Source organism: Thermoanaerobacterium sp. R66 (assembly GCF_028895185.1).
GTDB lineage: Bacteria > Bacillota > Thermoanaerobacteria > Thermoanaerobacterales > Thermoanaerobacteraceae > Thermoanaerobacterium.
Genome location: NZ_JAEUWW010000001.1, coordinates 1,958,819 through 2,016,489, shown reverse-complemented (window position 1 = coordinate 2,016,489; position 57,671 = coordinate 1,958,819). Strand labels below are relative to the sequence as shown.

The window sequence follows — 57,671 nt, the reverse complement described above, 5'->3', positions numbered from 1 at the left end:
GCCGTGTAATCCTGCTATAGGTGGGCCGGCTAAGACTAACCTTGTGAGGGAGATTGATGCGCTTGGTGGTCAGATGGCCATAAATACCGATTTGACATTGATACAGGAGAGGACATTAAATACCAGCAAAGGTCCTGCTGTAAGGGCTTTAAGGGCACAATCTGATAAAAAAAGGTATCAATTTAATATGAAGTATACGCTGGAGAAGCAGGAGAATTTAGACATAAAACAGGCAGAAGTTGTAGATATAGAAGTGGAGGATGGACAAGTTAAAAGCGTTATTACAAAGACAGGCGCAAGGTATCTTTGTAAGTCTTGTATTGTTACGACTGGCACATACTTAAGAGGTAGGATAATCATCGGTGATGTAAGCTACAGCGGTGGGCCTAATGGATTGTTTCCAGCTAATGAGCTTTCTAAGTGCTTTGAAAGGCTTAACATAAGATTGATGAGGTTTAAGACAGGTACGCCGGCAAGAGTTGACAAAAAATCTATAAATTTTGATGCGATGGAGATTCAGCCTGGTGACGATAAGATAACGCCTTTTTCATACATGCACGATGAGATAAATGTTGAGCAAATTCCATGCTGGCTTACATACACAAACACAAAGACGCATGAAGTGATAATGAAAAACATAGACAGATCTCCTCTTTACAGTGGTGAAATTAAAGGCGTTGGACCGAGGTATTGCCCATCTATTGAGGATAAGGTGGTCAAGTTTCCCGATAAGTTGAGGCATCAGCTTTTTATTGAGCCAGAAGGAAGAGATACAAATGAAATGTATGTTCAAGGCATGTCATCAAGCATGCCTGAAGATGTCCAGATAGAATTTTTAAGGACGATTAAGGGATTGGAAAATGTTAAGGTGATGAGGCCGGGATATGCCATCGAATATGACTGCATAGATCCCACTCAGTTAAAGCAATCTTTGGAGTTAAAGACTATTTCAGGGTTATTTTTTGCAGGACAAGTAAACGGTACGTCAGGATATGAGGAAGCTGCTGCACAAGGACTTATGGCAGGCATAAATGCCGCTATGAAGCACTACAATAGAGAACCATTTATATTGGATAGATCTGAAGCGTATATAGGCGTATTGATCGATGATCTTGTAACTAAAGGAACAAATGAGCCGTACAGAATGTTGACGTCAAGGGCGGAATACAGGCTTATTTTACGGCAGGACAATGCCGACTTTCGCTTAACTGAGAAGGGAAGGCAGATAGGATTAGTCGATGATGAAAGATACAATAGGTTTTTAAGCAAAAAAGCGCAGTACGAAAAAGAGATGGAAAGATTGAAAAGCACCATGATAACTCCAAGCCATGATGTAAATGAGTATTTAAAGTCAAAAGGAAGTTCACCTATCGTCACAGGGATAACCATGTACGATTTACTAAAGAGGCCTGAGATAGATTATGTTTCGTCGAAAGCGATTGATATTGGTAGGCCGGATAATATTAGAGACGATGTGGCTTTTCAGATCGATATAAACATAAAGTATGAAGGTTATATAAAGAAGCAAATGGAGCAAGTAGAGAAGTTTAAGGCATTGGAAAATAAAAAGATCCCGCCTTGGATAAATTATGACGACATAAAAGGAATAAGCATTGAAGCAAGACAAAAATTAAAAAGCATCATGCCTACATCTGTCGGTCAAGCATCCAGGATTTCCGGCGTTTCACCAGCAGATATTTCTGTCATCTTAGTTTATTTGCAGTCAAGGAGATAAGGTATATGAACAGAGAATACATTGATATGCTTATAAAAGGTGCTGATGATTTAGGAGTAGAACTTAATATGTTCCATGTGGAACAATTCTTAAAGTACACTGATCTTCTTTTAGAGTGGAATGAGAAAATGAATTTAACGGCTATTACAGAAAAAAAGGAAATCATCATTAAGCACTTTTTAGACAGCTTAACCGCATCAAAGTGTAAAATAATAAAGGGCGATGAAAGAATAATCGATGTAGGCGCAGGTGCTGGTTTTCCATCAGTTCCTATTAAAATTCTTTATCCGTCTTTAAAGCTTACTATAGTCGATTCTTTAAAGAAGAGGACAGTATTTCTAAATGAATTGGCAAGCTATCTTAATTTAAAAGACGTAGAAATCATACATGGAAGAGCGGAAGACTTAGGCAAAGATAGGGATTTTCGCGAGAAATACGACATATCATTATCGAGGGCTGTTGCACAACTAAATGTGCTAATAGAGTATTGCATACCTTTTACGAAGGTTGATGGATATTTGATAGCATATAAAGGGTCTAATGCAGATGAGGAAATAGCTGCATCGCAAAATGCCTTAAATGTTTTAAGGTGTAAGGTGGAAAATGTCCTTGATGTCACATTGCCTTACACCGACATTCACCATAAACTTGTCTTAATAAAGAAGTTGGATGCTACTGATAGTAAATACCCGAGAAAGCCAAAATCGATTGAAAAGTCACCACTTTAAAGAAAGGGTAATGATTTATGAGTGATTTTAGGGTTTGTCTGTTAGTTTCAAGAGGCGTTATCATTAAAGACGGCAAAGTTCTTCTCGTGAAACATCAGACGGAAAATGAGGTAGGATGGGTCTTTCCAGGAGGACGTGTTGAGGAAAATGAGTCCCTTGTAGAAGCGTTGGTGAGGGAATGCAAGGAAGAGACAGGATACGATGTGGTGGCTGATAGTGTCTGTTATCTTGAAGAATACCTTATTTACTACGCTACATACTTTAAGTGCAGAATTGTAGGTGGTGATTTGAAGTTAGGTTCTGATCCTGATATGCCTAGAGAGCACCAGGTGATTAAAGACGTAAAATGGATTGACGTATCACAATTTGATAGTTTAGACATATATCCAGAAGGGCTTAAGAAGATGATTATGGACGGAAGCATTAAGGATCAAAACATAAGATTGCCTGAAATATACAGATAAAAAATCGATAAAAATATTAAGGATAATAATGGAATTATAGGAGGAATTTTGATATTATTGTAGAATATATATAATATAATCTATTGTTTTACGAAGAGGTGTTTTTTATGGTGTCGATAAAACAGCAGGAAATAAAGTACTTGCCGATAGATCTTATTAGACCAAATCCATATCAGCCTCGCAAAATCTTTGACACTGCTAATCTGCAAGAGCTTTGCGATTCTATAAAAGCTTATGGTGTGATACAGCCAATAAGCGTGAGAGTCGTAAATGGCAATTCGTATGAGCTTATATCTGGGGAAAGACGGCTAAGAGCATCAAAGCTGGCGGGTCTTACGACGATTCCCGCTATAGTGTTTGAAGCATATGATGAGGATTCTGCAGTAATCGCTTTAATAGAAAACTTGCAAAGAAAAGACCTGAATTTTTTAGAAGAAGCTGAAGGATATTACAATCTAATAAATGACCACAATCTAACTCAGGAAAAATTGGCTATTATGCTGGGGAAAAGCCAGTCTACCATTGCCAACAAGTTGCGACTTCTAAAGCTTAGCGATGATATAAAGGCTAAATTGATAGAGCACAATTTGACTGAACGGCATGCAAGAGCTCTTTTAAGGCTTCCAGATGAGGAGATGCAGAATAAAGCCATCGACATAATCATAAAGAAAAAGTGCAATGTTAAAGAAACAGAGAAAATTGTACAAGACATGATAAACAAGATAACGATGGAAGAAGATAAAAAGCAAGAAAAAAAGAAGATGATGAGGTTTTATAAAGACATAAGAATCTTTGTAAATACAATAAAGCAAGCTATTACAATAATGAAAAATTCAGGTGTCGATGCTGAATACACTGAGCTTAATGAAGATGACTACATAGAATTTAAGATAAGGATTCCTAAAAAGTAATTTTTAATCACCCCGTATCATAATTTAACTTTTGTTCCACATGGAACAATGCTATAATAAAAATATGATAAAATTGCGGGGTGATAAATTGGGCAAAGTAATAGCTGTGGCAAATCAAAAAGGCGGCGTTGGCAAGACTACGACAACTATAAATCTTGGCTATTCTTTATCTGCTGCTGGCAAGAAGGTGCTGTGCGTTGATATGGACCCACAAAGCAATATGACCAGCGGATTTGGAATAGATAGTTCATCTATTAACTGCACTACGTATAATATTTTAATTGAAGGAAAAGACATAAGAGAAGCGTACATAAAGTTAGAAGATATGAGCGGAATTACCATTGTACCTTCCAGCATACAATTGGCAGGTGCAGAGATAGAGCTGGTGCCGATGCTATCCAGAGAATTTAGGCTTAAAAATTCCATAAATGAAATAAAAGAGGATTTTGACTATATTTTAATTGATTGTCCTCCATCTTTGGGACTCTTGACAATAAATGCATTGACGGCGGCGGATTCTATTTTAGTTCCTATACAATGTGAATACTATGCGCTGGAAGGATTAACACAATTAATGAACACTATAAATCTGATAAAGAAAAACATAAACCACAGTTTAGAAATCGAAGGTGTTGTTTTGACTATGTTTAATGCTCGGACAAACCTATCGATACAGGTTGTTGACGAGGTGAAAAAGTATTTTAAAGGGAAAGTGTACGGGACCATAATACCGAGGAACATAAGGTTAGGTGAGGCGCCAAGTTTTGGAAAGCCTATTTCTCTTTACGATCCACATTCAAAAGGTGCTGAAGCTTATGAGGAGTTGGCCAAGGAATTAATTGAAAGGAACGGTGAGGCAGGTGAATAACAAAAGAGGGCTTGGTAGAGGTTTACAAGCTCTTATACCAGAGATAGATGAAGAAAGCGCGAAAGGCGTTGAAAGCATTAAGATTTCGGATATTGAGCCAAATCAATTTCAGCCAAGGAAACATTTTGATGACGAGTCTTTAAAAGAATTATCCGATTCCATAAAAGAACACGGTATTATACAACCTATAATAGTCAGAAAGAACGATTTTGGGTATCAGATTGTGGCTGGTGAGAGAAGGTGGAGGGCGGCAAAGTTAGCGGGGCTTAAAGAAGTACCTGCTATAGTGAAAGATTTTGATGATCAAAAAGTGATGGAAATAGCCCTTATAGAGAACCTTCAGAGAGAAGACTTAAATCCAATTGATGAAGCAAAGGCGTATAAATCTCTAATGGAGCAATTCAACCTGACACAGGAAGAAATATCGAAAAGGGTGGGGAAAAGCAGGTCATCCATCGCTAATAGCATAAGGCTCCTAAACTTGGATGAAGAAGTTCAAAATATGTTGATGGAAGGCAAAATAACGACGGGACATGCAAAAGTTATATTGGCCTTGCAGGACGCTGAGAAGCAAAACATGATAGCTAAGAAAATAGTGGACAAGAACCTAAATGTGAGAGATACTGAAAACCTCATAAAAGAAGTCACATCGTCTAAGAAGAAAAAACGAAAAGAAAGCGACGCATACATAAAAGAGATAGAGGATAATTTCTGCAGATTCTTTGGCACAAAGGTTAAAATTATCCATGGAAAAAACAGGGGAAAAATATTGATAGAATACTATGGAGATGAAGATCTGTCGAGACTTGCTGAACTCATAATAGATAGGTAATCTCAATGCATTTGTAAAAACAAATGCATTTTTCTATTGTAACAAAGGCCAAATAAATATAAAATATAGATATATGAATGAATTTAAGGTGATGTAGATGGAACATTGCATAATAATCTGCAATTCAACGCAGCACATGCTTAATGCAGATAAGATATTAAAGGAAAATAGTATTAAAACAGAATTGATACCAGCTCCAGCAGAGTACGGTTCTGTATGCAGTACCGCAATTAAAATTGATGCATATAATGTAGATGTAGCAGAAAAGCTCCTAAAAATAAATTCCGTATCAGTAAAAGGTATATATCCATATAAAATTAGGAAATTAGATGGCTTGTTAGAAATAATAAATAAAGGATTAAATAGGGACATAAAAGCTGTCTTAGAAAAAGTGGAAAAAGGCATAGAGCTTACAGAAGATGATATAGTTTTGCTGCTTAGTGCCGATGGTGATGAGAACTTAAGTTCTATATACAAAGCTGCCGATGAGATGAGGAAAGCGGTTGTAGGTGATGTAGTCGACATAAGGGCTGCAATAGAATTTTCTAATATCTGTAGAAAAAATTGTCTATACTGCGGCTTAAGGAGAGACAATTTAACTGTTGACAGGTATAGGATGTATGTAAATGAGATAGTTGAAACTGCAAAAGAACTAAAGCAGATGGGGATAAAGACGGTTATTCTTCAATCAGGAGAAGATCCATGGTATACAGAAGATAAAATAATTGAGATAATAAGAAAAATCAAGAAAGAGACTAACATGCGGATAACATTAAGCATTGGTGAAAGGACTGAAGAAGAGTACCAGCATTTTAGGGAAGCTGGTGCAAACAACTTCTTGCTAAAAATAGAGACTACAAACAGGGAGATATTTAAAAACATACATCCTGATGATGACTTTGACTACCGCGTAAAATGCAGCCAATGGCTTAGGGGAAACGGATATATAAATGGCAATGGAAACATAATAGGTCTGCCTGGTCAGACAGCGAGAGACATTGCAAGAGATATTCTTTTCTTTAAAGAGATGGGCATTCACATGGTGGGCATTGGTCCTTTCGTGCCTGCTGCAGGTACGCCTTTAGAAACGTATCCGCATGGAAGCGTCGATATGACCCTTAAAACTGTTGCTGTTACAAGGCTTGTACTAAAAAATGTCTTTATTCCAGCCACGACTGCATTAGCTACCGTTGACAAAGAAGCCCAAGTAAAGGCTTTGATGGCTGGCGCAAATACTATCATGCTTATATCTACCCCTTCAAAGTACAGAAGCAGGTACAGGATTTACAGCAATAAAAACATGGTAGATCTTAAGACGGCATACATGGCTATCGTAAAAGCCGGTAGAAAATTGCCTCCTTATATAAATAAAGAGTATATAAAAGAAATAGTATAGAAAAGTCGATAGGAGGGTTATCATTGATTTATTTTGACAATGCAGCTACATCGTATCCTAAGCCTGAATCAGTCTATGATGAGATTGATAGAGTGATGAGATACTGTGGCAATCCAGGCAGAGGAAGTCACAGGTTGGCAATAGAATCTGGAAAGCACATATTGGAAGCCAGACAGGAACTTTGCAATCTATTTAATATAAGCGATCCAATGAGGATAGTCTTTACGCTTAACACGACGGATTCATTAAATATTGCCATAAAGGGAATTTTAAACGAAGGCGATCACGTTATAACGTCCAGCATGGAGCACAATTCAATGATAAGACCGCTTATTGCGCTGAGGGATAGGAATTACATCGATTTGACTGTAGTCAAATGCGATGAAAAGGGAAATATCGATGTGGAGGATGTAAAGAAATCCATAAAGAAAAATACAAAACTGATCGCCATGATCCATGCATCAAACGTTACTGGCACGCTGATGCCAATAAGGGAAATAGGTAGTATTGCCCGGGAAATGGGTATATATTTCCTTGTGGATGCTGCCCAGACTGCAGGCAGTTATCCTATTGATGTAGAGAGAGACAATATTGATTTATTAGCATTTCCTGGCCACAAATCCCTGTTAGGCCCTCAAGGTACCGGTGGGCTTTATGTGGGAGACACAATAAAACTTAAGACGATAAAAGAAGGTGGGACAGGTAGCAATTCGGAAAACATACATCAGCCTGATATGATGCCTGATATGCTGGAAAGTGGCACGCCAAATACGCCTGGAATTGCAGGTTTGAAAGAAGGCGTAAGATTTGTGAGAAGTGTAGGGGTAGAAAATATTTTTGAACACGAAAGGATGCTTGTCAGGAGATTTATAGATGGTGTAAAAGAAATTCCTAATCTTATCTTATATGGAAACGAAGATTCGAAAAAACGAGTTGGCGTCGTTTCAGTCAATATCAAAGATATTGATTCTGGTGAGGTAAGCTATATATTGGATAAGGCATTTGATATAGCGACGAGGTCTGGACTCCATTGTTCATCTTTGTCACATCAGACAATAGGCACTATAAAGACTGGAACCGTCAGATTTGGAATAGGTTATTTCAACACAGAAGATGAAGTTGATAAAGCTGTTGAAGCACTTTATACTATAGCAAAACAGGCCATTTAAATAATCTTTATATGCGGAGGAAAAAAACTATGCAGGAACTTATGATGATGCTCAATAAAAATATGGATTTACTTGTATTATTTGCGATTGTCTTAGGATTAATAGATTTTATAGTGGTCATTGTGATTAATTCAAAATACACAAAATTGAAAAATAAATATAAAAAGCTTATTAAGGAATTGGAGATGGGGGATGTAGTAGATCTTTTGGCTAAAAATATAAGCAAAAACGACGAGTTTAACGAGAAGTTGGAGAAGTTCAGAAAAGAGCTAAGCATGATAGACAATGAAATGAAAGCATCTATAAAAAAGGTTGGAATCGTAAGGTACAATGCTTTTAATGATGTTGGATCTGATTTAAGCTTTTCGATAGCTCTTTTAGATAGCGATGACAATGGAATAGTAATATCAGGTATCTATGGAAGAAATGAAACAGCCACATTTGCAAAACCTATAGTCAAAGCACAATCAAATTATCCTCTGTCTGCTGAGGAGATACAAGCCATAGATAAGGCAAGAAAAGGCCAGAGGTGAGGATAATTTGATCGCCTTTATTGTAAACCCCACTGCTGGCAATGGCAAGGCATACAGGATGATTCCTAAAATAGAGAAGTATATGAATGAGAAAAACTTAAAGTACAAGTTTTTTATAACAAAATATCCCGGACATGGCACTATACTGGCAAGAGAAGCTGTAAAAGATGATTTTGAAATCGTAGTAGCAGTAGGTGGCGACGGGACAGTTCATGAGGTCATCAATGGCATAAAGGATTCAGATGTAGCACTTGGCATAATACCTTTAGGTACTGGCAATGATTTTGCCAGGTATTTCCGCATTCCAAAGGACGTATATAAGGCATTGGAAATTCTGTTAATGAAAAAGACAAAGTTTATCGATAGCGCTGTCATAAACAAGTACATTACATGCAACAATGTGGCAAATATAGGCATCGATGCAGACGTTGCGGTGCAAGTAACCAGATTTAAAAGATTTGTCAGTGGAATTTTAGCTTATACATTAAGCCTTATAAATGTACTTTTTAAATACAAGCCATACAACGTAAAGATCGATATAGACGGAAAGATGATAAAGAGAAGGATAATGTTAGCTGCATTTGGCAATTGCAGCTTTTACGGCGGTGGATTTAAGATTTTGCCTGACGCCAATCCTGATGATGGATATTTAGATGTGATAATCGTAAATGAAATCAGCAAATTTAAGCTGCTTTTCTTGCTTCCTATGGCCATCTTTGGGAAGCACACATCGTTGAAATGTGTTGAAACTTATAAAGCCGAGAAAATACATATAGACGCTGAAAAAGAGTTGGCGCTTTGTGTTGACGGGGAAGTCATTTTATCAAACACAATAGTGCTTAATGTGAAAAGGAATTCTGTAAAAATTTGTACGAATTAAATAAAAAAGTATATTGTTAAAAAACTTCAGCCATACTATATATGGTTGAAGTTTTTTATTTTTTAACTTCTTTGGAGGCGTATAGATGGATGAAATAAAAACAGGGAAACTGATTATAATAGGTGGAGCAGAGGACAAAAAAGATAAATGTGTAATTTTAAAAGAAGTGATAAAGCTATCAGGTGGTGAAAATGGCAGGATTGTGGTGATGACTACAGCCACAGAAAAGCCACAAGAGGTAGGTAAAAATTATGTGGAAATTTTTAAAAGGCTAGGAGCTGGGATCGTAGAAACTGTAAATATAGATTCAAGAGATGATGCAAAAGATGAGATTGCCTTAGAAAAGCTTAAAAAAAGCACATGTATTTTCTTTACAGGTGGAGATCAATTAAGGATCACAAGCATACTTGGCGGAAGCGGTATAGACAAACTATTGAATGAACTTAATAAGCGGAAAGGGACTCTAATAGTTGGCACAAGCGCAGGTGCTTCCGCTATGTCAGGGACAATGATAATAGGTGGAGACGACGAGGAAGCCCCGAGAAAATGCACCATAAACATGGCTTCAGGATTGGGACTTTTGAATAACGTCATAATAGATCAACATTTTGCACAAAGAGGCAGGATTGGAAGACTGCTTACGGCCATAGCTGAAAATCCCAACAATCTTGGAGTAGGAATAGATGAGGATACTGCCATAGTTGTCGATGGCGACAAGTTTAAAGTCATTGGTTCAAATGCAGTGACTGTTGTAGATGGAAGGACGCTAAAAAATACAAATGTATCGGAATCAAGTCCTGATGAGATACTATCATTGACACATGTTACACTGCATATACTCCCATCTGGATATGGTTTTAATATCATGCTGAGGGAGCCTTTTAAATACAATGAGGAGGATAAATAATGAATATAAAGGACATAAAGGTGTATCGAGGCAGAAACATATACTGCCATAGACCTGTTGTAAAGATGGTAGTTGATACAGGTGATCATGATATACCTACGAAAGACATACCTGGATTTAATGAGAGGCTTGTAAAAACAATCCCAGGTTTAAGCAAACACTGCTGTTCATACGGCTATGAAGGCGGATTTATAAAAAGGCTTGAGGAAGGGACGTATCTTCCCCATGTGACCGAGCACATAATACTGGAGATACAAAATATGCTGGGCTATGATGTGAAGTTTGGGAAAGCGCGACTTATTGATGGGCACATGTACAATGTCATTTTCGAGTACGAACTGGAAGAGTGTGCATTAAGATCTGCAAAGTTAGCAGTAAAAATGGTAAATAAATTTATAAACGGCGAAGACTTCGATTTTCAGCAGGAGTTGGAGCAGATTAGAAAAGTCGTCGTAGAAGTGGAATTGGGGCCAAGTACGATGGCTATAAAAAAAGCTGCTGAAGAAGCATCAATACCTGTGACGCGAGTGGGAAATGGCAGCATATTGAGGCTTGGGTATGGCCGCTATCAAAAGATGATAGAAGGTACCATAACGCAAAATACCAGTTGCATTGCTGTAGACATCGCATGCGACAAAATTCTTACGAAAAAAATAATCAAAGAATATGGATTGCCAGTGCCTGAAGGAGATGTGGCGTACAATGAAAATGACGCTATTGCCATAGCTGAGGAAATTGGATATCCAGTTGTAGTTAAGCCTTACAATGGCAATCAAGGAAAAGGCGTCTTTTTAAACCTTTCTAACAAGGAGGAACTTATTGTTGCTTACAGAAATGCTAAAAATATAAGCGATATCGTCATAGTGGAAAAGCACATCAAAGGAAAGAATTACAGAGTTTTAGTGGTAGGCGACAGAGTGGTGGCAGTGGCTGAGAGAATACCTGCAAGAGTATTAGGAGATGGCGTACATACGATAAGAGAACTGGTGGAGATAGAAAATGAAAATCCTTTAAGAGGTGTAGGACATGAAAAGCCTCTTACAAAGATAAATATAGATAACATTTCTCAATTTGTCTTAAAAAAGCAAGGTTATAACATAGATGATATTCCCAAAAAAGGCGTGTATGTTTATTTTAGAGAAAGCGCCAATTTAAGCACTGGTGGAACGGCAGTAGACAGGACAAAAGAAATACATCCAGACAATATTGAGATAGCTGTAAGAGCAGCTAAAGCCATAGGACTTGATATTGCAGGAATTGATATCACTATGGAGAATATATCGCTGCCTTTAAATAAGGAGAATGGTGCAATAATTGAAGTCAATGCAGCGCCTGGAATAAGGATGCACCACTATCCGTCACAAGGGAAACCAAGAGATGTAGCTAAGGCAATAATAGATATGCTTTATCCTAAGGGAAGCAAAGCTACTATACCAATAATATCAGTGACAGGGACGAATGGAAAGACCACCACTGTGAGGATGATATCACATATACTTAAGATATACGGTTATACAGTTGGCATGACTTCAACAGATGGCATCTACGTAGACGATGTCTGCATATACAAAGGCGATAATTCGGGGCCGAAAAGCGCCAGAACATGCCTTGCAGACAAAAACATCGATGCAGCAGTATTAGAAACCGCCAGAGGCGGCATAGTGAGAGAAGGCTTAGGATATGATTTAGCTGATGTCGGCATAATCACAAACATATCAGAAGATCATCTTGGGATAGATGGTGTTGAGACATTGGAAGATCTGGCTTTTGTAAAATCACTGGTGGTGGAGGCAGTAAAAAAGGATGGCTATTCTGTGTTAAATGCAGATGATCCTATGACACCATACATAGCGAAAAGAGCAAAGGGAAAGATCATATACTTCTCCATGCACGAGAACAACTTGACTATAAAAAGACATCTTGAAAATGGTGGTATATCTGTATATTTAAAGGACGACACTATAGTCATAGCAAATGGCGAAATCATACCTGTTGTGAAGATCGATGAGATTCCAGCAACGTTAAACGGCAAAGTCTTGTACAATGTGGAAAATGCCATGGCATCAATTGCTGCATGTTATGGAATAAAGGTTCCAGTCAACGTCATATCGAGAGGCATTAGGTCTTTTTACTGCGATGAAAACCACAATCCAGGCAGATTTAATATATTTAACATAGGAAGCTTCAGAGTGTTGGTGGATTATGGCCATAATATTGATGGAATAAAGAAAGTGATAGAATCTGCCCGAAAGCTAAATCCAAATCGCTTAATCGGCGTCATAGGTGTGCCTGGGGACAGAAGCGATTCAAGCACACTGAAGGTTGGAGAGATATGTGGAAAAGGGTTTGACAAAATCTACATAAAAGAAGACATAGATTTGAGAGGAAGAAAACCTGGCGAAGTAGCAAAACTTCTTGAGATAGGCGCCTTAAAAGGTGGAATTTCTAAAGAAGATGTAAAGGTGATTTTAAAAGAAGTAGATGCACTGAAATCGGCCATGTATGAAGCGATGCCAGGCGATTTGATAGTCATATTCTATGAAAAGTACACACCGATAATCGATGCCATAAACAACTTCATAAGATTAAGCCAATTTAATATTGATGAAAGCAAAGAAAGGGCGTAAATCACGCCCTTTCCTTGCGGTCTATGATGTTCATTATAGATTGTGTTATGCCGTACGTTATTATATCTGCCATTTTCATAACGATATTAAGCCTCGTATTCTGCAGAACCATAAATTCCATAAAACCTGATATATTTACTATTCCGGTCACATACATGTTTCCGATAGGAGGCAAATCCTTAGAAACACCTGCGCCAGGCTTTATAGATCCTTCACCTATTGATATGCACCCTACGTGGTTTAATGAGCCAAGACATGCGTCTACAGCGACTATAAAAGGATTTTTATGTACTTTGTTTATCGTATTTAAAGTTTCATTTAAGTTTTTAGCGTGGACAGGTTCATTTAATGTGCCGTATATGCCTATTTTATCGGAGAAATAGTTTTTTAATTTGTATCCCACGATAGGTCCCAGGCTATCTCCTGTGGATCTATCAGTGCCAATACATACTATTACAAATTCATCCTTAAAATTAAACAATTTATTAAAACATCTTGAAAATTCAAGGCTAAAATCGCTGTAACAAGTTTTGTCATTTATGTTTATCAGTTTCATTGTAGCCCATCTCCTTTAAGCAATCTCATATTTATTTTTCACAATTTTTACCTTGTTAATACATTGACGACATTTTAGGTTGAAAAGCTGGGTAGATATGTGTATTATAATAGTAGTTGCACTTTAAGGTGGTTTATATGAATATTGTTGATATGGCAATACTTTTAATAATAGCCTATTTCATATATACTGGCTTCATCAAAGGATTTATCATGACGTTGTACGGGATGGCCAGCATTGTGCTATCATGGATTTTGACTAAAAGATTTTATCCAGTTGTAGAACAATTGATATTGAGAAATAATAAATTGGTAAGTCTTATAGTGAAGATCACAGGATACGGTGATGCGATTTTAAGCGGTGCATCGACGAAGATGATTGTTATATTGATTAGTTTTGTATTTACGTTTTTGCTGTCTTTGCTGTTTTTGAAAGCTGTTGCAGTAACTATCAATAAGTTAATGGATTATCCAGTTATAAGGACTTTCAACAGAGTCGGTGGTGGAATTTTAGGCGCTATAGAAGGATTTGCATTTCTATTTTTGCTGTTTGGATTGTTAAGTGTAGTAAATGGCATGCTGCCATTAAGTTATTGGACTTACATAGAAAAGTCTCAATTTGCAAAGCTGTTTTTGACAAACAAGGACTTTATTAAATTGCTTTTGCTTTAAATGAAAGGATGTTTAAATTGGAGTACATAAGTAGACTTTACGATCAAATACTGAAGCTTTACGATATAAAAATTTTTGGAAATGCTTTTGACATAATAAAAGTCATAATAATAGCCTATATTGCCAAAAAGTTGGGGTATCTTTTAATCGATCGATTTTATGTGATGCAAGAGAAGTCAAAGCTTCAATTTTCCGAGCGAAAAGTAAAGACTCTTTCTTCACTTACGAAGAATATTTTAAAGTACGTCATATATTTTGTGGCTGTTTATTCTATTCTTGAGATATTAGGGCTTAAGATGGGTTCCATATTGGCTGTTGCTGGTATAGGTAGCCTTGCCGTAGGATTTGGAGCCCAAAGCCTTGTGAAAGACGTCATTACCGGGTTTTTCATAATATTTGAAGACCAATTCGGAGTAGGGGACTACATAACAATAAACAACTTATCCGGCACTGTTGAGGAGATCGGACTTAGAGTCACAAAAATAAGGGATTTTTCGGGTGATTTAAACATCATACCAAACGGAGAGATAACATCTGTGACAAACCATTCAAAGGGTGCCATGAGAGCACTTGTGGCTGTATCCGTATCTTATGAAGAAGATGTAGATAGGGTCATAGAAGCCCTTAATGAGATATGTGACGAAATGAAAAGGGACAGAACTGACCTTTTAGATGGCCCAAAAGTCCTTGGAATAACAAATTTTAAAGACTCTACAGTGGAAATAACTGTAGTAGCAATGGCAAAGCCAATGCAGCAGTGGGCTGTTGAAAGGGATCTAAGGTACAGGATTAAGAAGCTTTTTAAGGATTACAATATTGATTTGCCATATCCTCACATGAATATATCAATCGAAGACAAAGATAAAAAGGGTGATGTCAGTGCCGAAAGAGATTAACGTAGGTGATATTGTAAAAATGAAAAAGGTCCATCCTTGCGGCAACGATGAATGGGAAGTGCTTAGGGTAGGAATGGACATAAGGATAAAGTGTTTAAAGTGCGGCAGGATGGTTTTAATGCCAAGGCCAAAATTTGAAAAAGGAATGAAAAAAGTAATAAAAACTGTTGAAAAACCAAATGAACAATGATAAAATAACAATATGGATTGCCGCCTTGCCCAATAGGGCCGTAAAGTCCATAAGGAGGTGAAAGAATGAGAGCGTATGAAACAATATTCATAATTTCTCCAGATGTAAATGACGAGGCAAGACCTGCTTTAATTGAGAAGTTTAAAAATCTCATAACAGAAAAAGGTGGAGAAATTACTAATGTGGATGAGTGGGGCAGGAAGAAGCTTGCATATGAAATCGATAAGAAAACTGAAGGATACTACGTATTGATGAACTTTACAAGCGATGTAGATGTCCCACATGAACTTGAAAGAGTATACAAGATCACAGACGGTATATTGAGATACTTGATCGTGAAAGTTGATAAATAATGAACGATAGGTGGGTTAATGATGTTGAATAAAGTTATATTAATAGGCCGTTTGACTAAAGATCCTGTCCTTAAGTATGCTTCTGCAAACATGGTTCCTGTGACCACATTTACACTTGCCGTCAACAGGAATTACACACAGCAGAACGGAGACAGGTTGGCTGATTTTATACCCATCGTTACGTGGAGAAAACTGGCAGAAGTTTGCGGAAATAATCTTAAAAAGGGAAGATTGGTGGCTGTGTCCGGCAGCATTCAAACTCGCACATGGGATGATAATAGCGGCAATCGCCACTGGGTTACAGAAGTTGTGGCAGACGAAGTTAAATTTTTGGACTCAAATAAATCCAGCGGTAGCGATCCTATGCCAGATCTAAGTAAGGATATTCACAATTTTGATATCGACTTAGATGGCGGCGATTTTGATGGATTTAGTCCGGTAGAGTCAGAGGATGATCTTCCATTCTAAGGAGGGTAGATGATGTCAAACAACAATAACAATTCTAAGGAGAATTCCGCTCAAAAGAGGAAAAATAGAAAAGCTAAGAAAAAAGTATGCGCTTTTTGCGCTGACAGGATAGATTATATAGATTACAAGGAAGTCGGCAAGCTTCGCAAGTATATAACTGAAAGAGGCAAGATACTTCCGAGAAGAATAACAGGAAACTGTGCTATACATCAAAGGCAACTTACAGTTGCTATAAAAAGAGCGAGACAGATTGCACTACTACCATATACAGCCGAATAATGATATAATATAGAGAGGGTCAAGCCCTCTCTTGTTTTTCATGTGTTTAAGGTGGGATATTATGGAGAATAATTTTGATATAACGAGAAATATTAAAAGCTTGGAAAATTTAAAAGTTGAGCTTTTATTGAAAACTGCATCAGTTTTTAAAAATTTTAATAATGACGATTTGCCTCAAGAATTGATAGACGACATATGTCACGTAATCATAATAGGGTATCTTCTTGGAGACAAATTAGGGTATGATTTTAGAGAAATCGATGAGGAAATTTTAAAGAGGATAAAATCCATTTCGGCAGACATAGAAGAAGACTCTCAAAATTACAGAAAACTGGCGGAGTACCTTAAGAAAAGGTAAGATAGTGCATGGAGGATAAAAAATGAGCAGCAAAAACATGGTAAATGGAGCTTTAATGGTGGCTGTAGCGGTTATAATGGTTTTGATTGGGTCATATGTACCGCCGCTTTTTTTCGTATTGTTTTTTGTGGCAGTACCTGTAAGCATGGTGATAATAAGGAGCAATAGTTTGCTGTACGGTATCTTGACCACAGCTTTAATTTTTATTGCTACATTTTTGTTTACAGACATAATCACAGCTTCAATTGTGGCTGCGTTAAGCGCTATAGGGATTGCAATGGGATATTTTATAAAAAGTGGTAGCACTCCTCAGGATGTGGTGATTGAAACTGGTGCAATATCTTTGGCAGGTTTTGTAGGAGTATTGTATGTTCTTAAAATATTTGGTATAAATGTAATAAGTAGTATTTTAAGTAACTATCAGCAGATTGGGAATCAGGTATTAGACATATACAAAAACTCACCTGATGCAGCTTATGTAAAAAGTATGGTAAGTTATACATTAGAGTCTTTAAAGATGCTTATGCCATCTATTTTTGTCATAATGATTGCCCTTATCGTCTTAGCTAACTACATACTTCTTTCAAGGATATTGGCAAAGGAAGGCAAAGTAAAGAAATTACCTCCCTTCATGTTTTGGAGGATGCCTTACATGACGGGATGGATTTTTATAGGTGCTCTTTTGTATCAGTATTTTGTAAACTCCAGCGTTGTGGCATCTAATCTGCTGTTGCTTCTATCTATTGGGTTTACCGTAAGCGGCCTTTCATATGTAAAATACTTTATGACAAAGAGATTTAATGTAAGCTCTTTAATAACCGATGTGATATTAGTGGCTTTGTTTATGTTTCCGATTACTTTTTCGCTGATGACGCTACTGGGGGTCATAGATACAAGCATGAACTTGCGAAGATTTACGTGATATGGTTTTTGTATCATGGTTTAAGGGGATGTATTCATGTTTGATAAAAAGAATTATAAGTTAATATCCTCTGTAAGCTTATTAAGCATCATTTTATCGGCAGTGCTTGCTTTCGTACTCTTGTACTATAATGTCTACATCAGCATTGTATCGATGGTTCTTTTGGCGTACATTTTGTATGTGGAATACAGAGGGGCAAAAAAGAAGCGGACAGAATTTGACAAGTACATTGAAAGGCTCTTTTTTAGCGTCGATAAGGCATCAGGCAATGTACTACCACTTTTGCCTATACCTGTAGCATTGATGAGGGAAGATGGGAATATCGTCTGGTACAATTCTTGTTTTGCCCAAACTTTTGAGGATAAAAAGGATATAAACAATGTTTTTTTAAAATACGCAAAGTCGAAAAAGGATGAAAAGTATCACTTCAGGATTGGCAATAAATACTACTACATGATAAGCATCATCTCTAAAACCAAAAGAAGAAAATCTAAAGACGGCGAAAACTACTACAATGTCTTCATCTTTGACGAAACTGATTACATGGAAATATCGAAAAAGCTTGTAAGCTCTCAACCTGTCTTAGGCTACATACTTGTAGATAATTACGAAGAAGCTTTGCAGTCTGCAGATGATCTAAATAAGCCTGTTGTGGCTGCAGAAATAGAAAGGCGATTGAACATTTGGATTCAATCAATGAATGCCTATATAATAAAGTACGCCAATGACAGGTACATCTTTGTGACGCAAGAGGCGGATTTGAAAAATCTTGAAGAAAATAGATTTGAGATACTTGACTTTATAAGAGATATAAATGTAGGAAACAAAATACCGATTACCTTAAGTATAGGTGTTGGTGCAGATTCACCTGAATTTGCGAAATTAAATGAGTATGCTGTGTCTGCCATTGATCTATCATTAGGCAGAGGCGGCGATCAGGCCGTAGTCAAAAGAGGCGAGAAAATCCTCATATATGGAGGAAAGACACAGGCTGTAGAAAAGAGGACAAAAGTAAAGGCGAGGGTTGTGGCACATGCCATAAGAGAACTTATTGAAGATTCATCAAATGTTTTGCTTATGGGGCACAATTTTATGGATTTTGACTCATTAGGTGCCGCAATAGGCATGTATAGGTGTGCTGTGTCTTTCGGCAAAGATGCAAAGATAATTTTAGACAAATCAAATCCGGCTATAGAAACCCTTTTAGAGAAGATAGAGAAAGACGAGGAGTACGCAAATCCTTTTATCGATGTAGGCAATGCCAAGAGCATGGTCAATCCAAAGACGCTTCTTATCGTCGTTGATGCCCATAGACCCAGCTATCTTACGTACCCCGAATTAATAAACATGGTGGATAGGATAGTAGTTATCGATCACCATAGGAGAGGAAAAGAATTTATCGACAAGGCATTGCTTATTTACTTAGAGCCATACGCATCATCTACATGTGAACTTGTAACTGAGATATCACAGTATATAAAAGACAAGATTGATTTAAAGCCGATAGAAGCAGAAGCGCTTTTGGCTGGAATAACGGTTGACACGAAAAATTTCACATTTAGGACAGGTGTAAGGACATTTGAAGCTGCATCTTATCTTAGAAGAAAGGGTGCCGATACTATATCTGTAAAGATGCTGTTTCAAAATGACTTAAAATCGTATATAATAAAATCTACGATAGTAAAAAATGCTGAGATAACAGAAGAAGGAATAGCGATTGCAGTAAGCCCTGATGAGACGGACAATGTCATAGCTGCACAAGCTGCAGATGAACTTCTCAACATAAAAGGCGTTCAGGCATCTTTTGTCGTATTTAAAAGGCATGACGATGTGGCCATAAGCGGAAGATCGATAGGGGATATAAATGTTCAGGTAATACTGGAAAAATTGGGCGGCGGCGGTCATTTGACTGTGGCAGGTGCTCAGGTCAAAAAGCCTATTAAAAATGTCGTAGATGATTTGAAGACAGCCATAGATGAATATTTTAAGGAAGGTGAATCGTAATGAAAGTGATTTTGCAAAAGGATGTAAAGGGTATAGGCAAAGCAGGCGACGTAGTAAATGTAAGTGACGGTTATGGTAGAAATTATCTTTTGCCTCGTGGACTTGCTATAGATGCCACGAAGTCAAACATAAATGTTCTCAATGAAAAGAAAAAAGCGGAGGAAAAGAAAAGGCAGAAAGAGGTAGAAGCTGCACAAGAGATGGCTAAAAAGCTTTCGCAGGAGTCCATCGTGCTTAAAGTAAAAACGGGCGAAAACGGCAAATTGTTTGGATCTATAACGTCAAAAGACATACAGGATGAGCTTAATAAAAAAGGATATGATATTGACAAGAAGAAGATAAATCTTCCGGATTCTATAAAGACAATCGGCACTTATAACGTAGACATCAAAATATACCCCGGCATACAAGCAAAGGTAAAAGTAGATGTTGTAGGACAATAATTACTCAAGTTTATTCAGGACTTGGAGTGAAAAATACACAAAGTTTTGGACTTTTAAGGGGGGAATGAGATGGAGTGGAATAAAATCCCTCCTCAAAATATAGAGGCAGAACAGGCTGTCTTAGGTGCAATGCTTTTGTCCAGAGATGCCATAATCGATGCATCAGAGATAGTAAAAGCAGATGATTTTTACAAGGAGTCAAATAAAAAGCTTTTTACCATAATGATGGATATGTTTGAAAAGAATATACCTGTCGATTTGGTTACGGTGGTTGATGAGCTGAGAAGGCAAAATATGTTGGAGGCGGTAGGAGGGCTTGACTACATAACGAATCTGTCATCCAGCATAGTGACTACTGCCAACGTGTCGTATTATGCAAAGATGATTAGAGAGAAGGCGACATTGAGGCGCCTTATCCAAGCTTCATCAGAGATAATGGAGTTAAGCTATGAAGGCGGCGATCTTCACGATGTGTTGGATACGGCTGAGCAGAAGATATTTGACATAGCACAAGGCAGAAACACCGAAAACTTCTATCCTATTAAAGATGTGTTGATGGACACATTTTACAACATAGAAAATCTTTATAAAAATAAAGGACATCTTACTGGTGTGCCATCTGGCTTTCCCGATTTAGACTTGAAGACGTCTGGCTTTCAGCCATCTGATTTTATACTTCTTGCTGCAAGGCCATCTATGGGTAAAACTTCCTTTGCCTTAAATATTGCGGAAAATGCCGCATTGGCACTGAAAAAACCTGTTGCCATATTTAGCCTTGAGATGTCTAAAGAGCAACTTGTAAGTAGGCTAATATGTTCTACGGCAAACATAGACAGCCAAAAGCTTAGAACGGGAAATTTAGATGACGACGACTGGCCAAGGCTTGCTGCTGCGATGGCTCCTCTTTCTACAGCGCCTATATACATTGACGATACACCTGGCATATCAGTCATGGACATAAGGGCAAAGTGTCGAAGACTGAAGCTGGAGAAGGGGTTGTCTTTAGTGTTAATAGACTATTTGCAGCTTATGCAAGGAAGGGGAAACTCGGAAAGCCGGCAGCAGGAGGTTTCTGAAATATCAAGGTCATTAAAAGGGCTTGCGAGGGAGCTGCAAGTTCCTATAATAACGCTTTCGCAGCTATCCCGTGCACCTGAAGCCAGATCCGATCATAGACCGATTTTAAGCGATTTAAGAGAGTCAGGTGCGATTGAGCAGGACGCTGATATAGTCATGTTTCTTTACAGAGATGATTACTACAACAAGGATTCTGAAAAGAAAAACATCGCAGAGCTTATTATAGCAAAGCACAGAAACGGTCCTACAGGTACCATAGAGCTTCTATGGATGGGCCAGTACACGAAATTTGTAAGTATAGATAAATACAGGACAGAGTAGTCAAGAGGGTATTTTTATGGGTGATTATGATTATTTAAAAAAGATACCGTATTTCAATGTCTTAAGCGAAAGCTCTTTATTTGAGATCAATAAAATAGCTGTGGAGAAGGAGTACAAAAAAAACACCGTCATATTTTACGAAGGCGACGAAGGTGACGCCATATATTTTGTAAAAAAGGGGAAAGTCAAGATATCCAAAATATCACAACAAGGCAGAGAGCATATAATAAGAATAATGGAGGATGGAGATATTTTTGCCGAGTCCCTTCTGTTTATAGGTGGCAAGTATCCAGCTACTGCAGAGACCATAGAGGATTCAAAGATTATTATGCTTAAGAATAAAGACGTAGAAAACTTGATACTAAACAATAATGAAGTAGCCTTAAGCATAATAAAGCTAATGGCAAAAAGACTCCAAAATGTGGCGGTCATAATAGAGAACTTAGCGCTTAAAGATTCTCTCGGCAGGACGGTTTCTATTCTTCTGACGTTTGCCAGAGAAAAAGGCATACAAGGCAAAGATGGCATAGCCATAGAATTAAACTTAAGCAGGCAAGATCTTGCAAACATGGTAGGCACGTCTCGAGAAAATATGACAAGAATCTTAAGCCAGTTAGACAAGGAAGGAGTCATAAAGCTGGAACGACATGCCATAATAATAAAAGATGTAAATGCATTAAAAAATTTGTCATAAATTTGTTGTAGTTATATTCAATGTGTGCTATAATTTATATGCAATTGAATAAAGTTCGTTAAGTGAGGCTCCTATGCGGATACATGCTGATGCCCGGAAACATCGAGAGATGCCAATGGGTCAACAGATTCTACCGTTACAAGGTTTAATCTAATTCAGCCGGTACTACCTATGCCGCATAGTGCTAAAACCCAACGAGTGTGTTGAGATTAGAGCCTTTTACGTTTTGTAAAAGGCTTAAATTTTTTAAAGGCAGGTGGTAAAGATGGACTCTGGCCCTTATAGTCATAAGCGAATAAAATTTAATAATTCAAAAAAGAATATGAGGGAGGAGTCTATCTTGCCTTAAAACTCCTCCCTTAGAAAAGGAGGTAGTGAAATGCCAATTTTAAGCCTTTATTTAAGCAGGATTTTAGGCAATAAGATATTGCTTAAAAATGGTGAAGTTTTAGGTAAACTCAAGGATATTGGAGTATCAACAGAGTTGACGCATCCAATTGCAATATCCATGTTGGTAAAGACGAAATCTGGCGTCAAAGAGTACAAGTGGGAAAACATAAAGATAACGAAAAAATTTGGGCAGTACGAGCTTATGTGCACAGAGCCAATAGAGGCAAATGGCATTAAAGATGTCTTGTACTTGTCAAAAAATGTCTTAGATAAACAGATTATCGACGTGAATGGAAGGAAAGTAGTAAGAGTCAATGATATAAGGCTGGCACTTTTAGATAAAGGTTTGTTTGCGATTGCTGTCGATATAGGCGTTGAAGGCATATTGAGAAGACTTGGACTTGCAAAGCCTTTAAAGAGGATATTAAAGAGATTTGGCAAAACTATATCCAGCAAATTCATACTTTGGGAAGATATAGAGACGATTACTCGCTCGAGAGAAAACATAATGCTGTCAAAGACGTATCACAAGCTGGCCACACTTCACCCTTCCGACCTTGCGGATATAATAGAAGATCTGGATTTTAAAGCCGGCATAGATATATTCTCCAGCTTAGAGCACGGAAGAGCCGCAGATGTGCTGGAGGAAATGGAGACAGATACTCAAAGAAGCATATTAAACGAGCTGCCTGTCTCTAAAGCTGCGGACATATTGGAAGAAATGCCTGCAGATGAAGTTGCAGACATACTGGATGATCTGAATGAAGAAAAAGTAGAAGAACTGTTGAATGAGATGGAAAACAATGCGTCGCTGGAAGTCAGAGAGCTGATGGAATACCCGGAGTATGCCGTTGGAAGCTTGATGACCACCGACTTTGTGGCATTTGAAAATACGCTTTCCGTTGAGGAGGCAATAAAGGAGCTTAGGCTTTTAAAACCAGATGAAGATATCATTTATTACATCTATATAGTTGATGAATCAAATAGGCTTTTAGGTGCAGTTACGCTTAGAGATTTGGTGATTTCAGAGCCTAATACCCTATTAAATGAAATCATGAACAAGGACATCATCTACACCCGAGATATGGATTCAATAAAATCCCTCATAAAGACAGTGACAAAGTACAATTTGGTAGCGATTCCCGTTGTGGATGAAGATATGAAGCTATTAGGCACTGTCCTTATAAATGATATAATATACGAACTTATGAGAAGTGGAAAGACGTACGCAAGGAGGTAGTGTGAAGTGACAAAGAGGAAGACATTTCTTACAAATTTGTTGATATTTTTGTCGATTTTGGGGCCAGGTATAATCACAGGAAGTGTTGACAATGATGCAGGTGGCATAACCACTTATTCTGTGGCAGGTGCTACTTATGGATATAAATTGCTTTGGACATTGATACCGTCATTTATCGTCCTGATCGTCATACAGGAGATGAATGCCAGAATGGGTGTCGTGACGGGGAAAGGATTGGCAGACCTTATAAGGGAAAACTTCGGCGTAAGAGTCACGTTTTTCATTTTTCTCGGACTTCTTATCGCAGATATTGGAAATACCGCTACAGAGTTTGCCGGTGTGGCAGGCAGCATGGAGATCTTCGGCATAAGCAAGTATATAATGGTGCCATTGGCCGCTTTAGCTGTGTGGCTTTTAATCGTCAAAGGCAATTATACTGTAGCAGAAAAAGTGTTTTTGATATTCAGCGTTTTTTTGCTATCATACGTCATATCAGCCCTTCTGTCACATCCAGATTGGAAGGCTGTAGGCCAATCCATCATAAAACCCACCATGTCATTTAAAACAGACTATTTAAGCATGGTAATAGGAATTGTAGGTACTACGATAGCTCCTTGGATGCAATTTTACATGCAATCATCGGTTATAGAAAAGGGCATAAAGATAGACGATTATAAGTATACAATTTGGGACGTTGTGATAGGCTGTATCGCAACAGTTGTTGTAGCTTTTTTCATAATAGTTGCCTGTGCATCTACTCTTAATGTGAATGGCATAAAAATAAATGAGGCTAAAGATGCAGCCATGGCTTTAAGGCCGCTGGCTGGTGAGCTGGCATCAGGCGTATTTGCATTTGGGCTCTTTATAGCATCCATCTTTTCCGCTGCCATACTTCCAGTTGCTACAGCATTTTACATCTGTGAAGCGTTTGGGTTTGAAGCAGGCATAGACAAAAGGCTTGATGAAGCACCGGAATTTTATACGCTTTTTACAGCCATAATAATAATAGCAGTTGCCATCATATTGATTCCACATGCGCCCCTTATTACAATCACAATTTGGACGCAGGTTTTAAATGGAATCTTGTTGCCGGTGGTGTTGATTTCCATGATGCTTCTTGTAAACAACAAGGAAATAATGGGGAAATACGTAAATAATCCTTTGAAAAACGTCATCGGCTGGAGCACCACGATAATTTTAATAGGACTGACTGCTGTTTTAATGTTCTTTTCATTTGTTTAAAATAGAGATCAAGAGAAATATGGCGGGTAACCGCCTTTTATTTTTTGCCGTAATATGATTAAAATATATAGTATACGATATTGTTTTTGATATCTTATGATGTTAAATTAGATGTGAGGTGGTAATATGCCAGAACTTATATATATAGTAGATGATGATAAGAATATAAGAGACCTCATGGTTAAGTACGTTGAAAAAGAAGGGTATACCGTCAAAGCATTTGAAAATGCTGAATCGGTTCTGGAAAATTTCGAAAAAGACAAGCCTGATATGCTTATACTGGACATAATGATGCCAGGCATGGATGGATACGAGCTTTGTAGAGAAATAAGGAAGAAAAGCGACGTGCCGATAATAATCGTTTCAGCAAGAGATGAAGATTTAGATAAAATACTTGGCTTAGAATTAGGCTCAGACGATTACATCGCAAAGCCTTTTTCGCCCAGAGAGCTTATAGCCAGAATGAAATCCGTATTTAGAAGGGTTAAAACGCCTAAAAGAAACGACGAGATAAGGATAAAAGATATCGTCATTGTGCCTGATGAGAGGAAAGTAATATACAATGGGGAAGAAATAGGGTTTACTTCCATGGAATTTGAGCTTATACAGTTTTTAGCCAAAAATGCAAATAAAGCTTTTACGAGAGAACAGCTTTTAGAGAAGGTATGGAAGTATGACTCTTTTACGGAGACGAGGGCTGTAGACGACATGGTGAAACGAATAAGGAAAAAATTGCAAAGCTACGGGTGCGAATTTAATATATCAACCATTTGGGGATATGGTTATAAGGTGGAATCGTGATGTCTATTAGGTTTAAACTAATTATTTCATATATATTGCTTATTTTTATCTCTTTCTCTATAATAGGTGTATTTTTCAACCTGATGATAAGGGATTTTTTGATAAATGAAGCCAGGCAAAATCTCATAAGGCAAGGATCTGTCATACAGCGGCTTTACAATGGAAGGATAAGCACTCCAGAGGCGCTGCAATCCATAAGGTACATGCCTAAGTTTTGGGTAGGAGGAAGGATTTTAGATGGCGACCTTATAGTTGTGGATTTAAACGGCGATATCGTGTATTCATCAAGGCAAAATCCTTTTGGCAAAGAAAACAGGTTGGAGTACGCAATACTCGATAAAATAACAAAAGAAGGCTCATACAACAGCATAAAGATTGGAAACACAGATGTGGTGGCTGCAGTCTTTCCAATAATAAGCAACTTAAACGGAAAAGTCATCGGCTCTATCGTCATGTATACGCTTGTAAAAGGCATAAAGATAGCATCCCTTCAAATAGTAGGCGTTTTGTTAAAGGGGATTTTGCTTTCTGGCATTGTCTCATTGATAATAGGTTACTTTCTTTCCAGGTCAATCTCTGCCCCCATCGCAAAGCTTACAGAAGTGGTGGAAAAAATAAAGGACAAGAAGTTTGGCGAGAAGGTAAACGTAAAGTCAGATGGGGAAATAAAGCTTTTGGCAGATGCCTTTAATGAAATGTCTGTAGAGCTTAGGAATTATTACACATCTCAGAGGCGGTTTTTGCAAAATGCTTCACATGAGCTAAAGACCCCGCTTATGTCTATACAAGGTTATGCAGAAGGCATAAAAGATGGTGTCATAGAAAAAGACGATATACCAAAATCACTTGATATAATCATAGATGAAAGCAAAAGATTGAGGGATATAGTAAACGACTTGATGTACCTGACAAAAATTGAAACACATCAAGAAGGAATAAAAAAGCATAAAGAGTATCTAAAGGACATTTTTGAGGAATGCATAGAAAAGATAATGCCTCAGCTAAACAAGAAAAACATAAAAATAAGCTTAAATGGCGACGATGCAAACGTAAAATGCGACAGAAAAAAACTCATGCAATCTTTTATGAATATATTAAGCAATGGTGTAAGGTATGCCAAGACGTCTATTGATATAGAGATTAAGAAGATAAAGGATTATGTGGAGATAAAAATAAAAAACGACGGCAGGAAATTTACTGACGAAGAGCTTAAGAATATGTTTGAGAGATTTTATAAGGGTGATGAAGGCGAGACAGGCTTGGGGCTGGCTATAACTAAAGCCATAATCGAATGGCATGAAGGCACTATAGAAGCATTCAATACGGATGGCGGCGTATGCTTTTTGATAAAACTAAATGCTGTGTAGGCAAATAATTTTTGTGGTATAATATAAAAGCTCTAAACTTTACAAGAGTAATGTCGATAATGGTAAGTGAGGTGTTAAATTGAAAGCGTCGATTTTAGCATTATTTACGGGTTTTTTGGTAGGCGTGATTTTCTCATTTTTAAAGCTGCCATTGCCTGCGCCAAACGTTCTTCCTGGTATTGCAGGAATCGTAGGCATATACTTAGGCGGTCAGCTATTTGTGTATCTGATGAGGCTTTTAGGTAGATAGTTTAAAAGACTCTTAAAAAAGTAGGGGAAACAATATAAGTTAGGGGGTATATGGATGAGAAGTGTATTTTGGAGACTGATGCTTTCATTTATAGTTGTAGCTCTTATTCCTCTTGCAGGAACATATCACTATGTATTAGATGACAAAAGTGCCGGTGTATTTATCTTTGTAGCTGCAGCGTCGTTTTTATTATCAATATTATTTTCAATATACATATCTTTTACGATTACGAAGCCTATATCAAGGCTTAAAGAGGGATTTAAAAAGCTTTCAGATGGCAATTTCAATGCCAATGTCGCAAAAGGCCGCAATGATGAGATTGGCTCTTTGATAGAAAGCTACAATCAGATGGTAGATAAGATTAAAGGCATAATCAAAAATGTCACTGAATTTGCAAAGAGTGCAGAAGCTACAGTAAGCAAGTTTACAGAGTCAATAGAGGAAGCAAACAATACATTTACTCAGATAGCCAAAGCAGTAGAAGAAATAGCACAAGGTTCTTCCGAACAGGCGAAAGATGCTTCAAATGCAGCAGAAATGGCTCAAAAGATGGGCCAAAACATAGACGAATCTGCAAATTACTTTAAAGCTGTTGAAGAGTCTACAAACAATGCCAATAGAGTAAGCCAAAACGGCATAGAGACCATAAATTCACTTAAGGAAAAGACGGCAGAAACGAAAAACTCCATCGACAGCGTCGTCACTGAGATAAACGAATTGCAGTCTAACTCAAGGCAGATAGAGAAGATCATAGAAGTAATCACAGGTATATCCGATCAGACAAACTTGCTGGCTTTGAACGCAGCCATTGAAGCTGCAAGAGCTGGTGAAGCAGGCAAAGGATTTGCGGTCGTAGCTGAAGAAGTGAGAAACTTGGCTGAACAGTCAAGGGAAGCTGCGGCTGAGATAGCGAAGATAATAAGCACTATAAAACAGAAGACAGATGCTACAGTGCAGCAGGCAAGCGCTGTTAAAGAAATAGCCGATGAGCAATCGAATCAAGTTGAAACTACAGCACAGGCGTTTAACGAAATAAAGTCCTCTATCGACACAATAACGAAAAATACTCGAGTCTTGAATGATGCTGTAATAGGTCTTACTGAGTACAAAAATGAGATAATATCATCAATTGAGAATATATCTGCAGTTTCAGAGGAAACTGCTGCATCGACGGAAGAGGTATCGGCATCAACAGAGGAGCAGTCTAAGTTTATACAAGACATAAAGGATAATCTTGAAGGCTTATTGGTTACTGTAAGAGAGCTTGACAAGGAGCTTTCAAAGATCACCGTCTCATAATCCTGGCAAATGAGATCACAAACATAAGTCCGGCGGCTATTGCCAAAGCGATGCCGATGGTTTGCAGGCCTAAATCAAAGGCCTGTTTATTATTGCCCTGAATTATGGCAAGGACAGTCTTATAAGAATACGCACCAGGAACAAGAGGTATTATGCCTGGAATGACAAATATGGTGGTGGGGTACTTTTTCTTCTGAGCGAATATTTCCCCCATTATGCCTATAAAAAGCGATGCTATAAATGTAGCGGCTATGGTTGAAGGGTATATCTTCATGACAAGCAGGTAACCAGCCCATCCCACTGCACCTGAAAGGCCCGATACAACAATGGCATCAAGCGGCACATTGAATAAAAACGCGAATCCTGCTGTTGCTAAAAATCCGAAGAAAATCTGCTGTATCATAATTTACCTCCAATCACGTACCAAATATTTAGAACGACCCCTACTCCGGCAGCTATACTTATGGCAGACATTCCGGCTTCAACGCCTCTTGATACGGCTGAAATCAAGTCACCCCATATAGCATCCCTGACTGCATTCGTTATGGCCACTCCTGGCAGCAATGTGACAATTGATCCTATTATTATGCCGTTTAAAGTGCCTATTGCGAAGTGAGAAAACGCCAAACCTAATAATGCAGCAAATGCACTGCCTATGATGTTTATTATGAATGTAGAAAGTCGCAGCCTTTCAAAATACGTGACAATACACTGCAGTATTGTAGCTGTTATGAACGTAGGGATGAAATCTCTTATGGTGCTGCCTAAAAGCATGCCAGATGATGCTGCAGCAACGCCTGCAAAGAAAACTCTCAATAAAAAGCTGTATTTGCCCTTTGACCTAATTTTTATAAGTTCATCTGCGTATTTTGAAAAGTCAAGCGTATCTAAACTTTCTTTGCTGAATCTTCTGGATAAATCGTTGACAAGAGCTACTTTGTTTAAGTCGCTATCCCTCTGTTTTACTCTCGTTATCGTCGTCTCTATTTTTCCGTTGTTTTCAATAGAAGCAAAGATTCCAGTAGGTGTTACAAATGTCTCCACTCTTTCGACTTTATTATTAAGCATCCTTTCTATAGTGTCTTCACTTCTATACGTTTCACCGCCGTTTTCGAGTATTGTTTTTCCGGCTATTACAGCAAATTTCAGTAGATCTTCATGGTTCAATTGCCCACATTCCTTTCATATCTAAACTCACAAGACTATTATATATTATTTTAAGCTATAAAAAAATGATGAATTTGGCTTTACCGTGTTAATGAAAAAAAGTATTTTAAATTTTATCGATATTTTGTCGAAAAATCGAGGCAAAAATCGATAAAAAACGAACTTTATATAAAAAATAATGAATATAATTCGTAAATTTAGTTGATTAAAATGATGATATCTGATAATATACTAAAGGGGATGTTGTTATACTATCAAAAAGGAGTGTTTTGAATGAAATCATACGATGTAATAATAGTCGGCGGTGGTCCGGCAGGACTTTTTGCATCCCTGGAATTGGTGAAGGAAAATAGTGGACTTAACATATTGCTTTTGGAAAAGGGAAGAGACATAAGAGGTAGACTTTGTCCCATAAGCCAGTATGGCTCAAAGTGTGCCAACTGCAAACCGTGCTCTATAACTTGTGGCATAGGTGGTGCAGGTGCATTTAGCGATGGAAAGCTTACTTTGACATCTGATTATGGTGGAGTATTGGACGAGTATATACCAAAAGGTGAGCTAAATGAGCTTATAAAGTATGTAGATGATATTTACGTAAACTTTGGTGGAACGAAAGAAGTTCATGGCACTGATAAAGCTAAAATAAGGGAAATAGAAAAAAGAGCTGCTGCGGCAGACTTGAAGTTAATCCCTGCTGTCATAAAGCATTTAGGGACGGAAAAGTGCTATGACATCATAAAAAATATAGAAGATTACTTGATGGATAAAATAGAGATAAAGACTAAAAAGATGGTCAAAGAGATATTGACAGAAGACGGCAAGGCGTGTGGGGTCGTTACAGATGATGGTGAGAAGTACTACTCAAAGTATGTGGTAGTAGTGCCTGGCAGAGAAGGAGCAGACTGGTTTAAAAAGGAATCTGAGAGATTGTCGCTGGAGACTAAAAACAATGCGGTTGATGTAGGCGTAAGAGTAGAGATTCCTGCTGTTGTGATGGAAGATATAACTGATGTCGTCTACGAGTCAAAGTTTATATACTACTCCAAATCATTTGATGACAGGGTTAGGACGTTTTGCATGAATCCTTACGGGAAAGTAGTGGTGGAAAACAACGATGGTCTAAAAACCGTAAACGGCCACAGCTATAAAGACATAAAGACAGATAATACAAACTTTGCGATATTGGTAAGCAAGGAATTTACGGAACCTTTTAAAGAACCTATAGCTTACGGAAAGTACATCGCATCGCTTGCAAATATGCTGGGAGATGGTGTCATCGTGCAAAGGCTTGGAGATCTTTTGTCTGGGAGAAGATCTACTCCAGAAAGGCTTAAAAGAGGTCTTGTAGAGCCTACACTAAAAGATGCTACACCTGGTGATTTAAGCCTCGTGTTGCCGTACAGATTTCTCCAGTCTATAGTGGAAATGCTTAAGGCTCTTGACAAAGTATCGCCAGGTATCTATTCGAAACATACGCTTTTATACGGTGTTGAGGTTAAGTTTTATTCTTCGAGGGTGAAACTTACAAATAAATTTGAGACCCAGATAGAAAATCTGTTTGCTGCCGGTGATGGTGCAGGCATCACAAGAGGACTTGCACAAGCGTCTGTATCAGGCATCGTTGTGGCAAGGGAAATTTTAAATAGAAAGTAGAGAAAGGGGCAAAATAATGTCAACGCTTGTAATAGTAGGTTCGCAGTGGGGCGACGAAGGAAAAGGAAAGATAACAGACTATTTGGCTGAAAAGGCCGATGTGGTTGTAAGGTATCAAGGCGGAAACAATGCAGGGCACACAGTTTTAAAAGATGGTGTTGAGTATAAACTTCACTTAATACCGTCTGGCATCTTGTACCCTGATAAGATATGTATTATAGGAAATGGCGTCGTTTTAAACCCTGGTTCTTTGATTTCTGAGATGAATGAGTTGAAAAGTCAAGGAGTAGATGTGAAAAATCTCAAAATCAGTGACAGAGCCCATATAGTCCTTCCGTACCACATTAAACTTGATGAATTAGAAGAAGTTTCAAAAGGCGAGAATGACATTGGCACAACAAAAAGAGGAATTGGACCATGTTATATGGATAAATCGGAGAGAATAGGGATAAGAGCTTGCGATCTTTTAGATGCGGAAGTGTTTAAAGAAAAATTGATGATAAATGTTAAGAAGAAAAATGAGACATTCAAAAAGATATACGGCGCATCTGAAATGAGCTTTGAAGAAATATACGAAGAATACATTGAATATGCAAAGATACTTAAGCCGTACATCGTAGACACGACTTCACTATTATACGATTTAATAAAGGAAGGAAAGAAGGTATTGTTTGAAGGTGCACAAGGAACACTTCTTGACATAGACTTAGGAACATATCCTTATGTGACAGCGTCACACCCCATATCGGGTGGAGTAACAGTTGGAGCGGGTATTGGCCCTACAATGATAGACGATGTGGTAGGCGTTGTGAAAGCATATACGACAAGGGTTGGAAAAGGACCATTTCCAACAGAGCTTTTAAATGAAGAAGGTGATCTTCTAAGAGAAAAGGGACATGAATATGGTACAACGACAGGAAGACCGAGAAGATGCGGATGGCTTGACATAGTCATAGTAAATTACGCCATAAGGCTTTCTGGCATAAGGTCATTTGCGCTTACTAAACTTGATACACTTACTGGACTTGAAAAGGTAAAGATATGCGTAGGATATAAGTTAAATGGAAGGATAATAAACACATTTCCAGCCAGCCTGAAAGATTTAGCTATTTGTGAGCCTGTATACGAAGAATTGGACGGATGGACTGAAGACATCACAAATGTAGAAAGATTTGAGGACTTGCCTCAAAACGCAAAGAAATATGTAGAAAGGATAGAAGAGCTTACAGGTATAAACGCTTCTATAATATCTGTAGGACCCGGCAGGGAGAAGACAATAATAAGAGAAGAACTGATGAAATAACCATCAGTTCCTCTCAAAAATTTTAAAAAAGGTGTTGACAGAGTGAAACTTACCCGGTATAATATATAACTGTCAGGGCGATAAATGCTGGCGTAGCTCAATCGGCAGAGCAGCTGACTTGTAATCAGCAGGTTGAAGGTTCGATTCCTTTCGCCAGCTCTCATTTTAAGAGGATTTCAGGGTATCGAGATTTGATCGATACCCTTTTTTGTATGCGAAATTAAAATAACATTTTTTCAAGTTTATCTGTTGCCTGTTTCTGCATGTCTGGTAGTACATGAGAATAGGTATCAAGCGTTAATGTAATGCTAGCATGACCTAATCTTTCACTAACTACTTTTGGATTTTCACCTATTGCTAATAATAGGGTAGCACATGTATGCCTTAAGTCATATAATCTTATATCGGACAAATCTTCTTTTCTGAGAAGTTTCTTTATAAGCATAAGCTTCTAAAAACTTTTTGGCTTTCTCTGGTGTTAATATTCCCATTTATTTCCGTACTATATTGAATAGAAATCACACAGGCATTAGGAAATTGAACGCCTCTAATATTCTTGTACAAGTTGGTTTAAATATCTGAAATGGTATACACTTATTGTAATAAGGCTAAACACTTAAATAATTTTAGTTCATCTATCTGACTTACAACTTATATAAAATTATCTAAATAAAAGGTGGTAAGAAAATCTAACTTAGATTTTAAAAAATTATCTTGACAGATGGAGGCATTATAGACAACCGTATTAATGATTGAAGTAAATTATTTTTATTGATGTGTTATAAGTATAGTGGTATAATATACTTGCAAGTGTTTGATAAACAAACAAATGTTGAATGGAGGTGATAAAGTGTCATTAACTAAAAGAGAAAAGGAAATATATGAGCACATTAAATCAAATCCAATGGTATCACAGGAAGAACTTGCAAATACGGTTGGTATTAGCCGCTCAGCTGTCGCGGGTCATATTGCCAATTTGATTAAAAAAGGCTATATAAACGGAAGAGGATATGTAGTAAACGACAAAAAGGGCGTAACTGTAATAGGTGGAGCTAACATTGATATAAAAGGTATGACATTTGATACTCTAAAAAAGCATACTTCAAATCCTGGCCATGTCGAAATTACTCTTGGTGGAGTTGGAAGAAATATAGCCAATAACCTTGCATTACTAGATGTTCCTGTGACTTTTTTGAGTATAGTAGGAAGTGACGATGAAGGTAAAAGAATTATAACAGAGACACGAAAAACGGGTGTTAATTGCGAACATATTGCTATCTCTAATGCAAAACACACCGGAATATATTTAGCAATTATCGATAATACAGGGGACATGGATATTGCATTATCAGGGATGGAAATTTTAGAAGAGTTGAATATTAAATATCTTGAAAAAAAAATAGATATTATTAATAACAGCAGAATTGTAGTCATAGATGCAAATATTCCTGAAGCATCTATTGAATATATTGTTGATGCATGTGCAAGAAAGAATATACCTGTACTTGCTGAACCAGTTTCTATTGATAAATCAAAAAAATTGAAAGAAGTACTGGGCAATATAGATTATATTACACCAAATAGAGATGAATTAGGGTCACTGTTGGAAACCGAGATAATTAACGATGATGACATGATAAAAGCGACAAAGGAAATAAGAAAATTGGGTACAAAAAATGTTATTGTGACACTTGGTGAAAGAGGTGTTTATATAAGCTCAGATGATTATGAAGGATATCTAGATTCATATAAGGTCAATGTCATTGATGCGACTGGCGCAGGTGACGCATTAACAGCTGGTTTCATCTATGGTATTATTAATGATATGTCTATAGAAGACTCTGCAAGATATGGAATAGCTGCTGCAACATTCACATTATCATCATCTGAAACTGTAAATCCATTTCTTAATAAAAAAATTTTAGATAAAATTGTAAAGGAGAATGAATATGTATAAATATTTAGAAATAAGTGAAGAAGTTAAAAGTGCGATTGATAAAGGACTTCCAGTAGTTGCTCTTGAATCAACCATTATTTCACATGGAATGCCATATCCAGAAAATATAAAAACAGCAAATATGCTGGAGGATATAATCAGGGATAATGGTGCTGTTCCGGCAACGATAGCCATAATTAATGGTAAAATAAAGATTGGAATAAATAAAGAAGAATTAGAATTTTTAGCAACATCAAAGGACATTTTAAAAGCTAGTAGAAGAGATATTCCATCAATAATAGCAAAAGGTTTAAGCGCTGCTACAACTGTTTCTGCAACAATGATTTGTGCTAACTTGGCTGGAATAAAGATATTTGTAACTGGAGGAATTGGTGGAGTGCATAGAGGCGCTGAACATACTTTTGATATTTCCGCAGATTTACAAGAGCTTGCAAAAACAAACGTAGCTGTGATATGTGCTGGTGCAAAAGCTATACTTGACTTGCCATTAACGCTTGAATATCTTGAAACACATGGTGTCCCTGTTTTAGGATTCAAAACAGATGAACTGCCAGCTTTTTATACTAAAAATAGTGGTCTTAAAGTTGATTATATGATAAATGATGAAATCGAAGCAGCTAAAATTATAAAGGCTAAGTGGGATCTTGGATTGAAAGGTGGATTAATCATCGCAAATCCTATACCTGAAGAGTATTCAATGAATAGAGAATATATTGAAAAAGCAATATATAAAGCTTTGGAAGAAGCAGATGCAAACAATATTAAAGGTAAGAAATTAACACCATTTCTTTTGGAGAAAATCAAGGATATAACATCTGGCGATAGCTTAAAAGCAAATATTGAACTAGTAAAGAATAATGCCATAGTAGGTGCAAAAATTGCAGTAGAACTAAATAAATTAAACTAATATTAAGAAACTTAGCTAATTGTTTTTGCAGGCAGTAAAAAATATGTAGAAACAGGTACTTAGTGTAAAGTCTTTTTAAGTAAAAAAGCAGGAAAATAGCGATAAAATGCAGAAACAAGACTGTTGGAACAATATCATCACTTGTTATTTTAGCGCTGGTACCAAAGGAAACTGAAGATATTTACAGCTACAAGTAAATGAGAATATTTAAAATATAGAAAGGGGTGTTTTTTATGTCAAATATATTAGATAAGGCTAAATCAATTGAAGATTATATTATAAGTTTCAGAAGAAGTTTACATGAGGAACCTGAACTTAGTGGACAGGAATTTAAAACTCAAGAAAAGATTATGAAAGAATTAGATAAGTTAGGAATACCATATAAGAAAGCGGGAAATACCTCTTTAATAGCTACATTAAAAGGTGGAAAAAGTGGAAAAACCGTAGCTTTAAGAGCAGACATAGATGCTCTTCCGATAAACGAGGAAACAAATGTTGAATTTAAATCTAAAACTCCTGGAGTGATGCATGCTTGTGGTCATGACGCCCATGCTTCTATGCTTCTTGGGGCTGCAAAAATTTTATCAGAAATGAAGGATGAAATACCAGGTGAGATAAGATTCTTCTTTCAGGAAGCTGAGGAAACATTCTCTGGCGCGAAAAAAATAATAGAAGCAGGCGAAATGGACGGGGTAGATGCATGTTTGGGCATGCATGGAATGCCAGAATTAGAAACAGGATATGTAAATATTGAACCAGGATATAGAATGGCAGGTTGTGATACTATTTATGTTAAGTTTGAAGGAGTATCAGGCCATGGCTCAGCACCGCATCTTGCAAAGGATACCATTCATCCTGCATGTATTTTTGTTACAGATCTCCAAGGAATAGTTGCTAAAAATGTTAATCCTCAGGAGCCAATAGTACTTTCTGTAGGAAAGTTCATTGGGGGTACAAAGGCCAATGTTATTAGTAAATATACAGATATTGAAATTTCAATGAGGTACTTTGACCCAAAAGTTAGGGAAACAGTTCATGAAGCAATAAAAAGACATGCAAAGGCCATTGCGGATGCCTATGAGCTTAAAGTTGACGTAAGAATAGAGGAAAGTGCTCTCAGCCTTTATAATGATCCAGAATTAGCAAAACTAGCTGACAAGTCTGCAACAAAAGTCTTTGGAAAAGGGAAAAATAAAACCTTACCTAGATATATGGGTTCAGAGGATATGCCATACTATTTCCAGCATGCTAAAGGAGTTTATGCATTCATTGGATATAGAAATGAGGAAAAAGAAGCTATATACTTCCCGCATCATGAGAAGTTCAAGATTGATGAAGACTACTTAAAGTATGGTACAGCATTATATGTACAATTTGCTTTGGACTTTTTAAATGAATAGTATAGTATCAACTATTATGCTACTTTCAATCGTGCAATTCAGCATTCATGAGGCATAATTGTTTGAGTGATTATAGCTACTGTAATCTGAAAATTTCTGCCTCATGGTTTTACGATAATTATAGTGAATATTATTTTAACTGCTACGACAGAAATTTTATTGTAAAAAACTATGCTGCAGCAAGCAATGTTTTTAATACCAGATGCGTTGTTACTAGCTGAAACTACTTCTAAGATAATTGGTATTACTTATTTTGCAACGGTACGTATTATAGATATTTTAGGTGGATCATTGATTTGACTAATTGAAAACACATATTTGAATTTTAAGATGGCTTATAATACAGCTTTAGGGGAAGTTCCCAATATTGAAGTACTGCTTGAATTGTTTTGGAAGGCAGTTTTTTTTCTTTGAGCATCTTAGCTATTTGCTTGATCAAATGTGTATGCAAGGTGAATATTTAAACACTCTGATAAAGAATTTAGTACAATTATTACTTGCTTTGAAACAAATAGAAGTAGCCGGTGAAAAAATAATTGCTGCAGCCTAAAAAATTTCTTATGTAGATGAAATACCACAAATCTACAAAGAAATAAATAATCTTTAAGGAAGCGCTAAGCGTATAAAAGAGGTGAAAAAATGTTTTTAATAAATTCTTTTGAAATAATAGGAACCATTGCTTTTGCTATTTCAGGTGCTTTAGTTGGAATTGAAAAGAAGCTTGATTTGTTCGGGGTTACTTTTTTAGCTGTTACAACAGCTGTAGGTGGTGGGATATTTAGAGATATAATAATAGGAAATATTCCCCCAACAGCTTATGTTAATCCCACATCTTGTATAATAAGTATTATAACTGCAATTGTAGTATTTTTCTTTTATGAAAAAATAAATAAGTTTGAAACAATGATAATGATATCAGATGCATTAGGACTTGGGGTTTTCACGGCAATTGGTTGTAGAACTGCAATTACACACAGCTACAGTAACGCCTTTATAGTAATTACTATGGGGCTAAGTACAGGAATTGGTGGAGGCATAGTAAGAGATGTTCTTGCCAAAAATGTTCCGCTAGTTTTAAAAAAAGAAATCTATGCTGTGGCATCAATTGTAGGTGCCTTATGCTTCTATTATATTCATGGATACTTGCCAGATATAATATCATTATACATTTGTTGTGCAATTGTATTTATCATAAGAATTTTGTCAATAATTTATAATTTAAACCTACCTGTGCGTAACGTGGAAGATAAAAAAAATTAAATATATAATCTTAAAGACTGATGACCATATGTAGGACAAACGCGAAAAAAACATTCCTACGTTTCAAATAAATAGCGCAGTTATTGCGTAAAAGTATATTTCATGCCCCACTTTATTCAAGGGGTTATTTTAATGCGTAAAAATGTCTTTATTCTACAACTTCATTAAGGCAGTGTTATACACAGATGAAGGATTAGTCTTAATCTCATTTGCAAATTGTCATGCCTATATATTGACTTCGTACTTGGGTACGTAGGTATTTTGCTATATACGAAAAGAAATCGAAAATGGCAAATAGTTTAGGCTACTTATTCGGAGAACAAAATACGTTAGACTGGAAATACGGAATAATAAATTTATATACTGATGCTGTAGGAAATAAAATTAATTATAAAAGTGCAAGCAATTTATTTGTTTTTTCTAATATTTGGATTATAATTATAATTAGATAAGGGAAAAAGGAGGTGTTAGCATGAAATCCAATGTAGGCAGTGTTGACAAAATAGTCAGATATGTAATCGGAATAATTCTTTTACTCTTGTTATTTATCTTAAAAGGCAATGCCAGATATTGGGGACTCCTTGGACTAATACCTATACTTACGGCTGCGTTTGGCTTTTGCCCTCTCTATAAAATTTTTGGCATAAGCACAGCAAAGAAAGAAAACGAGTCAGAGAAGAAAAACTAATATGCTGTATAGAATTGAGAGTGAGCGCAATACTCACCCTCAATTTTTTATAAATTTACCAAAAAGGTGATACAATGGATAAAATCTGTTTAGAACGATTTGATTCTTATGGATATGCTCGCTATATATGTACATCATGTTATCACTGTGAAAGCAAAATGGGTATAAGTTATTGCAGCATTAAGATGAGAGGATGTTGTTCGTATTTTCCGAAATTTGAGCTTATTGATATTCATAGGATGGTTAAATCAGCCGAAGGCCTTAATGTGCTAAACAGGATAATTGATAATCCAGGAACAGTAGTGTATAGTTATTACATTCACGCAAAGGGGTATTTTGACAAGGAAGGATATGAAAAGTATATAAAGACAAACGATGATGACAGTGGAATAAAAGACAAGACGATATTTTTTAGAGCTTGTCCCTTTGTGAAAAGTGGTTTTGGGTGCACACTACCTCCTGTTTATCGCAACTATGTCTGCAATTTTTTCATCTGCGACGAGGTCATGAGCAAGGTGACTGATGATGAAATTAAAGAGCGATATGTAAGGGAGAGAGAAAGATTTGTAAAATGGGCCGAATGGGAGAATAGATCGCTGGAGGCAATTTTGTCTGAGCGCCATATAAATTTGAGAAACAACTTGGATGAATGTATAAAAGTTTTACAAGATGTGCCTCTCACAATTTTCGAATTTGCACAATTAAAAGAGCTTAGTGTATTTGACACAGACGAAAAAGAAGCGTGATAAACGATAAGAAAAAGGTATGCTTGACTTTAGCATACCTTTTTTGTCAATATTAGAACCAGCTAAATGAAAACAAATATATAACAGACAACTAAAACAGCCATAGATATGGGAATCCCTATTTTGGCCCATTCTTTGCTTTTTATTTCCAGCTTTCCTGCTGATATGATATTCGGTATATTTCCGGGTATCAACATTCCGCCGCTAATTAAAAGTCCCATCAGAATAGCGCGGATGTGCTCAGGATCCATAGCAGGGCTTATTTCTGCTGCTGCTAATGTGGCATTGTCTAATACTGCTGAAATCATGTTTGCCCAGTATAAAAGCCGAACGTTCATGTGCATCACATAATTGTCAACCAACGGCTTAAATCCTGCACTTAAAAGCTCTAAAGCCAGCAAAAATATGAAGATTTTTATTGAACGGATGACGATAAACTTAATATTTTCTATTTGCCTAATTTCCATTTCTTCTTCTTTAAAATATTCTTCCTCTTTTTTTGGTTTCGCATTATCTGTAAATCTATTTACATAAAAAGCACCTAAAATACCCATTACAAAAATTGTAGGTACAATGTAAATGCCAATCGTCCTTAGAAGATAGAAGAAGTCTTTTTTTAAAGCAGATATTACCAATGTTGATAAAGGTTCTCCTACAGGTGTCAATGCTGCTCCTAAGCCAATCGAAAGGCATGCGATTACAGTGATGACCACTTTGTCTTTGTGATGTATTGGCAAGATGTGGACTATTTCAACTAAGACTAACGAGGCAACAATCGCAGTTATAATACTTGACGTAAGCCCTAATACGACTATTAAAATAAAGACAAAAATTTTAAGCGACATGTGTTTTAAAATTGACTTTACAAATTCTTTGATTTTATTTTTAAAAGTTTCAAATAGAAAACCACTTATAAAGACAGCAGCCGTTATAATGTACAAAAGATGGTTTTTTAATATATGTGATAAAAGATCAAGTGACATTGCACCTGATACGGTAACTGCGATGATGCCCATGACAAATAGAAAATATTCAATATTATCTTCTATTGCTTTTACAAAAAAAGGCACTGTTAGTATTATTAATAGTATTGCAAACAAAATAGCGTTAATCATGTAAATCACCTTTCTTTATTTTGTCCATGTAATAAAAAATAAAAAGGCAGAAAACTCATCGTGACGATGAGCTTCCCACCCTGGAAGCCAAAAATCTTGAAGCAAAAATTGCTCAACCGAAAAAAAACAATTATTAAACTAAATTGAATTGTATCACAAAAATTGTTTTAAATCAATATTCTATATTCTGTTGCAAAACACATAGGCGTTAGTCAAGATTTGTTTAATTGACCTCATGTGATTTCTTCACGTTTATAATCTGCCGCAACAAGTCTCGAAGCTTACAAATTGCTTCTTGGTACTGCATAAATGATAATACTTTTGTGTTAAATGGATATTATATGTATGTAAAATATGTTAAAAGTTTATTATGCAATTGTTAATCATGGCAAAATTTAAAAGGCATCGTTGTTGATGCCTTTTATAAGGATTATATTATCTGTTTTATGCCTATTAGTATCAATATAAGGCCGGCAATCACTGTCGCTTTTTTTCTAAAGTTCCATCTATTTAAAAAGTCTGTCACATAATTTCCAATCCACAAGGCGATAAAACTTATAAGAGCAGACAGAAAGCCTATAAAAAAAGAGTTAAGGCCTATCATGCCAGCGCTTAATCCGCCTCCAATATTGTTTATAGATAGAGCAATGCCGAGAAGTGTAGCTTCTTTGAAGTCTATATCTTTAGAATCGTCCACATCGGCTTTTTCAGGCTTTTTCAATATGTCGTATATGTTTTTTGCTTTATCGTCTATATCATAATGGCTATCGCTATTTTTTTTGAAATACGGCTCAATTGCTATCCAAAGTCCTATAGAGATAAAGAGTATCATGCTTAATATGGAACTTATGTGCTTACTAAACAGCCCAGATATTATGCTGCCGGATATGGCCGCTATGGATGATATTATAAATGTTATCAGGGATATCCACAAATTTTTTACTGCGGTGATTTTTATTCCTCTTACGCTGTAGGCTATTCTGACGCTTATGTTGTCTATGTTGTTGGCTAAAGCGATGAACAGTGAATAAATAAAGTGCATATTTTATCCCTCCTCTTTTAGATTCATAATCAATATATGTTGGGGAAGTAAATATGTGTTTCTACTTAAGCAAATTATGTTCTAATATTTGTGGTTTCGTATTAATATATAGTGAACAATAATATGGGGGAGCTGATTTAATGAAAGGTAAAAAATATATATGGCTGGTAATCCTTGTTGCTGCCATAGGGCTACTTATCTATTTTGCACCCATTAAAAACAGCAACACGACGGTGTACAATATGGATCTAAAGTACAACGACAAAGACAAGACCATTATAGGAACAGAAGTTGTAGATTTTATAAACACAGATGATGTGAATTTAAGTGAGGTGTACATGCATTTATATCCCAACGCATTTAAAGATAAAGATAAGGTTCCATTTACAAAAGAAGAGATAGGTTTGGCATATCCAAATGGATTTAAGCCAGGGTATATAGAGATAAATGGAGTGACTTTTGGCAAAAATACAAAAGCTGCATACAGCATTGATCAAAAAACAGGTGAGATTTTAAAAATACTTCTTCCAAAGAAGTTGGGAAAAGGCGACAGGATAAAATTTGCTATAGACTTTAAAGTTCAGATTCCTCCATCTTGCGGCAGATTTGGATATGGTAAGAATACTATCCAAGTGACAAATTTTTACCCTATTTTGTCAGTGTATGACCAAAACGGTTGGAACAACGATCCGTACTACGCATTAGGTGATCCATTTTACAGCGATGTGTCAAATTATAAAGTAAAACTTACAGTGCCAAAGGGCATGGAAGTCGCAACGACAGGTATCGTTAAGTCTAGGACGAGGCAAGGTGATAGCGACATATTGACTATAGATGCGCCAAATGTGAGAGATTTTGCTGTTGTCATGAGCTCTAAATTTAAAGTAGCAGAAGGAGACGTTGACGGCATAAAGGTTAAGTCATATTACTTCGATGAAGATTCAGGATTAAAAGCCTTAAAATACGCACAGGATGCCATAAGATTTTACAATAGTTACATAGGCAAGTACCCGTATAAAGAGTACAGCGTAGCGGAGTCGGACTTTTACATGGGTGGAATGGAGTATCCAAATTTAGTGTTTATATCGAAGGATCTCTATTCAAAAGATAATTTGTTTAATTTAGAATACGTTATAGCACATGAGACGGCACACCAGTGGTGGTATGGCGTCGTTGGAAATAATGAGGTAAAGGAAGCATGGCTTGATGAAGGACTTACAGAATATACGACGATAATGTACATTGAGAGGTATTACGGAAAAGCCACGGCAGATGCTGTGTTTAAGTCGATAATTTCAGGGGAGTTTTATAAATTTTCCAAAACCAACAAAGATGATGCAATGGTGAAGACTTTAGGACAATTTAAGGATTGGAATGATTACACAAATATTGTGTACAACAAAGGTGCAATGGTATTTAATGAGCTTAGAAGTCTTATAGGCGATGCAAAGTTTAAAGAAGTTTTAGATAAGTACTATTCACAGTATAAATATAAAAATGCCACTACGCAGAACCTTATAGACGTAGTGGACAGTGTGACTGGAAAGGATACAGGAGGATTTTTCGAAGAATGGCTTGATTAATTTATAGTTTTTCTCTTAATTCTTATGTCTTCTCCGTAGAAGTTTAGAAGTTTAAAATTGCCAAGTATTCTTGAACACAGTCTTTCTGGGTATATATTCATAACTTCTGACAATGGCAAGTTTGTGGATATTATGAATTTCTTGTTGGCCAAAAGCCTTGCATTAACAATGCTGAAGATTTCCTGGAGGCTGAATGGTGTAATGGGTTCAGTCCCCAGGTCGTCTATTATAAGCAAGTCACATTCTCTAAGCAAATCCGTATACTCGTAGTACGAATCGTTGTCAGAGTTCAACTTATTAAGCCTTAATCCTTCTACAAGGTCTGGAGCTGTCCTATATAGCACTACTTTGCCTTTGTCTAAAAGTTCTTTTGCCACGCAGTGTGAAAGAAAAGTCTTGCCAAGTCCAGAATCACCGTAAAAAAACAGGCTTTCCTTCTCATGGTCAAAGTAATCAATAAAGTCCTTGGCCACTTCTACTATGCTTTTAATATTTTCCCTCGGAGACATTTTTCCTTTGTATGGCTTATCTGAGTAAAGGTGGTAGTCAAAGTTGTCAAAGTTTTCGATCTTAGTTATTTCTTCTATGCTGGACTGCTTGTAGTATAGATTGATAAGTTTTTGCTCAAAACACCTGCACCTTTTGTTGTTTACAAAACCCGTATCTTTGCAGATATTGCATTCATATTCTTGCTCCATGTATGTCTCGGGGTAACCATTAAGCTTGAGAAGTCCAGCTTTTTCTTTTTTCAAATGAATAAGCTTTTGCCTTAAGTTTTCCAAAAATTCTTTTTGGTTTTGGGGGTTTAGAAAAATGGCTTTTGAGATCTCAATGCCGATTTCCTTTATTTTATCATCGATTTGCGATATCTGTGGTATCTTTCTGTACACTTCTTCCCGCCTCATCAAGGCTTCCTTTAAGGACTTGTCCCTTAACATGTCGTATTCTCTTAAAACCTCTTGAACCAAATTATTCACCAAATTCACCTCTTGAATGAGCTAAAAGCTTCTTTTCCAGCTCGTCTACATCGTATGTCCTTTGAGAGTATCCATTGAAGTAGTTTTTAGGGACTTTATAGTTAGGAGCCGTCTTTTTGGTGTACGGTTTTTTCTTTATTTTGTCTAAGTCATTTACAGTTCTTATGCCATCGTTGTACCAATTGATGAGTATCTGGTTGATGTACGGAAAGCTGGGCTCGTTTATCTTTAAGACGCATTCGTCACATGCTTTTATGATGACATCAACGTCAAAGCCGAGATCGTCCATCCACCTGTCCATCATGGCTTTGTGGGCTTCCATCACATCGTCATCTTTTAATCCCAGTGCTCTTAAGATTTTTTTGTACCGCAGCCATTTTTCGCTTTCTGATTTTAAGTATGCTTCTACATCAAGTGCTGTCTTAAGCCCTGCATCATGCCATGCAATTGCTACCTTTTCCATGTACTTAAGAGATGTCTTGTTCTTTGACACACAGTAGCTTATAAGCATTGTCAAAATCTCCAGCGAGAATCCGTACTCGTCAACCCAGCTTAGATAAGTGTTCATCTCAGTTGGCGAAAGAGGTCTGCCTATCATTTTTTCTACCGTCTCAAACATCTGCTTGACTTCAGTGTCGTCAATCGACAATGTGTGTACATCATCAGATTTCTTGACAAGCGGAAGATATTCTATGTAATATTCGTTGTCAGAATACCTAAGCCTAATTACGCCAGACCTTTCCCAGAATTTCAAAGCCTTATCTATGTCATTTTCTGACATAAAAAGCTTATCTGCCATTTCTTCCATTGAGAAGCTTTGGTTGTAATATGAATATTTAAGTCCTAAAAGGTATACTTTCACGTATTCACCTGGTGCTTCCAACATATAATGATTTATAAAAAAATTGCTAACGGGGGTGCTTCCCATATCATCAAAATCATTAGAAAAGTTACATCTGCTCATGTACACCACCTCAAGTTTAATTATAACACGATGTGTCATAACCATCAATTTAAAAGAATATAATATATATTACGACAAATTTGTCTATTTTTTAAGCTTAGAATGTATAAAATTTGTAAAAAAACAAAAAATAATAACGCATTTTTGTATGCGATCTATGCGCAAATGAAAGGAGAAGACGATGGATAACGAAGATAAGTCAAACCCTTTTAGTTGCAACCTGATCAAAAAAGTTTCAATTAAAAGGCGATTTATATTAACTGCTACTTTGACGATTTTGTTTGCCGTAGTTTTCTACATGGGCATCGACAAAAGTGCATTTTTCAGTACGGAAGATCAAAGCTTAAATCATTTTGCATATAACGTAGAACAGGGAAGATTTGTGCGCATTGATAGACCCACAGCGATTGTAGTTGATGGCTTAAATGTAGTGACGCTAAAGAATAGAGAAGACGCATTGTGGGTACTTAATGATATCCTTGACAAGTACAAAAACGGGTCTATGAAAGTCTATTTCAAAAATGATGTAAAACTGGTTGAAGTAGATAGCCCTACAGTTAAAATCGAGACAGTTGGAGAAGCCTTAAAAAAGCTGGAAGGTGATGATGTTGAGACTTATACTGTAAAAGACCATGACACTCTTTGGTCAATCTCGAGAAAATTTAGCATCTCGTTAGACGACATATATAAATTAAATCCTATGGTTACCACTACAATTTTTAAAGGGCAGATTTTAAAAGTAAAAGAGCTTAAACCTGTTTTGACTGTAGTATCAGAGAGAAAAATCGTGTACATGGATGACATTCCGCATGAAACCGTTTATCAAAAAGATGGTGACATGTTTGCAGGCGCTTCCAAAGTTGTAGCAAATGGAGAAGATGGTGTCAAAATAGTTACTGCCGTTTTGAAGTATTACAATGGGCAAATATCCGAAAAAGATGTGATAAACGAAGAGGTGGTAAAAGATCCAGCAGATGAGATTGTATCTGTAGGGACTAAGACCCCTTCAGCCACAATCGCTCTTGATTATCCAATACGAGGGTATATAGTGATAACGTCCAGGTACGGGCAAAGGTGGGGAAGACTTCATGCAGGCATAGATATAGCAGCATCTATGAATGATCCTATATATGCAGCGGATGGAGGCACAGTCGTATTTGCAGGATGGGAAAATGGCTATGGAAATCTTGTTGAGGTCGATCATGGAAACGGATATGTGACGTATTATGGCCATGCCAGCAAGCTTTTGGTGAAAAAGGGAGACAAAGTTAATAAAGGACAGAAAATCGCCTTAGTTGGCATGACAGGAAATACTACAGGACCACATGTCCACTTTGAAGTCAGAAAAAATGGTGTGCCAGTAAACCCTATGATGTACTTAAAATGAGAGCCGAAATACGGCTCTTTTTTGTTCCTTAAATTTACTTTGCAATGTGCTTGACATTGGGTTATAATGTAATTGTATTACCTCATATATTTAAGTATATACATATTTTTAGTATTTTGTGAGGTGATACACTATGAAGAAAAATAAAATCATTGTGGCGATTGTTTTTATTGTTTTTGTGTTGGCTTTATTGTTTAATGAAAGCATATTGACAAAGGCATATCCGGTTTATAAGGTGATTGGCAAAGACAAGATTGAAGAAAGCGTAAAAAATTTTAAGACTAAGGAAAGCAAACATTTTATTGTTAGATATCAAGATTCAGATAGCAAATACGTTTCGCTTATCATAGATACGGCTGAAAAGCACTATTATGGCGTCATAAAAGATTTAGGATATGCACCTAAAGATAAATCGGTTATCATAGTTTATAGCAATCCTGATGAAATGAATAAGGATTTTTCCCTTGCAAAAGGAGAAAATGCCATGGGAATATATCTAAATGGTGTAATAAGCATAGAATCTCCAGCCCTTTGGATACCTTCAGGACAGGATGTGACGAAAGTTTTTCAATACGAAGGTCCTGTTGTGCATGAGTTTACGCATCTTGTTGTAGACGACATCGCTAAAGGCAATTATCCGACGTGGTTTACAGAAGGCATAGCCCTTTTAGAGGAGTACAGACAAGATGGATATGAATGGGGCAAAGACTTAAGCTATAATGGGAAACCATATACTTTTGACCAATTGGAAAATAATTTTGACTCACTTGATGAGATGCTGGCGTATAAAAGGGCTTTTCAGGTGACAAAGGCTATAAGCGATAAATTTGGCATGGAGACTATAAGAGAGATGCTTAGAGATTTGGGAAGCGGAATGAGTATAGAGTCAAGCTTTTACAAAGAAACTGGCTTAAAGCTTGATACATTTGTCAACAATGTTAAGGGGTGATGGCATTTGAGCAGAATCCTGATAGTAGACGATGAAAAGCCGATCGTGGAGATATTGAAGTACAATTTAGAAAAAAATGGATTCAATACGATAGAAGCTTACGACGGGGAGGAAGGTCTTAAGATGGCTCAAGAAAAAAATCCTGACCTTATCCTCCTTGACGTCATGCTTCCAAAAATGGACGGTTTTACAGTTCTCAGAATATTGAGACAGACTATGAATACTCCTATTTTGATGCTTACGGCAAAAGAAGAGGAAGTAGACAAAGTATTAGGGTTAGAACTGGGCGCTGACGATTATGTGACAAAGCCTTTTTCTATGAGAGAGCTTATTGCCAGGGTAAAAGCTAATTTAAGAAGAAGCGGCATAAGCAATGGTGAGACTATGTCAAATGTTTTAAGTGTAAATAGCTTAAACATCGATTTGTCAAAGTACAGAGTGGAGAAAAATGGGAAACCCATCGAGCTTACATCGAGAGAGTTTGACCTGTTAAAATTTTTGGTAGCCAACCGAGGGCTTATATTTTCGCGAGAGATGCTTTTAGAAAAGGTTTGGGGTTATGAATACTTTGGCGATGTAAGGACGGTTGATGTTACAATAAGGCGACTTAGGGAAAAAATTGAGGATGATCCGGCAAACCCAAGGTATATACATACCAAAAGAGGGGTTGGTTATTATTTTAGCGAAGAAAGTGAACTATAAAAGCATACAGTGGAAGATAATACTCATATATGGTCTTTTGATACTTGTGGCGATGGAGATAATATGGGTATACCTTTTCAAATCTTTAGAAAATTATCACATGACGAATTTCGAAAACTACATTGAAGCACAAGCTACAGGCATCGCCTTCACATTGAAAGACAACATGAATTCCAAAACAAGCTTAGACAACATAATAAACATGTATTTAGGTCCTAATGCCTACATAAAATACTTGTACATACTTGACAAAGACGGCAACATATTAGCCAGCTCCACAGGAGAAAAAGGCAAGATGCTAACTCCTGCAGTCATAAAAGCATTGTCTGGCAAGCAAGGGATGGAGACCACAAATGACAACAATTCAAACGGTAAATTAAGAAGCATCGCCATGCCTGTAGTTGACAGCGATGGGAAGATATCAGGAGTCGTGTATGTTAGCGGTTCTTTAAAAAGCGTATATGATACGCTGTCTGATGTGAATTTCATCTTATTAAGTGCAACATTTATAGCGGTGATAATAACAGTCATCTTAGGATATATATTGGCAAAGACCATCACAGATCCCATAAAAGAAGTGACGAAGTACGCTAAAGAGATGGCGGAAGGAAATTTCGACGTTCACATAAACATAAGATCTGATGATGAGATAGGCAAACTTGGCAGCATGTTTAACTTCATGTCAAAAAGGCTTAAGACTACTCTAAATGAGATGGAAAATGAGAAAAGCAAAGTAGAAGCCATAATAAGCTACATGTCAGATGGAGTAATTGCTACAAATGACTTAAATAGGATCATACTTTTCAATGATGCTGCAGAAAAGATGATTGGCGAAAAGTTAGCTATGGATGAGCCTTTAGAGAAGATAGCCCAGGGACAGTTAAAAAATACTGAAAGTCTTATATACTGCAATGGAAAGATTTTAAAGTCGTTTGTAAGTCCTATAAAAGTAGACAAAAACATAGATGGCAATGTATTTGTGCTGCACGACATAACGGAGCAGCAAAACCTTGATAACATGAGGAAAGAGTTTGTGGCAAATGTCTCACACGAATTGAGGACTCCCCTTACAACCATAAAAAGCTACACAGAGACCCTTCTCAATGACGGCGTTGACGATGAAATGAGGAACAGGTTTTTGTACATAATAGATAAAGAAGTTGACAGGATGACGAGGCTGGTGAAAGACCTTCTTCTCTTATCAAGGATGGATTCAAATGGAAAGTTAAATTTATCTGAGACAAATCTCAATGAATTTGTGGAAGAGGTTTTGTACAAAATAAAGATAGAGGCTCAGAAGAAGAATCAGAAACTATTATTCTGCGCAGGTGAAGAAATAAGAAGCGTAAGCATAGATAAAGACAAGATGGAGCAAGTGATTTTAAATATAGTGTCAAATTCCATAAAATATACGAATCCAGGGGGATATGTTAGAGTTTTTACAAAGTACTTTGACGATTCCGCATATATAGTGGTGACTGACAATGGGATTGGCATACCCAAAAAGGATCTTCCGAGGATATTTGAGAGGTTTTACAGAGTTGACAAGGGAAGGTCAAGAGAGCTTGGAGGTACTGGGCTTGGCCTTGCCATTGCAAAGGAGATCGTCACCGCCCATGGAGGGGAGATAAACATAGAAAGCGAACTTGGAGTAGGTACTACCGTAACCGTAAAGCTTAAATATTAGTCAAACCGTAACTATATTTTAATATTTGTGTAACATTATTGTAATAATGATGCTCTATAATCAATTTATAGAATAATGGTTATATTAGGTATCATGTGTAAAATTTTATATATTTATGTCAGTTCATGATGAGGAGTGGTACTTTTGAAAAAGGTTTTAGCCCTTGTTATTGCCACCATGATGTTTATGACATTTTTTATGACTTACGGGTTTGCTGATGATCTGATAACTGTAAAATCAGATATAAGCGATGTCACCACAAGCAACAAATACTTTGTCATATCAGGCAATGGGCAGCCGGATACTTACGTGGAGCTTATATTAAACGACAATTTGAATGACAAGTGGATTATAGGTGATACTGGCCTCTTTGCCAAGCTTATAACATTGGCTTTAGGGGACAACTATGTAACTTTAAAGGCTGTCAAGGACGGACAGGTGCAGGTGGTAAAGGGTCATATTGTATTGCAAAGCAACAATGGCATTATTCAGATTACGGTTGATACGTTGGAAGGCTTGTGGAATAAGCTTTTTAAATAAAGCGGTGTGATTATGAAAGAGCATATTAAGACTGCTGTACTCATATTGCTTGTTTCTACAAGCCTTTATTTTAGCTACACGCTTTGGACATCTTTTCCTCAGAAAAGCTTTTTTATGACCAAGTCTATACCAGTAAGTGTAGATATTTCTGATATATTGAGGCCTTCTTCTATCATTGTAGAGTCAAGCGGCACATTTATGGATATAACGTCGTCAAACGATATAAATTCAGTGTGGATGAATACGGTAAAAATTTTAAAAGAGATTAAAGATACAACACTTTCACAACTTTCAAAGAATGATTTAAACCACAAAGGTGATTTTGTACATATTTATTTTGGGAAAGGCATAACAGAGGATTTGTTTAAAAATGCCTTAAAATTAAGTGATTCACCTATCTTGAAAATAGGGCAAGACACTTTGATAAAAGAGATAGTCATAAAATTAGGTGTAAAGCCTCAAATTATCTTTACGGATTACAGCAGTTACTATGCCATAGATCTTAAAAATCCCAGCTATTTTTTAAGCCTTATAAGCAAGCAATTTCAAAGTTCTATAAATTATTCTATCACTACCTCAGGCGATGTATACGGTGAAAACACATTTGCGGTAAAAAGTTTTCAGTTAAAAAGATATGTAAATAGAGGCTTTGAAAATGACACAGTATATAGGACTATTACCAAAAATGTGTTTGTCAATATATCTGTAGTGCGGGAGATAAAAGAGAACAGTGGTTCATACATATACACCGATGGTGTGAGAGGATTGAGGCTTTACAAAAATGGATTAATAGAATATTTTGACACTACCACCGCATCGTCGAAACTAACTTTCGGTAGAGTAGAGTCTTTAGATAAAGCGGTGGAATTCATAAAAGCTTTAGGAATAGATGAGAAAAATGTTTACTTGACAGGTGTCAGTGGCAGTGGTGGAGATTACAGCTTTGCCTTCAATTACGATTATGATTACCCCGTGTATGCCATGAAAAACGGTGATATCAAAGATCCAATATATGTATTTGTATCAAACGGGACAATTAAATCTGCGATTGTAAGCTATATGGATATTTACTACGCAGGCCAGTACAATGGCGGATTTTACGATATAGGCAAACTTTTGAAGGACCATAAAGTAGATGACGTACAGTTTGTAGATATGGTGTATGTTTTTGATGGCAATGAACTTATACCTGCTTGGCATGTAAAAACTCAGACAAATGAGTATTTTTTCAGCGTTTTGGATGGGAAAATAATGTGATGATGGTGTTTTAATATGGACTGGTCAAAAGCGAAAACGATCTTGATTATTATATTTGCTGTACTAAATTTGATACTTTACATGGGAAACTTAAGCATAGCGGAAACTAATAATTCTGTTCCATCTTTTTCTGATATGAGCAAGATGAAAGAGATTTTAAGAGAAAACAATATTGTCGTGAATGCTAAAATACCTGATGATTACAAGCCTATGCCTATGCTTCTAGTAAAGCTTAAAAGCTACAGCAAAGCGTACATAGATGAAAATTTTTTAAAAGGCTTAAAGTACGTATCAAATGGCGATGGTTCACTTTACACATTTAGCAATGGCTCATTAGAAGTTAAAAACGGCTTTTTATATTTTCAGGTTAAAGACGAAAAGTTTGCCAAGATGAGTAGCAATGAAGCTTTTCACTACATAATATCCTTTGTAAATGACAAGAAACTTAAAGAGGAGTATTCAACTTTAAGGCAGTACATAGATGGAGACAAATACACTGTTGAGTATACCGAAAAATACAATGGTATTAACGTGGATGTAAGTTATATGAAAGGCATCATATCAGGCAATACATTTTCCTTTGAATCGACGTGGCTTATACCTTTGAGAGAAGAAAATGACAAAAAAGAGATCATACCTCCAATAAGCGCACTTTTAAAGCTTTTAGATGTAAATGAAGGCAGTAAAAGTATCGTAGTAAAAGACATAAGGCCAGTCTACTTTTTTAGTTGGAGAAATGCCGATACTGGCGAAGCAATACCTACGTGGAGGATAACGACGGAAAACACTGTGTACTACATAAATGCGTATACAGGTAATTTTGAAGAGAGGTAAAAATTACCTCTCTTTTTGCGTAAGATGTTTTTGTAAAAATGCTTGTAAAATTGTTGAAATTGTATTAAAGTATATATGTATGATTGTGAAGTTTTTTAGATTCTGTGAAGGGAAGATTAAACAGTGGATAAGTTTGTTATAAATGGAGGAATACCTCTTAAAGGAACAGTTGAGATTAGTGGGGCGAAAAATTCTGCTGTTGCCATACTTCCTGCTGCTCTTTTAGCAGATACTCCCAGTAGTATTGACAATTTGCCAGAGATAAACGACATAGAATTGCTTAGCAAAATGATTCAATATCTTGGTGGAAAAACCATCAAGAAAGAGCATGAGATTATGATAGATCCTGAAGGTATCAATTCATTTTGCCCGCCGCATGAGTTGGCAAGCCAGATGAGGGCTTCATACTATCTTATAGGTGCCCTTTTAAGCAGGTTTAAAGAGGCTGCTATAGCCATGCCTGGTGGATGCAACATAGGTGTGAGACCAATCGACCAGCACATAAAGGGATTTGAAGCGTTAGGCGCAAAAACGACTATAGAACATGGAATAATAAGGGTAAAAGCAGATAAGTTAGTGGGGAATCATATATATTTTGACGTTGTAAGCGTAGGTGCTACTATAAACTTGATGTTGGCTGCCTGTAAAGCTGAAGGCACTACAATACTTGAAAATTGTGCAAAGGAACCTCATGTCGTGGATGTAGCAAACTTCCTAAATGCAATGGGTGCCAATATAAAAGGCGCTGGTACAGACACCATAAAAATCATTGGAGTAGACAAGCTTCATGGCTGCAGGCATACAGTAATACCTGATCAGATAGAAGCTGGGACGTACATGGTGGCTGCGGCGGCAACACATGGGGATGTCATTGTAAAAGGCATAATACCGAAACACTTAGAGTCCATAATCGCGAAGATGTCTGAAATGGGTGTAAAAATCGAGGAGTATGATGAAGAACTGAGAGTTACCACAGATGGCAGGTTGAAAAGAGTAGACATTAAGACACAACCATATCCAGGTTTTCCTACAGATATGCAACAACTGATGGCAGTATTATTGGCTCTTGCGGATGGGGTCAGCGTTATAACCGAAAATGTGTATGAAGGCAGGTTTAAATACTTAGATGAACTTAAGAAGATGGGAGTCAATGCAAAGGTGGAAGGTCGCATAGCTGTCATAGAAGGAACTCAAAAGCTTACTGGTGCGCCGCTTACAGCTACTGACTTAAGGGCTGGCGCAGCTATGGTGATAGCTGGACTTGCGGCCAGCGGCACTACAGAGGTTAAGAATATCTACCATATTGACAGAGGATATGAGTCGATGGAGAAAAAACTGCAAAAATTAGGCGCAGACATAAAAAGGGTAAAATAAGTCCTCATTAGGACTTATTTTTGTACATAAATATAGAATAAATCACCTCATAATACACATGATAATTGTGAGGTGATATGATGCAAAGCGGCGATGATAGAAATGTAAAAAGACCGTCGTATCTCACGACAGTTGTAATAATAGCTGTGATTACTTCACTTGTTTTTACATATATTGCACCAAAATTCTTGTGGGGGAAGGTGATACCTTTACCATACACAAATACTGCTCCACTTAAAAAAGAAGTTATAATACCTAAAGCAGAGCCTTCTACGATAGCAGAAGCTGTGGCGAAAAAAGACACGCAGGCCGTTGTTGGAATATCGTCTATTGAATATGAAAGGCAGTATTACATATTAGAAAAGCAGGTAGAAGGTGTAGGATCTGGATTTATTGTGGACAAAAACGGGTACATTATTACGAATAACCATGTGGCAAGTCCTGAGTCGAAGAAACTTACCATCTATTTAAGCGATGGAAGTACGCTTCCTGGTAAAGTTTTGTGGTCTGACTCTACATTGGATCTTTCGGTTGTCAAGGTAAACGCCAAAAATCTTCCGACCATACCTTTGGGAGATTCAGATAAAGTTCAAGTTGGTCAGACGGTGATAGCCATAGGCAATCCTTTAGGGCTTCGCTTTGAAAGGACAGTGACATCTGGCATAATAAGCGCTTTAAACAGAAGCTTGCCAATAGAGGAAAATAACAAACAAAAAATCATGGAGGATTTGATACAGACGGATGCGTCGATAAATCCTGGCAATAGCGGTGGCCCTTTAGTGGATGCTCAAGGAAATGCAATAGGCATCAATACGGCGAAGGTTACGACAGCGGAAGGATTGGGCTTTGCCATACCAATCAATATTGTAAAGCCTATCATTAAAAAAGTGATTGCAACAGGTACATTTAAAGCACCTTATTTAGGAATAGTGGGATATGACAGAGAGATAGCCAGCTATATAAATGCAGATATAGTTATAGCGGAAGGGATATACGTTGCTGACATAGATCCTGCAGGGCCGGCAGAAAAAGCTGGTATCAAAAAAGGATATATACTTTTAGAGGTCGATGGAAAACCTGTTGATACAATGGTACAGCTTAAAACTGTAATATATTCGAAAAATATAGGTGACAAAGTAAGTGTGAAATACAGGACATTGACGGGGAATATCGGGATGACTACAATAACGTTAGGAAAATGAGGAGAATATTGTTATGTATGTTGTTTGTGAAAAACATTTGGAGGATGCCATTGAAGAGTTTGTAGATGTATATGAGCAACCGCCAGATATATACATGCTTGACGATGTATCATTTACTGATTGGTTGGCACCTCATAAGTGCGATTTTTGCGATGACATTCCTAAGTACCTTGTCGTATAATGGAGGGAGAATTTTGAATATAGACGTAATTGCAGTTGGAAAGGTAAAAGAGAAATTTATAGAAGATGGAATACGGGAATACGTCAAAAGATTGAAGCCATACTGCAATATAAACATAATTGAAGTAAACGATGAAAGAGCTCCTGAAGGCCTAAGCGAAAAGGAAAAAGAAGCAATTATGTTGAAAGAAGGCTCTAAGATCATCGATAAGATGAGAAAGGGAAGCTTTATAATTTCCCTTTGCATAGAAGGTAGACAAATGGATTCGGTGGAATTTGCCCGCTATATAGAAGATGTTATGACAGCGGGCAATTCTAATATAACGTTTGTGATAGGAGGGTCATTAGGTTTACACGACGATATAAAATCTATGTCAGACTTGAAACTGTCATTTTCAAAGATGACATTTCCACATCAGCTTATGCGGCTTATATTGGTAGAACAAATTTACAGGGCATTTAAGATAATGAAGGGTGAGACGTACCATAAGTGAGGAATAGATAGTATTGTTTCAGAAATTCATTATTAAAATTCATGAGGTAAGGAGAAAGTATAATTATTTTTGGCATCCAAAGAATTTGTTATCACCATATGTTCAACTAGGTATAAAATATAGATTTTTGTAAAAATAAATTTTTTACTGGAATTTTATTACGAGATCTCCGAAAATTAGATAATTGACTTGATACTTAATCAGAATTAACTTATAATATAAGTGTAGAAATCTTATTTTCAATGAAAATAAGGAGGTAATTAATATTATGGAATTAGCCAAGGTGACTGTTCGAGGTCAAATTACAATACCAAAAGAAATTCGTAAAAAACTAAACATCAAAGATGGTGATAAAGTAATTTTTTTAGAGGAAAATGGGAAAATCTTCATTGAAAATTCGGCAATTTTTGCATTACGGGAAGTACAAGATGCTTTTAAAGGTGAAGCTGAAAGGCTTGGATTGAAAGATGAGCAGGATGTAGTCAAATTGGTAAAAGAAGTTAGAAATGAAATGTGGGAAGAACGTCATGTGAATCATAGTTGATACTAATATCCTCATTCTGCTTTTCTATTTCCTAAAAGTAGTATAAATGACTTAATGATTATGATAGCTAAAAGGCATAAGTTAATTTTATCATCATTTGTCATAGATGAAACTGTAGATGTGGTTAAAAGAAAGTTTAAAGGTAAGGAGGGAGCTATAGACAAATTTTTAAGCAAATTTCCTTACGAGATGGTTTATACGCCGCAAGAAATGAAAAATGATTTATTTAAAATTCGAGATGAAAAAGATTATCCAATCTTATATACAGCAATTATTGAAGATGTAGATATACTAATTACAGGTGATAAAGATTTTTTAAATATTGATGTAGAAAAACCGGAAATTCTTACACCTGCACAGTTCTTAGAGAAATATTCCTAACAAAGTTAAAATAAAATACAGAGCAACTATCCATCCAACAACTGTAGGAGTTATATTAAATTCTGTAGAAATGAATAGTAATAAAGGAGATATTACAAACAAATCTATACCAATTATAAATGATGTAATCCTTTGATAGCTTTTTATTGTACTTTTGTCCAAGTGCTGCCTTTACCTCTGCCATGACTAATTATCAAACTTTCTTTTTTAAGGTCATTTAGTACCTTTCTAATTGTAGAGTCTTTTGCATTAACAAATCTATTTCTTAAATCGTTTATTGTAAAATCTCCATCGATGTTTTCAAGAATTTCTTTTCTAATGTCGTAGTAAATTCCGCCTGTAAAGTCATTCTTCGTTTGATAATTTGATATTTCTTCTGCGACTACATCATGTATAGATTCGCTTTCGTGTGATACAATGGCTTGGAAAAACCGTAATGTCCATTCATTTGCCAATTTTCTATTGCCAGCAAAGATAATTTGAAATTTTGGATGAAATGCAAAAACC

The 57,671-nt window shown here is 36.7% G+C and carries 62 protein-coding genes, 1 tRNA gene, 1 pseudogene, 1 riboswitch and 1 other annotated feature (2 of these 66 running past the window's edge); of the genes and pseudogenes, 55 read left to right on the top strand and 9 right to left on the bottom strand.

Features of this window, described 5'->3' with window-relative positions; all coding sequences use genetic code 11:
* The 12 genes from mnmG to cphA form a co-directional block, all read left to right on the top strand.
* Positions 1–1,735 carry the 3' portion of a tRNA uridine-5-carboxymethylaminomethyl(34) synthesis enzyme MnmG gene (gene mnmG, locus JJQ93_RS10030; protein WP_085113244.1) on the top strand. It extends 137 nt beyond the left edge of the window, so 1,735 of the gene's 1,872 nt are visible here — the last part of the coding sequence; its start codon lies beyond the left edge, outside the window; it ends in the stop codon at positions 1,733–1,735.
* Positions 1,736–1,740: 5 nt separating this feature from the next.
* Entirely contained in the window at positions 1,741–2,463 is a 723-nt protein-coding gene (rsmG, locus tag JJQ93_RS10025) for a 16S rRNA (guanine(527)-N(7))-methyltransferase RsmG (RefSeq protein WP_085113243.1), read from the top strand.
* Between the two features lie 17 nt (positions 2,464–2,480).
* Positions 2,481–2,927 carry an NUDIX domain-containing protein gene (locus JJQ93_RS10020; protein WP_085113242.1) on the top strand — a complete coding sequence of 149 codons (447 nt, stop codon included), beginning with the start codon at positions 2,481–2,483 and terminating at the stop codon, positions 2,925–2,927.
* Between the two features lie 107 nt (positions 2,928–3,034).
* A complete protein-coding gene (gene noc / locus JJQ93_RS10015) occupies positions 3,035–3,838 on the top strand; it encodes a nucleoid occlusion protein (protein ID WP_085113241.1) in 804 nt (267 codons plus the stop codon).
* An 88-nt stretch (positions 3,839–3,926) separates the two neighbouring features.
* Positions 3,927–4,706 carry a ParA family protein gene (locus tag JJQ93_RS10010; RefSeq protein ID WP_085113240.1) on the top strand — a complete coding sequence of 260 codons (780 nt, stop codon included), beginning with the start codon at positions 3,927–3,929 and terminating at the stop codon, positions 4,704–4,706.
* A complete protein-coding gene (locus JJQ93_RS10005) occupies positions 4,699–5,538 on the top strand; it encodes a ParB/RepB/Spo0J family partition protein (protein WP_085113239.1) in 840 nt (279 codons plus the stop codon). The genes JJQ93_RS10010 and JJQ93_RS10005 overlap by 8 nt, the downstream gene beginning before the upstream one ends.
* Positions 5,539–5,635: 97 nt before the next feature.
* Positions 5,636–6,934, top strand: coding sequence for a [FeFe] hydrogenase H-cluster radical SAM maturase HydE (hydE, locus tag JJQ93_RS10000; RefSeq protein ID WP_274893679.1), 1,299 nt, complete (start codon positions 5,636–5,638; stop codon positions 6,932–6,934).
* A gap of 23 nt (positions 6,935–6,957) precedes the next feature.
* A complete protein-coding gene (locus JJQ93_RS09995) occupies positions 6,958–8,103 on the top strand; it encodes an aminotransferase class V-fold PLP-dependent enzyme (protein WP_274893678.1) in 1,146 nt (381 codons plus the stop codon).
* A 29-nt stretch (positions 8,104–8,132) separates the two neighbouring features.
* On the top strand, positions 8,133–8,636 hold the full coding sequence (locus tag JJQ93_RS09990; protein WP_085113236.1) for a DUF4446 family protein: 504 nt from the start codon (positions 8,133–8,135) through the stop codon (positions 8,634–8,636).
* Positions 8,637–8,643: 7 nt separating this feature from the next.
* Complete coding sequence (locus tag JJQ93_RS09985; protein WP_085113235.1) at positions 8,644–9,516, top strand: diacylglycerol/lipid kinase family protein; 873 nt, start codon at positions 8,644–8,646, stop codon at positions 9,514–9,516.
* Positions 9,517–9,601: 85 nt separating this feature from the next.
* Complete coding sequence (locus JJQ93_RS09980; RefSeq protein ID WP_085113234.1) at positions 9,602–10,423, top strand: cyanophycinase; 822 nt, start codon at positions 9,602–9,604, stop codon at positions 10,421–10,423.
* The gene (gene cphA, locus JJQ93_RS09975) at positions 10,423–13,050 is read left to right on the top strand and encodes a cyanophycin synthetase (protein WP_085113233.1); all 2,628 of its coding nucleotides are present in this window, start codon (positions 10,423–10,425) and stop codon (positions 13,048–13,050) included. Before JJQ93_RS09980 ends, cphA begins: the two co-directional genes overlap by 1 nt.
* A 1-nt stretch (position 13,051) precedes the next feature.
* Here cphA and yyaC read toward each other — a convergent pair whose 3' ends face one another.
* Positions 13,052–13,606, bottom strand: a complete 555-nt coding sequence (gene yyaC, locus JJQ93_RS09970) for a spore protease YyaC (protein ID WP_085113232.1) — start codon at positions 13,604–13,606, stop codon at positions 13,052–13,054.
* 137 nt (positions 13,607–13,743) lie between these two features.
* Between yyaC and JJQ93_RS09965 the strand changes: the two genes are divergently transcribed.
* The 18 genes from JJQ93_RS09965 to JJQ93_RS09880 all read left to right on the top strand — a co-directional run bounded on the left by JJQ93_RS09965 (position 13,744) and on the right by JJQ93_RS09880 (position 28,871).
* Entirely contained in the window at positions 13,744–14,277 is a 534-nt protein-coding gene (locus JJQ93_RS09965; RefSeq protein ID WP_085113231.1) for a CvpA family protein, read from the top strand.
* Positions 14,278–14,294: 17 nt separating this feature from the next.
* Positions 14,295–15,173 carry a mechanosensitive ion channel family protein gene (locus tag JJQ93_RS09960; RefSeq protein WP_274893677.1) on the top strand — a complete coding sequence of 293 codons (879 nt, stop codon included), beginning with the start codon at positions 14,295–14,297 and terminating at the stop codon, positions 15,171–15,173.
* Complete coding sequence (locus JJQ93_RS09955) at positions 15,157–15,363, top strand: DUF951 domain-containing protein (protein ID WP_013789109.1); 207 nt, start codon at positions 15,157–15,159, stop codon at positions 15,361–15,363. The genes JJQ93_RS09960 and JJQ93_RS09955 overlap by 17 nt, the downstream gene beginning before the upstream one ends.
* A 65-nt stretch (positions 15,364–15,428) precedes the next feature.
* Positions 15,429–15,716, top strand: coding sequence for a 30S ribosomal protein S6 (gene rpsF, locus JJQ93_RS09950; RefSeq protein WP_085113229.1), 288 nt, complete (start codon positions 15,429–15,431; stop codon positions 15,714–15,716).
* A 21-nt stretch (positions 15,717–15,737) separates the two neighbouring features.
* Positions 15,738–16,184 carry a single-stranded DNA-binding protein gene (locus JJQ93_RS09945; protein WP_085113228.1) on the top strand — a complete coding sequence of 149 codons (447 nt, stop codon included), beginning with the start codon at positions 15,738–15,740 and terminating at the stop codon, positions 16,182–16,184.
* A 12-nt stretch (positions 16,185–16,196) separates the two neighbouring features.
* A complete protein-coding gene (gene rpsR / locus JJQ93_RS09940) occupies positions 16,197–16,463 on the top strand; it encodes a 30S ribosomal protein S18 (RefSeq protein ID WP_085113227.1) in 267 nt (88 codons plus the stop codon).
* Between the two features lie 61 nt (positions 16,464–16,524).
* Positions 16,525–16,821: a MazG-like family protein gene (locus tag JJQ93_RS09935; RefSeq protein ID WP_085113226.1), complete on the top strand. Its 297-nt coding sequence runs from the start codon at positions 16,525–16,527 to the stop codon at positions 16,819–16,821.
* A gap of 22 nt (positions 16,822–16,843) precedes the next feature.
* Entirely contained in the window at positions 16,844–17,743 is a 900-nt protein-coding gene (locus JJQ93_RS09930) for a DUF2232 domain-containing protein (RefSeq protein ID WP_274893676.1), read from the top strand.
* Positions 17,744–17,779: 36 nt separating this feature from the next.
* Complete coding sequence (locus tag JJQ93_RS09925; RefSeq protein WP_274893675.1) at positions 17,780–19,747, top strand: DHH family phosphoesterase; 1,968 nt, start codon at positions 17,780–17,782, stop codon at positions 19,745–19,747.
* Positions 19,747–20,190: a 50S ribosomal protein L9 gene (rplI, locus tag JJQ93_RS09920; protein WP_045411044.1), complete on the top strand. Its 444-nt coding sequence runs from the start codon at positions 19,747–19,749 to the stop codon at positions 20,188–20,190. Before JJQ93_RS09925 ends, rplI begins: the two co-directional genes overlap by 1 nt.
* A gap of 69 nt (positions 20,191–20,259) precedes the next feature.
* Positions 20,260–21,588, top strand: a complete 1,329-nt coding sequence (gene dnaB, locus JJQ93_RS09915) for a replicative DNA helicase (RefSeq protein WP_013789101.1) — start codon at positions 20,260–20,262, stop codon at positions 21,586–21,588.
* A gap of 16 nt (positions 21,589–21,604) precedes the next feature.
* Positions 21,605–22,282 carry a Crp/Fnr family transcriptional regulator gene (locus JJQ93_RS09910; protein ID WP_274893673.1) on the top strand — a complete coding sequence of 226 codons (678 nt, stop codon included), beginning with the start codon at positions 21,605–21,607 and terminating at the stop codon, positions 22,280–22,282.
* Between the two features lie 47 nt (positions 22,283–22,329).
* Positions 22,330–22,492, top strand: a riboswitch (M-box (ykoK) riboswitch).
* 169 nt (positions 22,493–22,661) lie between these two features.
* Positions 22,662–23,912, top strand: a complete 1,251-nt coding sequence (locus tag JJQ93_RS09905; protein ID WP_274893670.1) for a magnesium transporter — start codon at positions 22,662–22,664, stop codon at positions 23,910–23,912.
* Between the two features lie 6 nt (positions 23,913–23,918).
* Complete coding sequence (locus JJQ93_RS09900; RefSeq protein ID WP_274893669.1) at positions 23,919–25,154, top strand: Nramp family divalent metal transporter; 1,236 nt, start codon at positions 23,919–23,921, stop codon at positions 25,152–25,154.
* A 126-nt stretch (positions 25,155–25,280) separates the two neighbouring features.
* Positions 25,281–25,955: a response regulator transcription factor gene (locus JJQ93_RS09895; protein ID WP_274893668.1), complete on the top strand. Its 675-nt coding sequence runs from the start codon at positions 25,281–25,283 to the stop codon at positions 25,953–25,955.
* Positions 25,955–27,322 (top strand): sensor histidine kinase, encoded by a 1,368-nt coding sequence (locus JJQ93_RS09890; protein WP_014757463.1) that lies wholly within the window; start codon positions 25,955–25,957, stop codon positions 27,320–27,322. Before JJQ93_RS09895 ends, JJQ93_RS09890 begins: the two co-directional genes overlap by 1 nt.
* Positions 27,323–27,401: 79 nt before the next feature.
* On the top strand, positions 27,402–27,572 hold the full coding sequence (locus tag JJQ93_RS09885) for a XapX domain-containing protein (RefSeq protein ID WP_014757462.1): 171 nt from the start codon (positions 27,402–27,404) through the stop codon (positions 27,570–27,572).
* A 54-nt stretch (positions 27,573–27,626) separates the two neighbouring features.
* Complete coding sequence (locus JJQ93_RS09880) at positions 27,627–28,871, top strand: methyl-accepting chemotaxis protein (protein WP_274893666.1); 1,245 nt, start codon at positions 27,627–27,629, stop codon at positions 28,869–28,871.
* Here JJQ93_RS09880 and JJQ93_RS09875 read toward each other — a convergent pair.
* Complete coding sequence (locus tag JJQ93_RS09875; protein WP_085113217.1) at positions 28,858–29,274, bottom strand: threonine/serine exporter family protein; 417 nt, start codon at positions 29,272–29,274, stop codon at positions 28,858–28,860. The two genes, JJQ93_RS09880 and JJQ93_RS09875, sit on opposite strands and share 14 nt — an antisense overlap.
* Entirely contained in the window at positions 29,271–30,038 is a 768-nt protein-coding gene (locus tag JJQ93_RS09870) for a threonine/serine exporter family protein (protein ID WP_274893665.1), read from the bottom strand. Before JJQ93_RS09870 ends, JJQ93_RS09875 begins: the two co-directional genes overlap by 4 nt.
* Before the next feature lie 273 nt (positions 30,039–30,311).
* Between JJQ93_RS09870 and JJQ93_RS09865 the strand changes: the two genes are divergently transcribed.
* From JJQ93_RS09865 to JJQ93_RS09855, 3 genes are all read left to right on the top strand, one after another.
* The gene (locus JJQ93_RS09865) at positions 30,312–31,691 is read left to right on the top strand and encodes an NAD(P)/FAD-dependent oxidoreductase (RefSeq protein ID WP_274893664.1); all 1,380 of its coding nucleotides are present in this window, start codon (positions 30,312–30,314) and stop codon (positions 31,689–31,691) included.
* A 16-nt stretch (positions 31,692–31,707) separates the two neighbouring features.
* A complete protein-coding gene (locus JJQ93_RS09860) occupies positions 31,708–32,994 on the top strand; it encodes an adenylosuccinate synthase (protein WP_274893663.1) in 1,287 nt (428 codons plus the stop codon).
* An 86-nt stretch (positions 32,995–33,080) separates the two neighbouring features.
* Positions 33,081–33,153 (top strand) — tRNA-Thr (locus JJQ93_RS09855).
* A gap of 61 nt (positions 33,154–33,214) precedes the next feature.
* On the opposite strand, the gene JJQ93_RS09850 is transcribed toward JJQ93_RS09855, so the two are convergent.
* Positions 33,215–33,439: a tyrosine-type recombinase/integrase gene (locus tag JJQ93_RS09850; RefSeq protein ID WP_274893662.1), complete on the bottom strand. Its 225-nt coding sequence runs from the start codon at positions 33,437–33,439 to the stop codon at positions 33,215–33,217.
* A gap of 405 nt (positions 33,440–33,844) precedes the next feature.
* On the opposite strand from JJQ93_RS09850, the gene JJQ93_RS09845 reads away from it, so the two are divergent.
* The 7 genes from JJQ93_RS09845 to JJQ93_RS09815 all read left to right on the top strand — a co-directional run bounded on the left by JJQ93_RS09845 (position 33,845) and on the right by JJQ93_RS09815 (position 39,952).
* Positions 33,845–34,951, top strand: a complete 1,107-nt coding sequence (locus JJQ93_RS09845) for a carbohydrate kinase (RefSeq protein WP_274893661.1) — start codon at positions 33,845–33,847, stop codon at positions 34,949–34,951.
* On the top strand, positions 34,944–35,858 hold the full coding sequence (locus JJQ93_RS09840; RefSeq protein WP_274893660.1) for a pseudouridine-5'-phosphate glycosidase: 915 nt from the start codon (positions 34,944–34,946) through the stop codon (positions 35,856–35,858). Before JJQ93_RS09845 ends, JJQ93_RS09840 begins: the two co-directional genes overlap by 8 nt.
* 233 nt (positions 35,859–36,091) lie before the next feature.
* Entirely contained in the window at positions 36,092–37,258 is a 1,167-nt protein-coding gene (locus JJQ93_RS09835; RefSeq protein ID WP_274893659.1) for an amidohydrolase, read from the top strand.
* Between the two features lie 62 nt (positions 37,259–37,320).
* Complete coding sequence (locus tag JJQ93_RS09830; RefSeq protein WP_168170209.1) at positions 37,321–37,479, top strand: hypothetical protein; 159 nt, start codon at positions 37,321–37,323, stop codon at positions 37,477–37,479.
* Between the two features lie 418 nt (positions 37,480–37,897).
* Positions 37,898–38,518: a trimeric intracellular cation channel family protein gene (locus tag JJQ93_RS09825; RefSeq protein ID WP_085113534.1), complete on the top strand. Its 621-nt coding sequence runs from the start codon at positions 37,898–37,900 to the stop codon at positions 38,516–38,518.
* Positions 38,519–38,990: 472 nt separating this feature from the next.
* Positions 38,991–39,206, top strand: coding sequence for a YgaP family membrane protein (locus tag JJQ93_RS09820; protein WP_085113533.1), 216 nt, complete (start codon positions 38,991–38,993; stop codon positions 39,204–39,206).
* A 74-nt stretch (positions 39,207–39,280) separates the two neighbouring features.
* On the top strand, positions 39,281–39,952 hold the full coding sequence (locus JJQ93_RS09815) for a hypothetical protein (RefSeq protein ID WP_274893658.1): 672 nt from the start codon (positions 39,281–39,283) through the stop codon (positions 39,950–39,952).
* A 62-nt stretch (positions 39,953–40,014) separates the two neighbouring features.
* Here the strand turns inward: JJQ93_RS09815 and JJQ93_RS09810 are convergent, their stop codons facing one another.
* Both JJQ93_RS09810 and ytaF read right to left on the bottom strand, forming a co-directional pair.
* Positions 40,015–41,067: a DUF1646 family protein gene (locus JJQ93_RS09810; RefSeq protein WP_274893657.1), complete on the bottom strand. Its 1,053-nt coding sequence runs from the start codon at positions 41,065–41,067 to the stop codon at positions 40,015–40,017.
* A 69-nt stretch (positions 41,068–41,136) separates the two neighbouring features.
* Positions 41,137–41,185, bottom strand: a sequence feature (sodium ion sensor (DUF1646 type); this cis-regulatory element may regulate processes involved in with the transportation of sodium ions).
* Between the two features lie 312 nt (positions 41,186–41,497).
* A complete protein-coding gene (gene ytaF / locus JJQ93_RS09805) occupies positions 41,498–42,109 on the bottom strand; it encodes a sporulation membrane protein YtaF (RefSeq protein ID WP_274893656.1) in 612 nt (203 codons plus the stop codon).
* 140 nt (positions 42,110–42,249) lie between these two features.
* Between ytaF and JJQ93_RS09800 the strand changes: the two genes are divergently transcribed.
* Positions 42,250–43,692, top strand: coding sequence for a M1 family metallopeptidase (locus JJQ93_RS09800; RefSeq protein ID WP_274893655.1), 1,443 nt, complete (start codon positions 42,250–42,252; stop codon positions 43,690–43,692).
* Here the strand turns inward: JJQ93_RS09800 and JJQ93_RS09795 are convergent.
* Both JJQ93_RS09795 and JJQ93_RS09790 read right to left on the bottom strand, forming a co-directional pair.
* Positions 43,689–44,669, bottom strand: coding sequence for an ATP-binding protein (locus JJQ93_RS09795; protein WP_274893654.1), 981 nt, complete (start codon positions 44,667–44,669; stop codon positions 43,689–43,691). The two genes, JJQ93_RS09800 and JJQ93_RS09795, sit on opposite strands and share 4 nt — an antisense overlap.
* Entirely contained in the window at positions 44,662–45,633 is a 972-nt protein-coding gene (locus JJQ93_RS09790; protein WP_274893653.1) for a DnaD domain protein, read from the bottom strand. Before JJQ93_RS09790 ends, JJQ93_RS09795 begins: the two co-directional genes overlap by 8 nt.
* A gap of 181 nt (positions 45,634–45,814) precedes the next feature.
* Between JJQ93_RS09790 and JJQ93_RS09785 the strand changes: the two genes are divergently transcribed.
* The 14 genes and pseudogenes from JJQ93_RS09785 (at position 45,815) to JJQ93_RS09725 (ending at position 57,164) form a co-directional block, all read left to right on the top strand.
* The gene (locus tag JJQ93_RS09785; RefSeq protein WP_274893652.1) at positions 45,815–47,020 is read left to right on the top strand and encodes a peptidoglycan DD-metalloendopeptidase family protein; all 1,206 of its coding nucleotides are present in this window, start codon (positions 45,815–45,817) and stop codon (positions 47,018–47,020) included.
* Between the two features lie 133 nt (positions 47,021–47,153).
* Positions 47,154–47,969 carry a peptidase MA family metallohydrolase gene (locus JJQ93_RS09780; RefSeq protein WP_085113435.1) on the top strand — a complete coding sequence of 272 codons (816 nt, stop codon included), beginning with the start codon at positions 47,154–47,156 and terminating at the stop codon, positions 47,967–47,969.
* Between the two features lie 6 nt (positions 47,970–47,975).
* Positions 47,976–48,671 (top strand): response regulator, encoded by a 696-nt coding sequence (locus JJQ93_RS09775; protein WP_274893651.1) that lies wholly within the window; start codon positions 47,976–47,978, stop codon positions 48,669–48,671.
* Positions 48,595–49,875: pseudogene (locus JJQ93_RS09770) on the top strand (histidine kinase dimerization/phospho-acceptor domain-containing protein); the annotation flags it as partial. The gene JJQ93_RS09775 and the pseudogene JJQ93_RS09770, both read left to right, overlap by 77 nt.
* A gap of 3 nt (positions 49,876–49,878) precedes the next feature.
* On the top strand, positions 49,879–50,358 hold the full coding sequence (locus JJQ93_RS13095; protein ID WP_502688660.1) for a sensor histidine kinase: 480 nt from the start codon (positions 49,879–49,881) through the stop codon (positions 50,356–50,358).
* A gap of 144 nt (positions 50,359–50,502) precedes the next feature.
* Positions 50,503–50,898 carry a hypothetical protein gene (locus tag JJQ93_RS09765; RefSeq protein WP_085113433.1) on the top strand — a complete coding sequence of 132 codons (396 nt, stop codon included), beginning with the start codon at positions 50,503–50,505 and terminating at the stop codon, positions 50,896–50,898.
* Between the two features lie 12 nt (positions 50,899–50,910).
* Positions 50,911–52,155, top strand: a complete 1,245-nt coding sequence (gene yycH, locus JJQ93_RS09760; RefSeq protein ID WP_274893650.1) for a two-component system activity regulator YycH — start codon at positions 50,911–50,913, stop codon at positions 52,153–52,155.
* A gap of 15 nt (positions 52,156–52,170) precedes the next feature.
* A complete protein-coding gene (locus JJQ93_RS09755; protein ID WP_274893649.1) occupies positions 52,171–52,989 on the top strand; it encodes a two-component system regulatory protein YycI in 819 nt (272 codons plus the stop codon).
* 123 nt (positions 52,990–53,112) lie between these two features.
* Positions 53,113–54,363: a UDP-N-acetylglucosamine 1-carboxyvinyltransferase gene (gene murA / locus JJQ93_RS09750; RefSeq protein WP_274893647.1), complete on the top strand. Its 1,251-nt coding sequence runs from the start codon at positions 53,113–53,115 to the stop codon at positions 54,361–54,363.
* Positions 54,364–54,443: 80 nt separating this feature from the next.
* Positions 54,444–55,565 carry a S1C family serine protease gene (locus JJQ93_RS09745; protein WP_274893646.1) on the top strand — a complete coding sequence of 374 codons (1,122 nt, stop codon included), beginning with the start codon at positions 54,444–54,446 and terminating at the stop codon, positions 55,563–55,565.
* Positions 55,566–55,578: 13 nt separating this feature from the next.
* Positions 55,579–55,746 (top strand): CxxH/CxxC protein, encoded by a 168-nt coding sequence (locus JJQ93_RS09740; protein ID WP_013789054.1) that lies wholly within the window; start codon positions 55,579–55,581, stop codon positions 55,744–55,746.
* A 13-nt stretch (positions 55,747–55,759) separates the two neighbouring features.
* Positions 55,760–56,239 (top strand): 23S rRNA (pseudouridine(1915)-N(3))-methyltransferase RlmH, encoded by a 480-nt coding sequence (gene rlmH, locus JJQ93_RS09735; protein ID WP_274893645.1) that lies wholly within the window; start codon positions 55,760–55,762, stop codon positions 56,237–56,239.
* A gap of 268 nt (positions 56,240–56,507) precedes the next feature.
* On the top strand, positions 56,508–56,783 hold the full coding sequence (locus JJQ93_RS09730) for an AbrB/MazE/SpoVT family DNA-binding domain-containing protein (protein WP_274893644.1): 276 nt from the start codon (positions 56,508–56,510) through the stop codon (positions 56,781–56,783).
* A 54-nt stretch (positions 56,784–56,837) separates the two neighbouring features.
* On the top strand, positions 56,838–57,164 hold the full coding sequence (locus tag JJQ93_RS09725) for a PIN domain-containing protein (RefSeq protein WP_274893643.1): 327 nt from the start codon (positions 56,838–56,840) through the stop codon (positions 57,162–57,164).
* Between the two features lie 143 nt (positions 57,165–57,307).
* Here the strand turns inward: JJQ93_RS09725 and JJQ93_RS09720 are convergent, their stop codons facing one another.
* Positions 57,308–57,671, bottom strand: the end of a protein-coding gene (locus JJQ93_RS09720; protein WP_274893642.1) for an ERCC4 domain-containing protein. The gene runs 707 nt beyond the window's last position; the window shows 364 of its 1,071 coding nt (coding positions 708–1,071); its start codon lies off the right edge, out of view; the stop codon is at positions 57,308–57,310.

Excerpts from the sequence above, each read along its gene's own strand:
- rsmG (WP_085113243.1), top strand. The coding sequence starts at position 1,741 with ATGAACAGAGAATACATTGATATGCTTATAAAAGGTGCTGATGATTTA.
- JJQ93_RS10020 (WP_085113242.1), top strand. The coding sequence starts at position 2,481 with ATGAGTGATTTTAGGGTTTGTCTGTTAGTTTCAAGAGGCGTTATCATT.
- noc (WP_085113241.1), top strand. The coding sequence starts at position 3,035 with ATGGTGTCGATAAAACAGCAGGAAATAAAGTACTTGCCGATAGATCTT.
- hydE (WP_274893679.1), top strand. The coding sequence starts at position 5,636 with ATGGAACATTGCATAATAATCTGCAATTCAACGCAGCACATGCTTAAT.
- JJQ93_RS09990 (WP_085113236.1), top strand. The coding sequence starts at position 8,133 with ATGCAGGAACTTATGATGATGCTCAATAAAAATATGGATTTACTTGTA.
- JJQ93_RS09980 (WP_085113234.1), top strand. The coding sequence starts at position 9,602 with ATGGATGAAATAAAAACAGGGAAACTGATTATAATAGGTGGAGCAGAG.
- cphA (WP_085113233.1), top strand. The coding sequence starts at position 10,423 with ATGAATATAAAGGACATAAAGGTGTATCGAGGCAGAAACATATACTGC.
- yyaC (WP_085113232.1), bottom strand. The coding sequence starts at position 13,606 with ATGAAACTGATAAACATAAATGACAAAACTTGTTACAGCGATTTTAGC.
- JJQ93_RS09965 (WP_085113231.1), top strand. The coding sequence starts at position 13,744 with ATGAATATTGTTGATATGGCAATACTTTTAATAATAGCCTATTTCATA.
- rpsF (WP_085113229.1), top strand. The coding sequence starts at position 15,429 with ATGAGAGCGTATGAAACAATATTCATAATTTCTCCAGATGTAAATGAC.
- JJQ93_RS09945 (WP_085113228.1), top strand. The coding sequence starts at position 15,738 with ATGTTGAATAAAGTTATATTAATAGGCCGTTTGACTAAAGATCCTGTC.
- rpsR (WP_085113227.1), top strand. The coding sequence starts at position 16,197 with ATGTCAAACAACAATAACAATTCTAAGGAGAATTCCGCTCAAAAGAGG.
- JJQ93_RS09935 (WP_085113226.1), top strand. The coding sequence starts at position 16,525 with ATGGAGAATAATTTTGATATAACGAGAAATATTAAAAGCTTGGAAAAT.
- JJQ93_RS09930 (WP_274893676.1), top strand. The coding sequence starts at position 16,844 with ATGAGCAGCAAAAACATGGTAAATGGAGCTTTAATGGTGGCTGTAGCG.
- JJQ93_RS09925 (WP_274893675.1), top strand. The coding sequence starts at position 17,780 with ATGTTTGATAAAAAGAATTATAAGTTAATATCCTCTGTAAGCTTATTA.
- rplI (WP_045411044.1), top strand. The coding sequence starts at position 19,747 with ATGAAAGTGATTTTGCAAAAGGATGTAAAGGGTATAGGCAAAGCAGGC.
- dnaB (WP_013789101.1), top strand. The coding sequence starts at position 20,260 with ATGGAGTGGAATAAAATCCCTCCTCAAAATATAGAGGCAGAACAGGCT.
- JJQ93_RS09910 (WP_274893673.1), top strand. The coding sequence starts at position 21,605 with ATGGGTGATTATGATTATTTAAAAAAGATACCGTATTTCAATGTCTTA.
- JJQ93_RS09905 (WP_274893670.1), top strand. The coding sequence starts at position 22,662 with ATGCCAATTTTAAGCCTTTATTTAAGCAGGATTTTAGGCAATAAGATA.
- JJQ93_RS09895 (WP_274893668.1), top strand. The coding sequence starts at position 25,281 with ATGCCAGAACTTATATATATAGTAGATGATGATAAGAATATAAGAGAC.
- JJQ93_RS09890 (WP_014757463.1), top strand. The coding sequence starts at position 25,955 with ATGTCTATTAGGTTTAAACTAATTATTTCATATATATTGCTTATTTTT.
- JJQ93_RS09880 (WP_274893666.1), top strand. The coding sequence starts at position 27,627 with ATGAGAAGTGTATTTTGGAGACTGATGCTTTCATTTATAGTTGTAGCT.
- JJQ93_RS09875 (WP_085113217.1), bottom strand. The coding sequence starts at position 29,274 with ATGATACAGCAGATTTTCTTCGGATTTTTAGCAACAGCAGGATTCGCG.
- JJQ93_RS09865 (WP_274893664.1), top strand. The coding sequence starts at position 30,312 with ATGAAATCATACGATGTAATAATAGTCGGCGGTGGTCCGGCAGGACTT.
- JJQ93_RS09860 (WP_274893663.1), top strand. The coding sequence starts at position 31,708 with ATGTCAACGCTTGTAATAGTAGGTTCGCAGTGGGGCGACGAAGGAAAA.
- JJQ93_RS09850 (WP_274893662.1), bottom strand. The coding sequence starts at position 33,439 with ATGCTTATAAAGAAACTTCTCAGAAAAGAAGATTTGTCCGATATAAGA.
- JJQ93_RS09840 (WP_274893660.1), top strand. The coding sequence starts at position 34,944 with ATGTATAAATATTTAGAAATAAGTGAAGAAGTTAAAAGTGCGATTGAT.
- JJQ93_RS09835 (WP_274893659.1), top strand. The coding sequence starts at position 36,092 with ATGTCAAATATATTAGATAAGGCTAAATCAATTGAAGATTATATTATA.
- JJQ93_RS09825 (WP_085113534.1), top strand. The coding sequence starts at position 37,898 with ATGTTTTTAATAAATTCTTTTGAAATAATAGGAACCATTGCTTTTGCT.
- JJQ93_RS09820 (WP_085113533.1), top strand. The coding sequence starts at position 38,991 with ATGAAATCCAATGTAGGCAGTGTTGACAAAATAGTCAGATATGTAATC.
- JJQ93_RS09815 (WP_274893658.1), top strand. The coding sequence starts at position 39,281 with ATGGATAAAATCTGTTTAGAACGATTTGATTCTTATGGATATGCTCGC.
- JJQ93_RS09810 (WP_274893657.1), bottom strand. The coding sequence starts at position 41,067 with ATGATTAACGCTATTTTGTTTGCAATACTATTAATAATACTAACAGTG.
- ytaF (WP_274893656.1), bottom strand. The coding sequence starts at position 42,109 with ATGCACTTTATTTATTCACTGTTCATCGCTTTAGCCAACAACATAGAC.
- JJQ93_RS09800 (WP_274893655.1), top strand. The coding sequence starts at position 42,250 with ATGAAAGGTAAAAAATATATATGGCTGGTAATCCTTGTTGCTGCCATA.
- JJQ93_RS09790 (WP_274893653.1), bottom strand. The coding sequence starts at position 45,633 with ATGAGCAGATGTAACTTTTCTAATGATTTTGATGATATGGGAAGCACC.
- JJQ93_RS09785 (WP_274893652.1), top strand. The coding sequence starts at position 45,815 with ATGGATAACGAAGATAAGTCAAACCCTTTTAGTTGCAACCTGATCAAA.
- JJQ93_RS09780 (WP_085113435.1), top strand. The coding sequence starts at position 47,154 with ATGAAGAAAAATAAAATCATTGTGGCGATTGTTTTTATTGTTTTTGTG.
- JJQ93_RS13095 (WP_502688660.1), top strand. The coding sequence starts at position 49,879 with ATGGATTCAAATGGAAAGTTAAATTTATCTGAGACAAATCTCAATGAA.
- yycH (WP_274893650.1), top strand. The coding sequence starts at position 50,911 with ATGAAAGAGCATATTAAGACTGCTGTACTCATATTGCTTGTTTCTACA.
- JJQ93_RS09755 (WP_274893649.1), top strand. The coding sequence starts at position 52,171 with ATGGACTGGTCAAAAGCGAAAACGATCTTGATTATTATATTTGCTGTA.
- JJQ93_RS09745 (WP_274893646.1), top strand. The coding sequence starts at position 54,444 with ATGCAAAGCGGCGATGATAGAAATGTAAAAAGACCGTCGTATCTCACG.
- JJQ93_RS09740 (WP_013789054.1), top strand. The coding sequence starts at position 55,579 with ATGTATGTTGTTTGTGAAAAACATTTGGAGGATGCCATTGAAGAGTTT.
- JJQ93_RS09730 (WP_274893644.1), top strand. The coding sequence starts at position 56,508 with ATGGAATTAGCCAAGGTGACTGTTCGAGGTCAAATTACAATACCAAAA.
- JJQ93_RS09725 (WP_274893643.1), top strand. The coding sequence starts at position 56,838 with ATGATTATGATAGCTAAAAGGCATAAGTTAATTTTATCATCATTTGTC.